The 56,664-nt window shown below is 71.8% G+C and carries 52 protein-coding genes and 1 pseudogene (1 of these 53 running past the window's edge); 18 read left to right on the forward strand and 35 right to left on the reverse strand.

Features of this window, described 5'->3' with window-relative positions; translation table 11 throughout:
* On the forward strand, positions 1-871 hold the 3' portion of the coding sequence (locus tag LRS74_RS11220; protein WP_277740875.1) for a magnesium and cobalt transport protein CorA. Its footprint begins 248 nt before the window's first position; the window shows 871 of its 1,119 coding nt (coding positions 249-1,119); the start codon falls outside the window, past its left edge; its stop codon occupies positions 869-871.
* A gap of 52 nt (positions 872-923) precedes the next feature.
* Here the strand turns inward: LRS74_RS11220 and LRS74_RS11225 are convergent, their stop codons facing one another.
* The 3 genes from LRS74_RS11225 to LRS74_RS11235 all read right to left on the reverse strand — a co-directional run bounded on the left by LRS74_RS11225 (position 924) and on the right by LRS74_RS11235 (position 3,604).
* The gene (locus LRS74_RS11225; protein ID WP_277740876.1) at positions 924-1,871 is read right to left on the reverse strand and encodes a DMT family transporter; all 948 of its coding nucleotides are present in this window, start codon (positions 1,869-1,871) and stop codon (positions 924-926) included.
* A gap of 285 nt (positions 1,872-2,156) precedes the next feature.
* Complete coding sequence (locus tag LRS74_RS11230) at positions 2,157-2,687, reverse strand: hypothetical protein (protein ID WP_277740877.1); 531 nt, start codon at positions 2,685-2,687, stop codon at positions 2,157-2,159.
* 203 nt (positions 2,688-2,890) lie between these two features.
* Positions 2,891-3,604: a hypothetical protein gene (locus LRS74_RS11235; protein WP_277744704.1), complete on the reverse strand. Its 714-nt coding sequence runs from the start codon at positions 3,602-3,604 to the stop codon at positions 2,891-2,893.
* Between the two features lie 267 nt (positions 3,605-3,871).
* Here LRS74_RS11235 and LRS74_RS11240 point away from each other — a divergent pair, with 267 nt between their 5' ends.
* Genes LRS74_RS11240 through LRS74_RS11250 form a run of 3 tightly spaced genes read left to right on the forward strand, consistent with a single transcriptional unit; the run spans position 3,872 to position 6,970 of the window.
* Entirely contained in the window at positions 3,872-5,188 is a 1,317-nt protein-coding gene (locus LRS74_RS11240) for a CBS domain-containing protein (RefSeq protein ID WP_277740878.1), read from the forward strand.
* A gap of 21 nt (positions 5,189-5,209) precedes the next feature.
* The gene (locus LRS74_RS11245; RefSeq protein WP_277740879.1) at positions 5,210-5,770 is read left to right on the forward strand and encodes a DUF1003 domain-containing protein; all 561 of its coding nucleotides are present in this window, start codon (positions 5,210-5,212) and stop codon (positions 5,768-5,770) included.
* A gap of 42 nt (positions 5,771-5,812) precedes the next feature.
* On the forward strand, positions 5,813-6,970 hold the full coding sequence (locus tag LRS74_RS11250) for an Mrp/NBP35 family ATP-binding protein (protein ID WP_277740880.1): 1,158 nt from the start codon (positions 5,813-5,815) through the stop codon (positions 6,968-6,970).
* Positions 6,971-7,098: 128 nt separating this feature from the next.
* Here LRS74_RS11250 and LRS74_RS11255 read toward each other — a convergent pair whose 3' ends face one another.
* The 5 genes from LRS74_RS11255 to sigE form a co-directional block, all read right to left on the reverse strand.
* A complete protein-coding gene (locus LRS74_RS11255; RefSeq protein WP_277744705.1) occupies positions 7,099-7,710 on the reverse strand; it encodes a hypothetical protein in 612 nt (203 codons plus the stop codon).
* A gap of 206 nt (positions 7,711-7,916) precedes the next feature.
* Positions 7,917-8,378, reverse strand: coding sequence for a sec-independent translocase (locus LRS74_RS11260; protein WP_277740881.1), 462 nt, complete (start codon positions 8,376-8,378; stop codon positions 7,917-7,919).
* A gap of 187 nt (positions 8,379-8,565) precedes the next feature.
* Complete coding sequence (locus LRS74_RS11265; protein WP_277740882.1) at positions 8,566-10,650, reverse strand: trypsin-like peptidase domain-containing protein; 2,085 nt, start codon at positions 10,648-10,650, stop codon at positions 8,566-8,568.
* A 159-nt stretch (positions 10,651-10,809) separates the two neighbouring features.
* Positions 10,810-11,496: a hypothetical protein gene (locus LRS74_RS33605; RefSeq protein ID WP_347178122.1), complete on the reverse strand. Its 687-nt coding sequence runs from the start codon at positions 11,494-11,496 to the stop codon at positions 10,810-10,812.
* Between the two features lie 155 nt (positions 11,497-11,651).
* Positions 11,652-12,434, reverse strand: coding sequence for an RNA polymerase sigma factor SigE (sigE, locus tag LRS74_RS11275; protein WP_144381365.1), 783 nt, complete (start codon positions 12,432-12,434; stop codon positions 11,652-11,654).
* A 177-nt stretch (positions 12,435-12,611) separates the two neighbouring features.
* Here sigE and LRS74_RS11280 point away from each other — a divergent pair, with 177 nt between their 5' ends.
* The gene (locus LRS74_RS11280) at positions 12,612-13,277 is read left to right on the forward strand and encodes an O-methyltransferase (protein WP_144381364.1); all 666 of its coding nucleotides are present in this window, start codon (positions 12,612-12,614) and stop codon (positions 13,275-13,277) included.
* Positions 13,278-14,299: 1,022 nt separating this feature from the next.
* Here the strand turns inward: LRS74_RS11280 and LRS74_RS11285 are convergent.
* A complete protein-coding gene (locus LRS74_RS11285) occupies positions 14,300-14,467 on the reverse strand; it encodes a DUF3117 domain-containing protein (RefSeq protein WP_086831452.1) in 168 nt (55 codons plus the stop codon).
* 320 nt (positions 14,468-14,787) lie between these two features.
* On the opposite strand from LRS74_RS11285, the gene LRS74_RS11290 reads away from it, so the two are divergent.
* On the forward strand, positions 14,788-15,591 hold the full coding sequence (locus LRS74_RS11290; protein ID WP_277740883.1) for an enoyl-CoA hydratase-related protein: 804 nt from the start codon (positions 14,788-14,790) through the stop codon (positions 15,589-15,591).
* A 99-nt stretch (positions 15,592-15,690) separates the two neighbouring features.
* Here LRS74_RS11290 and LRS74_RS11295 read toward each other — a convergent pair whose 3' ends face one another.
* Positions 15,691-16,284, reverse strand: coding sequence for a DNA-3-methyladenine glycosylase I (locus LRS74_RS11295; protein ID WP_277740884.1), 594 nt, complete (start codon positions 16,282-16,284; stop codon positions 15,691-15,693).
* Positions 16,281-16,655 carry a DivIVA domain-containing protein gene (locus tag LRS74_RS11300; RefSeq protein ID WP_277740885.1) on the reverse strand — a complete coding sequence of 125 codons (375 nt, stop codon included), beginning with the start codon at positions 16,653-16,655 and terminating at the stop codon, positions 16,281-16,283. The genes LRS74_RS11295 and LRS74_RS11300 overlap by 4 nt, the downstream gene beginning before the upstream one ends.
* Before the next feature lie 155 nt (positions 16,656-16,810).
* On the opposite strand from LRS74_RS11300, the gene folP reads away from it, so the two are divergent.
* Positions 16,811-17,671, forward strand: coding sequence for a dihydropteroate synthase (gene folP / locus LRS74_RS11305; RefSeq protein WP_277740886.1), 861 nt, complete (start codon positions 16,811-16,813; stop codon positions 17,669-17,671).
* Between the two features lie 67 nt (positions 17,672-17,738).
* Here the strand turns inward: folP and LRS74_RS11310 are convergent, their stop codons facing one another.
* Both LRS74_RS11310 and dapE read right to left on the reverse strand, forming a co-directional pair.
* A complete protein-coding gene (locus LRS74_RS11310) occupies positions 17,739-18,488 on the reverse strand; it encodes a TIGR00730 family Rossman fold protein (protein ID WP_277740887.1) in 750 nt (249 codons plus the stop codon).
* A 184-nt stretch (positions 18,489-18,672) separates the two neighbouring features.
* Positions 18,673-19,821 carry a succinyl-diaminopimelate desuccinylase gene (gene dapE / locus LRS74_RS11315; RefSeq protein ID WP_277740888.1) on the reverse strand — a complete coding sequence of 383 codons (1,149 nt, stop codon included), beginning with the start codon at positions 19,819-19,821 and terminating at the stop codon, positions 18,673-18,675.
* 59 nt (positions 19,822-19,880) lie between these two features.
* Between dapE and LRS74_RS11320 the strand changes: the two genes are divergently transcribed.
* Complete coding sequence (locus LRS74_RS11320; RefSeq protein ID WP_277740889.1) at positions 19,881-20,789, forward strand: hypothetical protein; 909 nt, start codon at positions 19,881-19,883, stop codon at positions 20,787-20,789.
* 363 nt (positions 20,790-21,152) lie between these two features.
* On the forward strand, positions 21,153-21,464 hold the full coding sequence (locus LRS74_RS11325; RefSeq protein ID WP_277740890.1) for an ATP-binding protein: 312 nt from the start codon (positions 21,153-21,155) through the stop codon (positions 21,462-21,464).
* A 151-nt stretch (positions 21,465-21,615) separates the two neighbouring features.
* Here LRS74_RS11325 and dapC read toward each other — a convergent pair whose 3' ends face one another.
* The gene (gene dapC / locus LRS74_RS11330) at positions 21,616-22,725 is read right to left on the reverse strand and encodes a succinyldiaminopimelate transaminase (RefSeq protein WP_277740891.1); all 1,110 of its coding nucleotides are present in this window, start codon (positions 22,723-22,725) and stop codon (positions 21,616-21,618) included.
* A 101-nt stretch (positions 22,726-22,826) separates the two neighbouring features.
* Positions 22,827-23,147 (reverse strand): ferredoxin, encoded by a 321-nt coding sequence (fdxA, locus tag LRS74_RS11335; protein WP_144381353.1) that lies wholly within the window; start codon positions 23,145-23,147, stop codon positions 22,827-22,829.
* Between the two features lie 139 nt (positions 23,148-23,286).
* Here fdxA and LRS74_RS11340 point away from each other — a divergent pair, with 139 nt between their 5' ends.
* The gene (locus LRS74_RS11340) at positions 23,287-24,324 is read left to right on the forward strand and encodes a GNAT family N-acetyltransferase (protein WP_277740892.1); all 1,038 of its coding nucleotides are present in this window, start codon (positions 23,287-23,289) and stop codon (positions 24,322-24,324) included.
* Positions 24,325-24,341: 17 nt separating this feature from the next.
* Positions 24,342-25,181, forward strand: a complete 840-nt coding sequence (locus LRS74_RS11345) for a transglutaminase-like domain-containing protein (protein ID WP_277740893.1) — start codon at positions 24,342-24,344, stop codon at positions 25,179-25,181.
* A 160-nt stretch (positions 25,182-25,341) separates the two neighbouring features.
* Here the strand turns inward: LRS74_RS11345 and LRS74_RS11350 are convergent.
* The 5 genes and pseudogenes from LRS74_RS11350 to LRS74_RS11370 form a co-directional block, all read right to left on the reverse strand.
* Positions 25,342-25,419 (reverse strand): annotated as a pseudogene (locus tag LRS74_RS11350) (DNA-binding response regulator); the annotation flags it as partial.
* A 256-nt stretch (positions 25,420-25,675) separates the two neighbouring features.
* The gene (locus tag LRS74_RS11355) at positions 25,676-28,336 is read right to left on the reverse strand and encodes a hypothetical protein (RefSeq protein WP_277740894.1); all 2,661 of its coding nucleotides are present in this window, start codon (positions 28,334-28,336) and stop codon (positions 25,676-25,678) included.
* 201 nt (positions 28,337-28,537) lie between these two features.
* Positions 28,538-28,924 carry a DUF6113 family protein gene (locus LRS74_RS11360; protein ID WP_277740895.1) on the reverse strand — a complete coding sequence of 129 codons (387 nt, stop codon included), beginning with the start codon at positions 28,922-28,924 and terminating at the stop codon, positions 28,538-28,540.
* A complete protein-coding gene (gene mshB / locus LRS74_RS11365; RefSeq protein WP_277740896.1) occupies positions 28,921-29,805 on the reverse strand; it encodes an N-acetyl-1-D-myo-inositol-2-amino-2-deoxy-alpha-D-glucopyranoside deacetylase in 885 nt (294 codons plus the stop codon). Before mshB ends, LRS74_RS11360 begins: the two co-directional genes overlap by 4 nt.
* Positions 29,806-29,936: 131 nt before the next feature.
* Positions 29,937-30,131: a hypothetical protein gene (locus LRS74_RS11370; RefSeq protein WP_144381346.1), complete on the reverse strand. Its 195-nt coding sequence runs from the start codon at positions 30,129-30,131 to the stop codon at positions 29,937-29,939.
* A gap of 211 nt (positions 30,132-30,342) precedes the next feature.
* Between LRS74_RS11370 and LRS74_RS11375 the strand changes: the two genes are divergently transcribed.
* On the forward strand, positions 30,343-32,550 hold the full coding sequence (locus tag LRS74_RS11375) for an alpha/beta fold hydrolase (protein WP_277740897.1): 2,208 nt from the start codon (positions 30,343-30,345) through the stop codon (positions 32,548-32,550).
* Between the two features lie 58 nt (positions 32,551-32,608).
* On the opposite strand, the gene LRS74_RS11380 is transcribed toward LRS74_RS11375, so the two are convergent.
* A complete protein-coding gene (locus LRS74_RS11380) occupies positions 32,609-33,934 on the reverse strand; it encodes a hypothetical protein (protein ID WP_277740898.1) in 1,326 nt (441 codons plus the stop codon).
* A 330-nt stretch (positions 33,935-34,264) separates the two neighbouring features.
* Here LRS74_RS11380 and LRS74_RS11385 point away from each other — a divergent pair, with 330 nt between their 5' ends.
* Genes LRS74_RS11385 through LRS74_RS11405 form a run of 5 tightly spaced genes read left to right on the forward strand, consistent with a single transcriptional unit; the run spans position 34,265 to position 40,368 of the window.
* A complete protein-coding gene (locus tag LRS74_RS11385) occupies positions 34,265-35,350 on the forward strand; it encodes an ABC transporter permease (protein WP_277740899.1) in 1,086 nt (361 codons plus the stop codon).
* Positions 35,351-35,393: 43 nt separating this feature from the next.
* Positions 35,394-37,220: an ABC transporter substrate-binding protein gene (locus LRS74_RS11390; protein WP_277740900.1), complete on the forward strand. Its 1,827-nt coding sequence runs from the start codon at positions 35,394-35,396 to the stop codon at positions 37,218-37,220.
* A 9-nt stretch (positions 37,221-37,229) separates the two neighbouring features.
* Positions 37,230-38,207: an ABC transporter permease gene (locus LRS74_RS11395; protein ID WP_277740901.1), complete on the forward strand. Its 978-nt coding sequence runs from the start codon at positions 37,230-37,232 to the stop codon at positions 38,205-38,207.
* 14 nt (positions 38,208-38,221) lie between these two features.
* Entirely contained in the window at positions 38,222-39,265 is a 1,044-nt protein-coding gene (locus tag LRS74_RS11400; RefSeq protein WP_277740902.1) for an ABC transporter ATP-binding protein, read from the forward strand.
* Positions 39,262-40,368 carry an oligopeptide/dipeptide ABC transporter ATP-binding protein gene (locus LRS74_RS11405; protein WP_277740903.1) on the forward strand — a complete coding sequence of 369 codons (1,107 nt, stop codon included), beginning with the start codon at positions 39,262-39,264 and terminating at the stop codon, positions 40,366-40,368. The genes LRS74_RS11400 and LRS74_RS11405 overlap by 4 nt, the downstream gene beginning before the upstream one ends.
* A 30-nt stretch (positions 40,369-40,398) precedes the next feature.
* Here LRS74_RS11405 and LRS74_RS11410 read toward each other — a convergent pair whose 3' ends face one another.
* The 8 genes from LRS74_RS11410 to LRS74_RS11445 form a co-directional block, all read right to left on the reverse strand.
* On the reverse strand, positions 40,399-40,872 hold the full coding sequence (locus tag LRS74_RS11410; RefSeq protein ID WP_277740904.1) for a hypothetical protein: 474 nt from the start codon (positions 40,870-40,872) through the stop codon (positions 40,399-40,401).
* An 85-nt stretch (positions 40,873-40,957) separates the two neighbouring features.
* Positions 40,958-42,790 (reverse strand): alpha/beta hydrolase, encoded by a 1,833-nt coding sequence (locus LRS74_RS11415; RefSeq protein WP_277740905.1) that lies wholly within the window; start codon positions 42,788-42,790, stop codon positions 40,958-40,960.
* 9 nt (positions 42,791-42,799) lie between these two features.
* Positions 42,800-43,228 (reverse strand): hypothetical protein, encoded by a 429-nt coding sequence (locus LRS74_RS11420; protein WP_277740906.1) that lies wholly within the window; start codon positions 43,226-43,228, stop codon positions 42,800-42,802.
* A 118-nt stretch (positions 43,229-43,346) separates the two neighbouring features.
* Complete coding sequence (locus tag LRS74_RS11425) at positions 43,347-44,396, reverse strand: dipeptide ABC transporter ATP-binding protein (RefSeq protein ID WP_277740907.1); 1,050 nt, start codon at positions 44,394-44,396, stop codon at positions 43,347-43,349.
* Positions 44,383-45,369 (reverse strand): ABC transporter ATP-binding protein, encoded by a 987-nt coding sequence (locus LRS74_RS11430; protein ID WP_277740908.1) that lies wholly within the window; start codon positions 45,367-45,369, stop codon positions 44,383-44,385. Before LRS74_RS11430 ends, LRS74_RS11425 begins: the two co-directional genes overlap by 14 nt.
* 12 nt (positions 45,370-45,381) lie before the next feature.
* Entirely contained in the window at positions 45,382-46,362 is a 981-nt protein-coding gene (locus tag LRS74_RS11435; protein WP_277740909.1) for an ABC transporter permease, read from the reverse strand.
* On the reverse strand, positions 46,355-47,278 hold the full coding sequence (locus tag LRS74_RS11440; RefSeq protein WP_277740910.1) for an ABC transporter permease: 924 nt from the start codon (positions 47,276-47,278) through the stop codon (positions 46,355-46,357). The genes LRS74_RS11435 and LRS74_RS11440 overlap by 8 nt, the downstream gene beginning before the upstream one ends.
* 3 nt (positions 47,279-47,281) lie before the next feature.
* Positions 47,282-48,916: an ABC transporter substrate-binding protein gene (locus tag LRS74_RS11445; RefSeq protein WP_277740911.1), complete on the reverse strand. Its 1,635-nt coding sequence runs from the start codon at positions 48,914-48,916 to the stop codon at positions 47,282-47,284.
* 187 nt (positions 48,917-49,103) lie between these two features.
* On the opposite strand from LRS74_RS11445, the gene LRS74_RS11450 reads away from it, so the two are divergent.
* A complete protein-coding gene (locus LRS74_RS11450) occupies positions 49,104-50,231 on the forward strand; it encodes a glutamate--cysteine ligase (protein WP_277740912.1) in 1,128 nt (375 codons plus the stop codon).
* Between the two features lie 46 nt (positions 50,232-50,277).
* Here LRS74_RS11450 and LRS74_RS11455 read toward each other — a convergent pair whose 3' ends face one another.
* From LRS74_RS11455 to LRS74_RS11480, 6 genes are all read right to left on the reverse strand, one after another.
* Entirely contained in the window at positions 50,278-50,511 is a 234-nt protein-coding gene (locus tag LRS74_RS11455; RefSeq protein WP_277740913.1) for a hypothetical protein, read from the reverse strand.
* Positions 50,512-50,701: 190 nt separating this feature from the next.
* Positions 50,702-51,856: a dipeptide ABC transporter ATP-binding protein gene (locus tag LRS74_RS11460; protein WP_277740914.1), complete on the reverse strand. Its 1,155-nt coding sequence runs from the start codon at positions 51,854-51,856 to the stop codon at positions 50,702-50,704.
* Complete coding sequence (locus LRS74_RS11465; RefSeq protein ID WP_277740915.1) at positions 51,849-52,907, reverse strand: ABC transporter ATP-binding protein; 1,059 nt, start codon at positions 52,905-52,907, stop codon at positions 51,849-51,851. Before LRS74_RS11465 ends, LRS74_RS11460 begins: the two co-directional genes overlap by 8 nt.
* Before the next feature lie 11 nt (positions 52,908-52,918).
* The gene (locus LRS74_RS11470) at positions 52,919-53,914 is read right to left on the reverse strand and encodes an ABC transporter permease (RefSeq protein WP_277740916.1); all 996 of its coding nucleotides are present in this window, start codon (positions 53,912-53,914) and stop codon (positions 52,919-52,921) included.
* Entirely contained in the window at positions 53,907-54,833 is a 927-nt protein-coding gene (locus LRS74_RS11475; protein WP_144381324.1) for an ABC transporter permease, read from the reverse strand. Before LRS74_RS11475 ends, LRS74_RS11470 begins: the two co-directional genes overlap by 8 nt.
* Positions 54,834-54,934: 101 nt before the next feature.
* The gene (locus LRS74_RS11480; protein WP_277740917.1) at positions 54,935-56,560 is read right to left on the reverse strand and encodes an ABC transporter substrate-binding protein; all 1,626 of its coding nucleotides are present in this window, start codon (positions 56,558-56,560) and stop codon (positions 54,935-54,937) included.
* Between the last annotated feature and the right edge of the window lie 104 nt (positions 56,561-56,664).

The following is a 56,664-nucleotide window of genomic DNA, read 5'->3' on the forward strand; positions in this document are numbered from 1 at the left end:
CGCCGGCATCGCCGCGGAGTTCGGGCTGCACCCGCTCGCCGTGGAGGACGCGGTGCACGCGCACCAGCGCCCCAAGCTGGAGCGGTACGACGACACCCTGTTCACCGTCTTCAAGACGATCCACTACGTGGAGCACGCCGAACTCACCGCCACCAGCGAGGTGGTGGAGACCGGCGAGGTGATGTGCTTCACCGGCAGGGACTTCATCGTGACCGTCCGGCACGGCGGCCAGGGCTCGTTGCGCGCGCTGCGGCACCGGCTCCAGGACGACCCGGAGCTGCTCGCCAAGGGCCCCTCGGCGGTGCTGCACGCCATCGCCGACCAGGTGGTGGACGGCTACATCGCGGTCGCGGACGCGGTGCAGGACGACATCGACGAGGTGGAGATCGACGTCTTCAGCTCCGGGCCCAGCGGCGGTGCCGCACGCGGCGGCGACGCCGGCCGGATCTACCAGCTCAAGCGGGAGGTACTGGAGTTCAAGCGCGCCGTCTCCCCGCTGCTGCGGCCGATGCAGCTGCTGAGCGAGCGCCCGATGCGGCTGATCGACCCGGACATCCAGAAGTACTTCCGCGACGTCGCCGACCACCTGGCGCGCGTCACCGAGCAGGTCGTCTCCTTCGACGACCTCCTCAACTCCATCCTCCAGGCCAACCTGGCCCAGGCGACGGTCGCCCAGAACGAGGACATGCGCAAGATCACCGCCTGGGCGGCGATCATCGCCGTCCCCACCATGATCTGCGGTGTCTACGGCATGAACTTCGACCACATGCCGGAGACCCACTGGCGGTACGGCTATCCGACGGTGATGACCGCCATCGTCGCCATCTGCTGTGTCATGCACCGCAGTTTCAAGCGCAACGGCTGGCTGTAGCACGGCGCGGAGACCCGGGCGGGCGCGCCCCCGCCCGGCCGGCCCGCCCCGCTCAGGAGCTCTCCTTGCGGCCCGCCGCGATGACCAGGGCCAGTCCGGCCAGGATCACCACCAGCGCCGGGTAGGCGGCCGCCGGCGGGGTCTGTCCCAGCCACACCGCCGCGATGAGGGCCGCGCCCGGGGTCTCCAGGAGGATCGCGGTCGAGGTCACCGACGGTCCCAGGCCCTTGACCACCCGATTGATCAACGTGTGGCCGAGCAGCTGCGCGGTGAGCGTCAACAGCGCCAACTTCAGCCAGGTCTCGCCGCTGTAGCCGCCCAGCGAGGCGCCGGTCACCAGGCAGGTGACCAACAGCAGGACCGCGGTCGTGGTGTAACAGACGTACGTGTAAGCCGTGGTGCTCGCCGTACGCCGCACCTCGGAGCCCAACAGCACATAGCCGGCAGCCGCCATGCCACCCGCCAGCGCCAGCGCGTCGCCGGCGAGCGCCCGGGGCGACAGCGACAGGTCCACTCCGGTCAGGATGACCACGCCGAGGAAGGCCAGCACCATGCCCGCCCAGGCCAGCGCGGACGGGCGGTGACCGCGCAGCCGCAGTATCAGGGCCGTCCAGATCGGGGTGGTGGTGGCCAGCGCGGTGGACGAGGCCACCGAGGTCATGCGCAGGCTCGGCAGCCACAGCCCGAAGTGCAGCGCCAGCAGCGCACCGGAGGCGACCGACAGCAGCAGCGCCCGGCGCCCAAGCGTCCGCAGCTCCACCCGGTGCCGGCGGCGCAACAGCACCAGCGGGCTCAAGGCCCCGACCGCCATCGCGTTCCGCCAGAACGCCACCGCCAGCGCCGGGGCCACCGTGCCCGCGATCAGCGGCGCCGACAGCGAGACTCCGGCGATCGCGACGGCCAGCAGCGCGATGTCCAGCCGCACGGCCCCCGCGGACGGAGCCGAGGGAGCGGTGGCTGTGGCGGGAGCTGACGCGGCACGGGTACGGGCGGTATACACACGCCCAGCGTAAGGGGCATAAGTGCGCTACGAAACTGTCGTTTCGCATCGCGGGACGGGGCGGGCCGGGGCCGGTAATGGGGGATGCGGCTGAGGCCGGTGGGTCGGGTCGGTCCCGGTCCGGGGCGCCTCCGGGGCAGCATGATGTACGGGCGACGACTCCGAGCCGCGATGGTGCCCCCTCTTTGCCCACACATCACGCGTGAGCACCCCGGAGACACCCCTCCCCGCCCCCTCCCGTGTCGCGCGGACCCGGCCGCCCGCCATCGGCGCGGGAACCGAGGGTCAGCCGTGTCGCTTCTTGCCGCGGCGCCGGGCCAGCAGCTTCGGCAGGGCGGCGGGGATGGGACGACGCGTGATCGCCGAGGTCGCCAGCGGGGGCGCGGCCAGGGAGCCGTCGGGCTGGTCGGCCACGGGCCCCTCGGTGGGCTCCAGGCGCAGCACACGGCACTCGCGGGCCCAGCGCTCGGTGATCCGCTCGGCGTCGGGCGCGTTCAGTCGCTTGCCCTTGAGCTCGTCTACCGCGGCGGTCCACGCCTCGGAGCCGGGCGCCATCTCGACGACACGGGCGGTCCAGCCGACCAGGCGGCCGCCTTTGTCCTTGCTGCGCACGGTCACGGTCGCGGTGCCGCCGTCGACCAGGCCGAGACCCTGGAGCGGCTGTTCGCCGGGGCCGTCGCCGACCAGGCAGGCGGCGCCCTCGTGCCAGACGTGCCACAGGGCCCGCTCGGGCCCCTCGGAGCCGCGCACCCAGATCAGGCCGGACTTCTTGGCGGCCTCCTCGATGAGGGCGCGGTCCATCAGCGTCTGCGTCATGGGCTCACCTTATGTCGGGCGGTGGCGCGCGGGGCGACGGCGGGAGGGGACGGGGAGGGGTGCCTCCGGGGCACTTACGCCTGATGTGTGGGCAAAGAGGGGCGCCATGGCGGCTCGGAGTCGTCGCCCGTACATCACGCCGCCCCGGAGGCGCCCCGGACCGGGACCGATCCCCCCTCCGGCCCCAGCCCCCGCCGGAGGCGCTACTTACTGGCCGGGATCTGCTGGCCGTAGTCGACGACCTGGGTCTTCTCCGGGGCGGCCAGGGTGAAGTCCCTGTTCCAGTCGTTGAGGGTGATCACGCCGGCGTCTCCCGCGCGGCGCAGTCGGAGCGGGTAGGGGGCGCCCTCGAGGGAGACGTCGAGGGAGCCGCCGGAGCCCGCGCCGCCGCTGATGCGGATGGTGCGGACGCCGCCGACCGTGCCCCGGTCCCCCACGGTGATCGTCCCGTGCAGCCCCAGCAGCCCGTCGAGCAGCAGCCCCTTGTCGGTGAAGCCGCTGAGCTGCTCGTAGGAGGGGTCGCCGACCGGCACCTTGACGTACTTGCCGTCGAGTTTCCGGGCGGCCGCCGTGTCCGCCTCGGACGGCTTACCCGCCTCCTGGTGGGCCCAGAAGCCCGCGTCGGCCTTGAGGTAGAGGTCCTGCCCGACCCGCAGCAGTTCGAAGGTGCCGCCCTGGCTGGAGACCTGGCCGGTGCCGCCGTTCCCCTTCAGCCGCATGTCGAGCGTGAAGGTGCGGCCCTTGCTGACCAGCGTGCCGGAGAGGTGCACCGAGCCCGCGCCGCCCGCGGCCTTGCGGGCCTTGCTCTCGATCTTCGTGGCGGGGAGTTTGCCGACGCCGTTCGTGCCCGCGTCGGGGTCCTTGCCTTCGCCGTCGCCGCCGCATCCCGCGAGCGCCACGGTCAACGCCGCGCACATCGCCCCCACGACAGCCGTGTTCCGGATGCGCACGTCTGCTCTGCCTCCTGATGCCGGTGCAGTAGGGCAGCGTACCCGTGCCGTCTACGCCCACTCTCCCGGCCTCCGGGGCGCCGCCCCCGCACCACCGGCGACGGCCCTCCGCTCCCTCCCGCGGGGCCGCCCGGGGGCATCCCGTGCGACCGGCGGCGGAGTGCCGCCCGGCGCGTTAGCCTGAATCCGACTTGAGCGGATATCGGCGTATTCAGGTGCTCGGGGAGGTGCGGCGTGGGACCAGGCGGGTCCAGGGTGTTCGTCTCGCACCTGGCGGGCGTCGCCGTCTTCGACCCCAACGGCGACCAGGTGGGGCGGGTCCGGGACCTCGTCGCGATGCTCCGGCTGCGCGGCCGCCCGCCACGGGTGCTGGGCATGGTCGTCGAGGTGATGAGCCGGCGGCTGATCTTCCTGCCGATGACCCGGGTGACCGGCGTCGAGCACGGCCAGGTCATCACCACCGGCGTGGTCAACATGCGGCGCTTCGAACAGCGCCCCACCGAGACCCTGGTCCTGGGCGAGCTGCTCGACCGGCGGGTGCGGCTGGTGGAGAGCGGTGAGCAGGTCACCGTCCTGGACGTGGCGATGGTGCAGCTGCCCGCCCGGCGCGACTGGGAGGTCGACAAGGTCTTCGTCCGGCGCGGCAAGGGCGGGGCGCTGCGGCGCCGGGGCGAGACCCTGACGGTGGAGTGGTCGGCGGTCAGCGGCTTCTCGCTGGAGGAGCACGGCCAGGGCGCGGAGAACCTGCTGGCCACGTTCGAGCAGCTGCGCCCCGCCGACCTCGCCCATGTGCTGCACCACCTGTCCGCCAAGCGCCGCGCGGAGGTCGCGGCCGCGCTGGACGACGACCGGCTGGCGGACGTGCTGGAGGAACTGCCCGACGACGACCAGGTGGAGATCCTGGGCAAGCTCCAGGAGGAGCGCGCGGCCGACGTCCTGGAGGCGATGGACCCGGACGACGCGGCCGATCTGCTGTCCGAGCTGCCGGAGGAGGACAAGGAGCGGCTGCTGGCGCTGATGCGGCCGCAGGACGCGGCGGACATGCGCCGGCTGATGGCGTACGAGGAGCGCACCGCGGGCGGGCTGATGACCACCGAGCCGATCGTGCTGCTCCCGGACGCCACCGTGGCGGACGCGCTCGCGCGGGTGCGCAATCCGGACCTGTCCCCGGCGCTGGCCGCGCAGGTGTACGTGTGCCGGGCGCCGGACGAGACGCCGACCGGCAAGTACCTGGGGACGGTGCACTTCCAGCGGCTGTTGCGGGACCCGCCGTTCACCCTGGTCAGCGCGCTGGTCGACACCGATCTGCGGCCGCTGCCGCCGGACACCGGGCTGCCCGCGGTGACCAGCTATCTGGCCACGTACAACATGGTGGCCGCGCCCGTGGTGGACGAGAGCGGCTCGCTGCTGGGCGCGGTGACCGTCGACGACGTGCTGGACCATCTGCTGCCGGAGGACTGGCGGGAGCGGGAGCTGCAGGCGGGTGAGGAGGTGCCGGGGGCCGCCGTCTCGAAGGGCCCGGGCGGCACCCCGGCCGGGGGGCGTCGATGAGCGCGACCGCGGAGGCCGCCGATGAGCGGTGAGCGCAGCCGTCTGGACCAGCCCAGAGCCCGCCGACGCGGCTGGCTTCCGCGGTGGGATCCGGAGGCGTTCGGCAAGGCCTCCGAGCACATCGCGCGGTTCCTGGGTACCGGGCGGTTCATCGCCTGGATGACGGTCTTCGTCATCGTCTGGGTGATGTGGAACACCACCGCGCCCGGCCACCTGCGCTTCGACCCGTTCCCGTTCATCTTCCTGACGCTGATGCTGTCGCTCCAGGCGTCGTACGCGGCCCCGCTGATCCTGCTGGCCCAGTACCGGCAGGCGGACCGCGACCGGGTGGTGGTCGAGCAGGACCGGGCGCGGGACGAGCGGTCGATCGCGGACACGGAGTATCTGACCCGCGAGGTCGCCGCGCTGCGGATGGGTCTGGGCGAGGTCGCTACCCGGGACTGGATCCGCTCCGAGTTCCAAGAGTTGATCAAAGAGCTGAGGGATGTGGAGGAGCGGGGCGCGCCGCCGGGGGACGCGCCGCCGGGCGGCCGCGTATTCCCGGTGGAGGAACCGTCCGGGAGTGAGGAACGCGACCGCTGACGACCTTTCCCGAGGCCGGCTACCGCGCCGTACCATTTCGGCATGGCTACCGACACTCCCCCATCCGCTCCGTCCGAAGAGGCGGTGCGCGCCGCACTCGCGACGGTCAACGACCCGGAGATCCACAAGCCGATCACCGATCTCGGCATGGTCAAGTCGATCGCGATCGCGGCTGATGGGACGGTCGCGGTGGCCGTCTATCTGACCGTCTCCGGCTGCCCGCTGCGGGACACGATCACCAAGAACGTGACGGAGGCGGTGTCCCGGGTCGCCGGCGTGACCGGCGTCACCGTCGAGCTCGACGTGATGAGCGACGAGCAGCGACGCGAGCTGGCGTCCTCGCTGCGCGGCGGACAGGCCGAGCGCGAGGTGCCGTTCGCCAAGCCCGGCTCGCTGACCCGGGTGTACGCGGTGGCGTCCGGCAAGGGCGGCGTCGGCAAGTCGTCGGTGACGGTCAACCTGGCGGCCGCGATGGCCGCCGACGGGCTGAAGGTCGGCGTCGTGGACGCCGACATCTACGGCCACTCGGTGCCCCGGATGCTGGGCGCGGACGGCCGCCCGACCCAGGTCGAGAACATGATCATGCCGCCGTCGGCGAACGGCGTGAAGGTCATCTCCATCGGCATGTTCACCCCGGGCAACGCGCCGGTGGTGTGGCGCGGCCCCATGCTGCACCGCGCGCTGCAGCAGTTCCTGGCGGACGTCTACTGGGGCGACCTGGACGTGCTGCTGCTGGACCTGCCGCCGGGCACCGGCGACATCGCCATCTCGGTGGCGCAGTTGGTGCCGAACGCCGAGATCCTCGTGGTGACGACCCCGCAGCAGGCCGCCGCCGAGGTCGCCGAGCGGGCGGGCTCCATCGCCGTCCAGACCCACCAGAAGATCGTCGGCGTCGTCGAGAACATGTCCGGGCTGCCGTGCCCGCACTGCGACGAGATGGTCGACGTGTTCGGCACCGGCGGCGGTCAGGTGGTCGCCGACGGGCTGTCCCGGACCACCGGCACCAACGTCCCGGTGCTCGGCTCGATCCCGATCGACGTGCGGCTGCGCGAGGGCGGCGACGAGGGCAAGCCCGTCGTCCTCAGCGACCCGGACTCCCCGGCCGGTAGCGCGCTGCGCGCCATCGCGGGCAAGCTCGGCGGCCGCCAGCGCGGGCTGGCCGGTCTGTCGCTGGGCATCACCCCGCGCAACAAGTTCTGATCGACGCGCGGTCCCGTGGCGCGGCGGATCACCCGCCGCGCCACGCGACCCCCGCCCACGTGTAAGGGGCGGCCTCCCTGGGAGGCCGCCCCTTACACGCGCGGAGAGCCACCGTCCGCGGCGCCGGTTCAGCTGTAGCCGGCGATGTCCTTGACCACCGAGAAGCCGAGACCGTAGGCGCTCATGCCACGCCCGTACGCCCCCAGGTGCACGCCGTCGCGCGCGGAGCCGGCCAGCACCCAGCCGTACTCCGACTCGCGGTAGTGGAACGTGGCCGGCTCGCCGTCCACCGGCAGCGACAGCTGCGACCAGCCCTCGCCGCCCAGGTCGTCGGCGAGCTCCCAGGCGATCGCGGTCTGCTGCTCCAGCCAGTCCTGGCGCAGCGCCCGCTCCATCCGCGACGGCCAGGTGCACGACAGCAGCCCCGAGCCCGCCAGCCAGGCCGCGGAGGAGACCGAGGTCGCCTCCAGCACGCCGGTGCCGTCGGCGCTGCGCCGCAGCGGGCGGCTGGCGATGGTCACCACCACCGCGAAGCGCTGTCGGTCGCGTGCCTCGGCGTCCGTCTCGGCCCGCAGCGACGGCTCGTCGCCATGGCCGGTCGAGCCGTGCTCCACGGTGCCGTCGGCGCTGGCGCCGACCTGCATCAGCCAGCGCGGCCCCGTGAACGCCTCGTCGAGCCCGTACCAGGGGAACGCGGCCATCAGGTAGCCGTCGATCTTGCGCCGAGCGTCAGCGGGCATTCCCTGGGTGGCCTGGGCGACCTGCGTGGCCGCCGCGCCCGGTGCACCGGTCACCGCCTCTTGTACCCCTGACCGACTCGTCTCCATCTGCGCGGAGCCTCCTTGCTGCCCTGTCTCGTGGGCGGCCCGCCCCCCTCGGGCGACCTCTCACCCCGGACAAAGGGAGGATAGCCATACGGGTCAACCACGCCCGGCAGGCCAGGGGCTCATGTGGCGTCTGAGTCGAACGGCGGCCGCTCGACCGCGCCGCCGGAGTCCCGCTTGCGCAGCAGGTCGGAGCCGTTGGAGGAGCTCGTTCCCGAGGCGGGCGCGGGGAGGGCCGGGCCACTCGCCCGGTCGCCCTCCCGGCCGTTCACCGCGTCGGCGACCTCGGCCATCTCCTTGCGGAGGTCGAAGCCGTTGCGGATCTCCTTCAGGCCCAGCTCGTCCTTGTCGAGGAGGTGCTTGCGCGCGAACGTCTTGGGGTTCAGGTCCTCGAACTCGAAGTCCTTGAACTCGGGTCCGAGCTCCGAGCGGATGTCCTGCTTGGCGTTGTCGGAGAACTCCCGCACCTTGCGGATGAACCCGGCGACGTCCTGGATCACCTTCGGAAGCTTGTCCGGGCCGAAGACGAGCACCGCAAGGATGATGAGCGCGATCAGCTCTAGGGGTCCTATGTCGAAGAACACCTTGCAGCTCCTTGATACGTCTGTGGCCGCGGATCCAGGCCAATGAACACGGTACCTGTCTCTGTGTGCCTCCCGGGAGACGCCCGGGCCAACACCGGGTGTCCGGAGCCCGGTCCTGCGGGCCGCAGCCGTCCGGACCGCCGGGGGCCCGCGCGGACCGCCGGGGCCCGCGCGGGCGACGGGCGACTCAGCCGCCGGCCGTGCCGAGGGTGAGGGAGACCGTCCGTTCCCGGCCGTCCCGCTCCAGCGTCAGCTCCAGTCGGTCACCGGGCCGGTGACCGCGGATCTTGACGATCAGCTCCCGCCCGCTGTGCACCCGCACCCCGTCCACCTCGGTGATCACATCGCCCGGTCGCACCCCGGCCCGGTCCGCGGGTCCGCCCGGCTTCACGGGCTCGCCGCCGTCGGTCTTGGTCTCGACCCGTGCGCCGTCGCCGGCATAGCCGGTGTCGAGCGTGACACCGATCACGGGATGGGTGGCCCGGCCGGTGTTGATCAGCTCCTCCGCGACCCGCTTGCCCTGGTTGATGGGGATCGCGAAGCCCAGTCCGATGGAGCCGCCCTGGCCGCCGCCCAGCCCGCCGCCGTCGTCGGCCGCGCGGATGGCGCTGTTGATGCCGATCACGCGCGCCTTGGAGTCCATCAGCGGCCCGCCGGAGTTGCCCGGGTTGATCGGGGCGTCGGTCTGCAGCGCGTCGACGTAGCTGACGTCGCTGCCGTCCGCCTTCTCGCCGCCGGCGGTGATCGGCCGCTCCCGCGCGCTGATGATGCCCGCGGTGACGGTGCCCGCCAGGTTGTACGGGGCGCCGATGGCGACGACCGGGTCGCCGACCCGCACCGAGTCCGAGTTGCCCAGCGGCAGCGGCCGCAGCCCGGAGACGCCGTCGACCTTGATCACCGCCAGGTCGTAGCCGCCGTCCCCGCCGACGATGCTCGCGCGGGCGACCTCGCCCCCGTTGAACGTGACCGATATGTCGCCGTTCGAGCGGGCCCCCTCCACCACGTGGTTGTTGGTGAGGATGTGGCCCTTGGCGTCGAGGACGAAGCCGGTGCCGGTGGCCTCCTCGGAGCCGCCGCCCACGTGGATGGTGACCACGCCCGGCAGCGCGCTGGCGGCGATCCCGGCCACGCTCTCCGGGTCGCGCGGGCCCTTCTCGGCCGGCGGCTGGGACAGCTCCACACCGTCGCCGCTGATGCCGCCGTTGCGCTCCATGTAGGCGCCGATGCCACCGCCGACGCCGCCCGCGACCAGGGCGATCAGCAGCGCCCCGGTGACGAGCAGGCCACGGCGGCGGGGCCGGCCGGCGCCCTCGGCCGGTCCGGCGGGCGCCGCCATCCGCGGCGCGCTCCACGGGTCGTAGCTCATCCAGCGCGACTGCGCCGCCGTCGGCGCCACCGGGTCGACGACCCCCGGAGCCGGAAGCGGAGCCGGAACGGGGACCGGGGCCGGGGCCGGCGGCGGGAGCTGGGTGCCGTGCGCCGGGGTCATGCCCGCGTGCGGCGCCGGCTGCGGCTGGTGCAGCACCGGGGCGGGCGGCGGCAGCTGCGTGCCGTGCGGCGGCGTCATCCCCGGGTGCGGGGCGGGCGCGGGCGCCTGGTGCGCACCCGGCGGGAGCTGGGTGCCGTGCGCCGGCGTCACACTCGGCCGCTGCACGGGCGGCGCGGGCGCCCACGGCCCCGGGTCCCCGTACGGCGGGGTCCCGTAGGGATCCGGGGCGTGCAGCGGCTTGGGCCGCTGGGCCCGCGGCTCCGCCGGGGCGGACGGGACGGCGTCGGCGGCCGGGGCCTCGTGAGCGGCGGCCTCGGCCTCGGCCCGCACGGGCTCGGTCGACGCAGGCGCGGTCGCCACGGAGTCAGTCGCCACCGAGTCGGTCGCCGAGAAGTCGGCCGGCACGGACTCGGTCGGCAGGGAGTCAGTCGGCACGGCGTCCATGGAGACGGTCGTCCCGGACGCGGCGGTGTCCGGCACGGCGTCCTCCGGTGCGGCCTCCGCGGCCTCCACGGCGTCCGTCGTCCGCTCGACGGGGCGCGCCCCGGAGACGTCGCTCTCGGGTGCGGCGGTCGACGGGAGCGTGTCGCCGGCCGGCGTGCCCTCGAAGGCCCCGGTCACGGGCCGTACGCCGGCGTCCTGGGCCTCGGGGGCGGTAGGCGGCTGCGACGGGCCTCCGGGGGCCGAACGCGGCACGTGGTCCGATGACGGCGCGGCGGGCCGACCGGCGCTCGGGCGGCTCCACCACTTCGGCTTGGGCCCGGGGGCCTTCCCCTCGTCCATGATCTCCCCAGAGTCTTCCGCGACGCGGCGCGGACTGCACAGCTCGGGACATGCCTTGCGTGCCCGCTACGGGTCGATGGCGCTGCCCCGAAGCGATTCAACCAGGTCTCGCGGGGCTTGCGCAGTGTCCCCGACCGCGCCGGCGGACGGGGACCAGCGCTACTCGGAGCCCGCGGTGGCCCCGACGGCCTCCGAGGCCCGCGGGGTGGCCGCGGACGGGCCGGCCTGCTGGCGCGGTGCGGCGGGCTCGGCACTGCCGCCGGGACGCAGCTGCTGGCTGGCCGACAGCACCGGCTGAACCACCGGCGGCAGGGCGCCGCTGGCCGGCAGCCGGGAGACGTTGTACGGCGGGTGGGCGGGCGAGACGACCCCACCGGCGGTGCTGGTGAACACCCCGGGGCGGGAGCCCCGCTGCCGGGCGTCGGCGGCCGGCGCGGCCACGTCGGCCGGGGACACCGAGCGGTCCGAGCCCCCCGCACGGCCGCGGGAGGGTGCCGGGGCGTCCACCGGCAGCGCGCTGCTCAGCGCGAACGCGGCCAGCGAGACCGCGCCCGCCGCCGCGAAGGCGAAGCGGCGGCCACGCGCGGACGAGCGCCCGACCTCATGGATACGGAAGCCACCGTGCCGCGCGGTGGGCGCGGCGGCCGGCAGATAGGCGAAGGGCTCGTCACGCACGCCGAAGCCCCCGGAACCGCCGAACGGGCCGTCCGACCCGCCCGGCCCGTCCGCTCCGCCCTCGCCCGGCCCTCGGCCGTCGGCGAGCCCACCGGCAGGCAGCGCCTGCAGCCGGGCCAGCAGCCCTTCCGAGGGCGGCGGTGGCGCCGACCGCGCGAAGATGCTCTTCAACTGCCGCTGTGCGTCGGCCTCCGCCTTGCACCGGTAACACGTCGCAAGATGCGCGAGCACCCGCTCGCGCGCATCATGCCCCAACTCGCCGTCGACCAGAGCCGCGAGGCGGTCGCCGAGATGCTGCTCGGCGGGGGACTGACCGCCTGATCGGGTCACGCGATTCCGACCTCCCCGCTGAGCCCGAAGCCACCGGCCCCGGGCGCGACGGCCACGGCCGCGCGCTGCTCGGCGCGGGCCACGGGAGAGCGGTGCTTCAGCGCCTTGCGCAGGTGCGAGCGGCCGCGGTGGATCCGGCTGCGCACGGTGCCGAGCTTCACACCGAGCGTGGCGGCGATCTCCTCGTACGACAGCCCTTCGATGTCGCACAGCACGACGGCCGCCCGGAACTCCGGAGCCAGGGTGTCCAGCGCCTGCTGGATGTCGGCGTCGAAGTGGGTGTCGTTGAAGTGCTGCTGGGGAGAGGGCTCGCGGCTGGGGAGCCGCTCGGCCGCGTCCTCACCGAGCGCGTCGAAGCGGATGCGCTGACGGCGACGGACCATGTCCAGGAAGAGGTTGGTGGTGATGCGGTGCAGCCAGCCCTCGAAGGTGCCGGGCGTGTAGGTCGACAGCGAGCGGAAGACGCGGACGAAGACCTCCTGGGTGAGGTCCTCGGCGTCGTGCTGGTTGCCGGTCAGGCGGTAGGCGAGGCGGTAGACCCGTGCACTGTGCATGCTGACGATCTCCTCCCAGGTGGGAGGGGTCCACGCCGGGGCGTCCGCATCGCTGGCGAAGGTCGCGGTGGTGGCGGAGTCGGCGGAACGGGAACGGTCAGCGTTGTCGGTCACGGATTTCGGCTCGACCGCCGACCCGCGAAAGCGCCACAGCACTCTCCGGTCACCGGCCGCAGCCGCACCTCCCCTGTCGGCTCTGGTGGTGTCCAGTAGAGCCCCTACCATATCCACCTCGCCCGTTAGCTCCGGATAAGCATTTTTGACCTGCATTTGGTCTTGGCCTTCGCCAGGAACGGCCTGCCGCGCGGCCGCGCCGCACGGCGCCTCTCGGCACCGCTCCCACCCCCGGTACAACGCCCGGTCCCATCTGCGGGTTCCCGCGTTCAGCGGATACAGTCACGGGTGCGTCAACTACGGGGACAGGAGAGGGCCATTACCGGCAACCGGCAGACGAGCTGGGCGTTCGCCGATGCGTTCGTCGCCGAGGACGCAGCCCTGCGCTGGGCCCGTGACCGGGCCCGCGAGGCCGGGCTGCGCTCGGTGTCGTCCGGCACCGGCGCTGCGCTGCGGCTGCTCGCCGCGGCCGCCGACGCCAAGGCCGTCGCCGAAATCGGCACCGGGACCGGAGTCTCCGGCATCCACCTGCTGCACGGGATGCGGCCGGACGGCGTGCTGACGACGGTGGACAGCGAGCCGGAGCGGCAGCAGTTCGCCCGCCAGGCGTTCCGCGCGGCCGGCTTCGCCGGCAACCGCGCCCGTTTCATCCCCGGCCGGGCCCTGGAGGTGCTGCCGCGCCTCGCCGACGGTGGCTACGACCTGGTCTTCTGCGATGGCGACCCGCTGGAGAGCCTGGACTATCTCGCCGAATCGTTGCGCTTGCTGCGGCCGGGCGGACTGGTCTGCTTCGAGGGGGTCTTCGCGGACGGGCGCACGGTGGACTCCGCGGTGCAGCCGGCCGAGGTGCTGCGGGTACGCGAGCTGCTACGCACCGTACGGGAGTCCACGGTCCTCCAGTCGTCGCTGCTACCGGTGGGCGACGGCCTGCTGTGCGCGGTCAAGCGCGGCTGAGCGGGTGCCGGCTTCGCCGGCCTGTCCGGGACGTGGGCTGCCTATGACGGTTGGGCGGGCGCGTGGGCTGCCTGTGTCGGTTTGGGCGGGCGCGCACTGCCGGCTGCGGGTCGGCGGTGGTTGATCGCGCGGTTCCCCGCGCCCCTAAAGGGCGCCATCCCGCCGCTGCGATGTCGGCGCCGGCCATACCGGTCCCGCGGACCTGCGCACTGCCGGCCGCGGGTCAGCGGTGGCTGGTCGCGCAGTTCCCCGCGCCCCTAAAGGGCGCCATCCCGCCGCTGCGATGTCGGCGCCGGCCATACCGGTCCCGCGGACCTGCGCACTGCCGGCCGCGGGTCAGCGGTGGTTGATCGCGCAGTTCCCCGCGCCCCTAAAGGGCGCCATCCCGCCGCTGCGATGTCGGACGCCGGCCATACCGATCGCGCGGACCTGCGCACTGCCGGCCGCGGGTCGGCGGTGGCTGGTCGCGCAGTTCCCCGCGCCCCTAAAGGGCGCCATCCCGCCGCTGCGATGTCGGACGCCGGCCATGCCGATCGCGCGGACCAGCGCAATGCCGGCCGCGGGTCGGCGGTGGCTGGTCGCGCAGTTCCCCGCGCCCCTGAAGGGCGCCGTTCCGACCGCTGTGCCGGCCCCGGCCATTCCGGTCGCGCCGACCGCGCGCTGCCGGCCGCAGGCCATCGGTGGCTGGTCGCGCGGTTCCCCGCGCCCCTAAAGAGCGCCGTTCCGACCGCTGTGCCGGCCCCGGCCATTCCGGTCGCGCCGACCGCGCGCTGCCGGCCGCAGGCCATCGGTGGCTGGTCGCGCGGTTCCCCGCGCCCCTGAAGGGCGCCGTTCCGACCGCTGTGCCGGACGCCGGCCATGCCGGTCGCGCGGCTCCGGGTCGGCGGTGGTTGATCGCGTGGGTGGGCGCGCTCTGGCGGGTCTCGACACACCGCTGCCCCGGCGGCCGGGGCGTCGCGTACGTCGCGTACGGACCGGCTGCCGGGGCAGAACTCGCGGTGGAGGTGGCGGGCCAGGCTGTGTCAGCCGACGACCTTCTTCAGGGCCTCACCGAGCTCTTCGGCTTCCTGCGGTGTCAGCTCGACGACGAGTCGACCGCCGCCTTCGAGCGGAACGCGCATGACGATGCCCCGCCCCTCCTTGGTCACCTCGAGCGGGCCATCGCCCGTCCGCGGCTTCATGGCCGCCATGCTCGTTCCCCTTCCTGAAACCAGCTCATCGCAGCCGACAACCCAGGTGTCACCGGCATCGAACACATTGCTCCCCGTCATTATCCCGCATGGCGCGACCCAATGACCAACATCGAGCGGCAACCCCTGAACGACGCGTTCTGGCAAAACCACCCAATTCGGGGAGCGGAGGGTGATCATCCGAGTTCGCCGGGCCCGAACGACGGGTCGGTTCTTTGACGCAGGTCACATGTCGGGTCACCTGTAGCCGTGAGTGATCTCCGGCATGCTGAGCGCTGACCCGCAGCGCCACCGTGCTCACCGACGGAGAGGGACCCGCCATGGCCGACACCGTGCTCTACGAGCTGACCGACGGACTCGCGACGATCACGCTGAACCGTCCCGACGCCATGAACGCGCTGAACACCGAGGTGAAGGAGGCGCTGCGGGACACCCTGCGACAGGCGGCCGAGGACCCGGCGGTGCGGGCGGTGCTGCTCACCGCCACCGGCCGTGCGTTCTGCGTCGGCCAGGACCTCAAGGAGCACATCGGGCTGCTGGCCGAGGACCGCGAGCGCGGCGGCGAGGGCCGCACCATGCGGACCGTACGGGAGCACTACAACCCGATCGTCACGGCGATCGCGACCATGCCCAAGCCCGTCGTCGCGGCCGTCAACGGAGTGGCGGCGGGCGCCGGGGCGGGCTTCGCCTTCGCCGCGGACTACCGCCTGGTCGCCGACACCGCCTCCTTCAACACCTCCTTCGCGGGCGTCGCGCTCACCGCCGACTCCGGGGTGTCCTGGACCCTGCAACGGCTGGTCGGCCCCGCCCGCGCCGCCGATCTGCTGCTCTTCCCCCGCGGCATCAGCGCCCAGGAGGCCCTCGACCTCGGCATCGCCGCCCGGGTCGTCCCCGCCGCCGAGCTGGCCGCGGAGGCCCAGGCCGTCGCCCGCCGACTGGCCGAGGGCCCCACCGGCGCCTACGCCGCCATCAAGGAGTCCCTCGCCTACTCGGCCGCCCACGGGCTGCTCGACTCCCTCGCCAAGGAGGACGAACTCCAGGTCCGCGCGGGGGCATCGGAGGACCACCGGATCGCTGTCGAGGCGTTCGTCAAGAAGGAGACGCCGCGGTTCCTCGGCCGCTGACCCGCTCCGGAGGCGGGATGAGGGTGCGCCCCCGCGCACCCTCCGTACGGCAGGTCCCGTAGTGCGGCGGCCCTCCCCGGACGAGGGAGCCGGCCGCGGCTACGCGCGGGTGTGGCAGTCGGCCAGGTGGTCGTTGACCAGGCCGCAGGCCTGCATCAGGGCGTAGGCGGTGGTGGGGCCGATGAAACGGAAGCCGTGGGCCTTGAGCGCGCGGGCCAGGGCGGTGGACTCCGGCGTGATGGCCGGGACGTCCGCGGAGGTGCGTGGGACGGGGCGGCCGTCCGGTTCCGGGGCGTGGGACCAGATCAACGCGTCCAGCTCACCCGGCGCCAGTTCGGCCGCCGCGCGGGCGTTGGCTATCGCCGCCGCGATCTTGGCGCGGTTGCGGATGATGCCCGGGTCGGCGAGCAGCCGCTCCGCGTCCTCGTCCGCGAAGGCCGCGACCTTGGCGATCTCGAAGCCCGCGAAGGCCGCGCGAAAGCCCTCGCGGCGTCGCAGGATGGTCAGCCAGGACAGGCCGGACTGGAACGCCTCCAGGCAGATCCGCTCGTAGAGGGCGTCGTCGCCGTGGACCGGCCGGCCCCACTCGGTGTCGTGGTACGTGCGGTAGTCCGCCATGGAGTCGCCCTCCAGGCCCCACGGGCAGCGCGCCAGCCCGTCCGGTCCGGCGACCACGCCCTTGCCGTCGCTCATGCGTCCTCCCCCTCGCTCCGGTCACTTCCCTCGGCGGCGTCGCGGGGCTCGGTCGGCTCCCCGGACTCGCGCAGCGCCCGCGCTCCCGCCAGCGCCATCTCCAGCTCGGCGATCCGGGCGTCGCGCTCGGCGAGCTCCGCGCCCAGCCTGCCGAGGACGTCGTCCACGTCGGCCATGCGGTAGCCCCGCACGGTCATCGGCAGCCGCAGCGCCTCGACGTCGGCACGGCCCAGCGGGCGGTCGTAGGGCAGCGGGACGTCGAGCCGGTCCGGCGGGGCGTCGGCCAGCGCCGCGCGCTCGCCCCCGCCGACCACGACGAGCGTGACCGCGCCGACCACCGCGACCAGCGCGATGAGCAAGAACCAGAACACGACCACCACTCCCCGACATCACCCGACGCCTCACGTCTGCACCGATCGTGCCATGCCGCGCCGACAGTGCCGACGACGGCACCGAGCGCCCCGGCCGTCGGGCGGGTCCAAGGCGGCTAAGGTCGCTTGCGGATCGAGGACGAGGAGTACGACGGATGCTGCGGCTGGGACGGCGTGAGTTCGGCGAGCACGATCAGGTGATCATGGCGATCGTGAACCGGACGCCGGATTCCTTCTACGACCAGGGCGCCACCTTCCAGGACGAGCCGGCCCTCGCCCGGGTCGAGCGGGCGGTGGCGGAGGGAGCCGCGATCATCGACATCGGAGGCGTGAAGGCCGGCCCCGGCGAGGAGGTGAGCGCCGCGGAGGAGGCGCGCCGGACGGTCGGCTTCGTCGCCGAGGTGCGCCGACGCCACCCGGACGTGGTGATCAGCGTCGACACCTGGCGGCACGAGGTCGGCGAGGCGGTCTGCGAGGCGGGCGCGGACCTGCTCAACGACGCCTGGGGCGGAGTGGACCCCAAGCTGGCGGAGGTCGCGGCGCGCTACGACGTCGGACTGGTGTGCACCCACGCGGGCGGGGTGGAGCCGCGCACCCGGCCGCACCGGACCACGTACGACGACGTCATGGCGGACATCCTGAAGGTCACGGTCGGGCTGGCGGAGCGCGCCGCGGCGCTCGGGGTCCGCCGGGACGCGATCCTGATCGACCCGGGCCACGACTTCGGGAAGAACACCCGCCACTCCCTGGAGGCGACCCGACGGCTGGACGAGATGGCGGCGACCGGCTGGCCGGTGCTGGTGTCGCTGTCCAACAAGGACTTCGTCGGCGAGAGCCTCGACCGGCCGGTCAAGGAGCGGCTGCTGGGTACCCTGGCGACGACCGCGGTGTCGGCCTGGTTGGGCGCCCGCGTGTACCGCGTGCACGAGGTGGCCGAGACGCGGCAGGTGCTGGACATGGTCTCCGCCATCGCGGGCCACCGCCCGCCGGCGGTCGCCCGCCGCGGGCTGGCGTGACGGGCGCCGCCACAGCGGACGGCCGGCGTCCGGGGCACGTCGCCCCGGGCACCCACCGTCCGACGCCTCAGATGCCGATCTCCTTCGTCATCAGCGCCACCGCCTCCTCCACGTCGTCGGTGATGTGGAAGAGCTCCAGGTCCGCCGTGGACGCCTTGCCCTCGGCCACCAGGGTGCCCCGCAGCCAGTCCACCAGGCCCTGCCAGTAGTCGCTGCCGAAGAGGACGATCGGGAAGCGGGTGACCTTCTTGGTCTGCACGAGGGTGAGCGCCTCGAAGAGCTCGTCGAGGGTGCCCAGCCCGCCGGGGAGCACGACGAAGCCCTGGGCGTACTTCACGAACATCGTCTTGCGGACGAAGAAGTAGCGGAAGTTGACGCCGATGTCGACGTACGGGTTGAGGCCCTGCTCGAAGGGGAGCTCGATGCCGAGGCCGACGGAGACGCCGCCCGCCTCGCAGGCACCCTTGTTGGCAGCCTCCATGGCGCCGGGGCCGCCGCCGGTGATCACCGCGAAGCCGGCCTCGGCCAGCGCCCGCCCGATGCGCACCCCGGCCTGGTACTCGGGCGCGTCCCTGGGAGTGCGGGCGGATCCGAACACGCTGATGGCGCGGCCCAGTTCGGCGAGCGCCCCGAAGCCCTCCACGAACTCCGACTGGATGCGCAGCACCCGGAACGGGTCCTCGTGCACCCAGTTGGTGGTCGGCTGGGTGTCCAGCAGATGCTGGTCGGTCGTGCCCGGCTGCACCTGGTCCCGACGGCGCACGATCGGGCCCAGCCGCTGCTCGTGCAGCGTCCGCTCGTCCTCGGCGTTGCCCATGGGGTGCTCCCTCCGCTCGCTCCTCCCCGTCCGCGGACGGGGAGGATCTTTGGTTCAGCGTAGGCCCCCGTCGATGAAGGACAAGGGAATTCTCCCGGGCCGCCTCCTTACGAGACCCTTCGGCCGACGCCCCTTCACATCGCGGCCGGGGCGGGTCCGGGCGCGCGGGCGTCGCCCGCGCCGGCTACGCCGACAGCCAGGCCCGTAGCCGCTCTTCGCAGTGGAGGATGCGCTCGGCCACGACGTGCTCGTCGCGCTTGTGGGCGTAGAGCGGGTCGCCGGGGCCGTAGTTGACCGCGGGCACGCCGAGGTCACCGAAGCGGGAGACGTCGGTCCAGCCGAACTTGGGCCGCGCGGTGCCGCCCACCGCGGCCATGAAGTCGACCGCGGCCGGGTGGCCGAGGCCCGGCAGGGCGGCGCCGGAGTGGTCGTCCACGACGAACTCGGTGATCGGGCAGTCCGCGAAGACCTCGCGCACATGGGCGATCGCCTCCTCCGCGCTCCGGTCGGGGGCGTAGCGGAAGTTGACCGTCACCGTGCAGGCGTCCGGGATGACGTTGCCGGCCACCCCGCCCTCGATGTGCACGGCGTTGAGCCCCTCGCGGTACTCCAGGCCGTCGATGAGCACCCGGCGCGGCTCGTAGGAGGCGAGTCGGGCCAGGATGGGGGCGGCGGAGTGGATGGCGTTGGAGCCCATCCAGCCGCGCGCGGAGTGGGCCCGCTCGCCCGCCGTGCGCAGCAGCACCCGCAGGGTGCCCTGACAGCCGCCCTCGACCTGGGCATCGGAGGGCTCCAGGAGCACCGCGAAGTCGCCGGTCAGCCAGTCGGGGTGGGCCTCGGCCACGTGGCCCAGCCCGTTGAGGTGCGCGGCGACCTCTTCGTTGTCATAGAAGACGAAGGTCAGGTCGCGGTTGGGCGCGGGCACGGTGGCGGCGATGCGCAGCTGTACGGCGACGCCCGACTTCATGTCGCTGGTGCCGCATCCCCAGAGCACCCCGTTCTCGTCGAGCCGGGAGGGGACGTTGTCGGCGATCGGCACGGTGTCGATGTGCCCGGCCAGGATGACGCGCTCGGCGCGGCCCAGCCGGGTGCGGGCGACGACGTTGTTCCCGTGCCGGTCGACGGTGAGGTGCGGCAGGGCGCGCAGGGCCTGCTCGATGGCGTCGGCCAGCGGGCCCTCCTGTCCGCTGACGGAGGGGAAGTCGACGAGCCGGGCGGTCAGCTCGGCGGCGTCCACGCCGAGGTCGAGCGGCGGGTGGGCGGTGGGCCCGGAGCCCGGCTCGGCGGTGGCGTCGGGGGTGGGGTCGGCGGCGTCGCGTTCGGGATGCTCCATGGCTGCGACCCTAGCCCGTCGGTGCCTGGGCGGTCGGGGTCGCTCGCCACTCCAGTAACGTGTGCCGCGTGCCCCCTGCCATCCTCACCAGCCGCGCCCGGCTGCTGCGCGCCGGGGTGGCCTGTGCCGTGCTGCTGGCGCTGGCCGGCTACCTGGTGGCGCACCTGCTGTCGGGCGGCTCGGGTCCGCCGCGCTGCGTCGCGCGCACCGAGGGCGAGACCGTCGCGATCGATCCCGAGCAGGCGGTGAACGCCGCGACGATCGAGGCGGTGGCCGCCGCGCGCGGGCTGCCGGAGCGGGCGGTGACCATCGCGTTGGCCACCGCGCTGCAGGAGTCGGGGCTGCGCAACATCCAGCGCGGCGACCGGGATTCGCTGGGACTCTTCCAGCAACGCCCCTCTCAGGGCTGGGGCTCGGAAAAGCAGATTCTCGATCCCGTGTATTCCGCAGGCGCGTTCTACGACCAGTTGGTCAAGGTTCCCGGGTATTCGCGGCTGCCGCTGACCGTCGCCGCGCAGCGCGTACAGCGCAGCGGTTTTCCGCAGGCGTACGCGAAGCACGAGACGGAAGCGGTGGTCCTCACCGATGTGCTCACCGGGCGGACGCCGGGAGCGTTCACCTGTCCGGGGCCGCCGGATGACGGGACGCCCGGCGATCCGGTCCGGGTGCGGGCCGAGCTGGAGCGGGAATTCGGCGCGGGCGTGTTGCCGGGCGGAGGCTCCGGCAAGGGGGTGCCGGAGGGCTCGTCGAAGGCGGAGATCGTGCTGCCGGTGCGGGTCGAGGCCGGGGGCGACCCGCGGCGCCGGGGCTGGGAGCTGGCGCACTGGGCGGTGGCCCACTCGGCCGGGTTGCGCATCGAACGCGTCGCGTACCGGGACCTCGTGTGGTCGGCCGCGAAATCCGACAAGGGCTGGCGGGAGTCCCGGGAGAATTCCGGTTCCGAGGTACGGATCACGCTCGCGCAATAGTGCGGCGCATCACCCGTCAGAGGTGTACGCGGAACGCTTCGCTGACGCGGGGTGATGATCGAGGGCGATATCGACCGATCATGGCACTCCCCAGCAGGCAGGGCGAAAATACGTTTCCTCAAAGGCAATTCAACACCCGAGAATTGCCCGTTTTGCCCCGAAGCGGATAATGCGATGCATTGCCAATTCTTTACTGCTGTTCACCGCAACTTTCGGGCCCGTCGAGCGGTATTCACTGCGTCCGACCGCCGGACAGCGAACACGCCGGTACGGCACATGCCCGACCGACAGGGCACATTGCCCGACCGATACGGCAGATGCCCGACTCGGCACATGCCAACGTCCCTCCGTCAAAGGAGCATCATGTCCCTCCCCCTCTCGCGTCGGATCGCCCGAGCCGCGCTGCTGGTCGCCGCGGGTGCCGCCCCCCTCGTGGGCGCCGCCGGCGCCGCGAACGCCGCTGAGATGCCGCAGGCCGGGCTGGGTGGGCTGAACTCGCTGCAGGCCCCCGACACCACCGATGTCTCCAAGGGCGCCGCCGCGGCCGGCGCGGCCGGCGGCCAGGCGCTGGGCAAGACGCTGCCCGCCGCGGGCAAGGCCGCCGGCAAGGTCGTCTCCGACAGCATCTCCACCGACGCGGTGCCGCTCGACGCCGCGACCCGCGCGCTCGGCTGACCGCGCGGCACACACCGCCGCCCCGGCGGCGCGTACGCGGCGTCCCGTCACGAAGGGGCCCGGGAAGCGTGTGCTTCCCGGGCCCCTTCGTGATGTCTCCGCACGTCCGTCGGGCGGACGGCGCCCTCGTCGCGGGTCGCCGCCGCGGCCGTCAGCCCGCCAGTCGGCGCACCGCGGCCTCGACCCGCTCGTCCGTCGCCGTGAAGGCGATCCGGACGTTCCGCGCACCCGCCGTGCCGTAGAAGTCGCCGGGGGCGACCAGGATGCCCAGCTCGGCGAGGGCGCCCACGGTGTCCCAGCAGGGCTCGTCGCGGGTCGCCCACAGGTAGAGCGACGCCTCGCTGTGCTCGATACGGAACCCGTACCCCTCCAGCGCCGCGCGCAGCGCCGACCGGCGGCGGGCGTAGCGCTCGCGCTGCTCGGCGACGTGGGTGTCGTCGCCGAGCGCCGCCACCGTCGCGGCCTGTACCGGGGCGGGGACCATCAGCCCGCCGTGCTTGCGCAGCCGCAGCAGCTCGCCGAGGATCTCCGCGTCGCCCGCGAGGAAGGCCGCGCGGTAGCCGGCGAGGTTGGAGCGCTTGGACAGCGAGTGGACCGCGATCAGGCCCGTGAAGTCGCCGTCGCACACCTCCGGGTGCAGCACGGAGACCGGCTCGGCCTCCCAGCCCAGCTCCAGGTAGCACTCGTCGCTGACCAGCAGCACGCCGTGCTCACGCGCCCAGCCGACCGCCGCCCGCAGCTCGTCCTTGCCCAGCACCCGGCCGGTGGGGTTCGAGGGGGAGTTCAGCCACAGCAGCCGCAGCCCGGTCGGATCCAGCTCGGTGGGGTCGTCGTAGACCACCGGCTCCGCGCCCGCGAGTCGGGCGCCCACCTCGTACGTCGGGTAGGCCAGCCGGGGGAAGGCGACCCGGTCGCCGGGGCCCAGGCCCAGCTGCGTGGGGAGCGAGGCGACCAGCTCCTTGGAGCCGACCACCGGCAGCACGTTGGCGTGCGCCACCGCCGTGGCGCCGAGGCGCCGCTCCACCCAGCCGGCGAGCGCGTCGCGCAGCGCGGGGGTGCCCCACACCGTCGGATAGCCCGGGGAGTCCGCGGCACCCGTCAGCGCCTCGCGGATCAGCGCCGGGACCGGGTCCACCGGGGTGCCGACCGACAGGTCCACGATGCCGTCCGGGTGCGCCGCGGCGGTCGCCTTGTACGGTTCGAGCCGGTCCCAGGGGAAGACCGGAAGGCGGTCGGAGACGCGGGCGGGGACTGCGGGCACGTGCACTCTTCTCTCTTCAAACGCCTCGGTCCCGTACGGCGGAGAGGCCATACGGGACCGGGGCGGCGCTTGGGGTAAGCCTGACTGCCGTCCTGGGCGCGTCAGCCGTTCTGCGGCGGGAGCGCGGCGATGAAGGGGTGATCCCGTTCGATCAGGCCGAGCTTGGAGGCGCCGCCGGGCGAACCGAGCTCGTCGAAGAACTCGACGTTCGCCTTGTAGTAGTCCTTCCACTCCTCGGGAGTGTCATCCTCGTAGAAGATCGCCTCGACGGGGCAGACCGGCTCGCAGGCACCGCAGTCGACACATTCGTCCGGGTGGATGTACAAGGACCGGTTGCCCTCGTAGATGCAGTCGACGGGGCACTCCTCGATGCATGCCTTGTCCTTGACGTCGACACAAGGCTGCGCGATGACGTAGGTCACGCTGTCGTTCCTCCTCGATAGGGCTGGCGGACCGATTTGCGGCTCCGCCTTGTGGCGCGCGGGAGCGCGGCGTCGTCGATGCCCGCACCTAGTATCTCCGTTCTTGGGCAACAGACGAACATGAGGGGCGGAGGAAGCTGTGGATTTCACCACCGGCGGACTGCTTGAGGTCCGCATTACCCCCGCTGACGTGGGGAAACGCGTTTCGGTGCGACGACGCTCGGATACCGGGGGAGGGCATCCGGCGTTCACCGACACGGTCGGTGTGCTCACATCGTGGACCGCCGGAGTGCTGGAGATCACACGGAGAACCGGAGAGACCGTCCGGATCGCGGAATCCTCGCTGGTCGCGGGCAAGGTCGTGCCCGCCGCTCCGGCCCGGCGCCGGGGCCCCGCGGCCACCGCGCGGGAGCTGGACCGGATCGCCGCCCGCGGCTGGCCGCCGCTGGAGCGGGAGGCGCTGGGCGAGTGGGAGCTGCGGGCCTCCGGCGGATTCACCCGGCGCGCCAACTCGGTGCTGGCGGTCGGCGACCCCGGTCTGCCCCTGGACGCCGCCCTCGACCGGGTGACCGACTGGTACGCACAGCGCGGCCTGCCGGCGTATCTCCAGGTCAGCACGGGCGCCGAGGGGACCCAGGAGCAGCTGGCCGCCGAGTTGGCGCGACGCGGCTGGACCCGTGAGGTGCAGGCGGAGGTCCGGATCGCGGCCCTGGCGCCCCTCGCCGACCTGCCCGGCGACCTCACGCGGGTGACGGTCTCCCGCGAGATCGACGACGCCTGGCTGCGGCGCTACCAGCGCTTCACCGAGCCCTCCCCCGCGGTGCGCGGCGTGCTGCTCGGCGGCCCCTCCGTCTGGTTCGCCGCCATACCCGGCGACGTCGGCGCGCCGGGCGAGGCGGAGGGCGCGGAGGTGCCGGCCGCCATCGGCCGGTGCGTGGTCGACGGCCGCTGGGCCGGCTTCGCGGCGGTGGAGACCGACCCCGCGCGGCGCCGCCAGGGCCTCGCCTCGCTGGTGATGGCGGCGCTCGCCAGGCAGGCCCTGGACGAGGGCGCCTCGGCTGCGTACCTCCAGGTGGAGACGGACAATGGCGGTGCGCGCGCCCTCTACGACGGGATGGGCTTCACCACCCATCACGCCTACCACCACTGGCGCGCACCCCACGAGGGGCCCCGCTGAGCGGGTACGAGGCACGTATGTCAGGCATGGACGAGATCACGGGCCGGCGGCGGCGCTTCGCCGAAGCAGCGCGCGAGGAGCGCCCCGACCTGGCGCTGCTGTGCCTCCTGGTGGGCGCGGAGGCCGATCCGGAGCTGGACGAGACGGGCATCGACGCGGCGCAGATCGAGCTGGACCGGCTGGCCGGACTGCTGCCCTACGGCGCCGGCGACCCGGAGGCGTGGGCGACGGCGGTGGCGCGGCTGCTGGGCGAGCGCTGCGACTTCCGGGGCGCGCCCGCGGACTACCGACGGCTGGAGTCCTCGCTGCTCCACCAGGTGCTGCGGCGCCGCCGCGGACTGCCGATCCTGCTGTCGGTGGTGTGGCTGGAGGTGGCCCGGCGGGCCGGCGCGCCGGTGTACGGGGTGGCGCTCCCCGGCCACTTCGTCGTCGGCTTCGGCGATCCCTACGGGCGGCACGTGCTGGCCGACCCCTTCGACGGCGGCCGCCCGCTGAGCGGTGAGGACGCCGCCTTCCTGGTGGCCGGCGCCACCGGCGCCCCGCTCGACCCCTCGATGATGGCCCCGGCCACCCCGCTGGAGATCGTGCTGCGGGTGTTGAACAACATCCGTGCCTGGGCGGCCGCCCGCCCCGAGCGCACCGACGTCCAGCTCTGGGCCGTGGAGCTCTCCCTGCTGCTGCCCAGCCATCCGGCCCGGCTGCGCTACGAACGCGCCCAGCTCCTGGTCCAACGCGGCGACTTCACCCACGGCGCCCAGGAGCTGGAGGACTACGCGGAGGTACTGGCGCCCATGGAGCCCAACACCGCCGAGTCCCTCCGCCGCCAGGCCCGCGCGGCCCGCGCGATGCTCAACTGAGAGTCGCCACCGCCGGGGCCGCCGCCTCGGGGCCCGCCGTTCCCCCCTGTCTCTCGCCCCGAGCCGCCGCCTCGGGATTCCGCCTCGGGATTCCGCCTCGGGATTCCGCCTCGGGGTTCCGCCAGAGCCGCCGCCTCGGGGCCCTGTGCGGGTCGCCGCCTCAGAGCCAGCCCTTGTCCCGGGCGATGCGCAGCGCCTCCGCGCGGTTGCGGGCGGCGGTCTTCTGGATGGCGGTGGACCCGCTCGAAGGTGACCGCCGGGGTCGGTCGGCGGCGCGAGGTGCGGTTGCTGTCATGCCTCCAGCCTCCCCGCCGGCGCCGGCCGGGGGCAGTGTCGGCTGTCGTGAGCCCGGGATGACATATGTCATGGTCAACGCCATGACGGTGAGGTGTGAGACCGGCCGGGACGCGGTACGGCCGAGCCCCCGCACCGCGATCGGTGCGGGGGCTCGGTCGTGTCCGCGCGCGGACCCCGGCGGGGTCCGCGGGTGTCGCCTAGTTGGGGCTGAGCGGAATGACGGCGACCCGCTTGGCCGGGTCCTTCTCCAGCAGCGCCTGCCGCATCGCGCCGACCACGTCCTCCGGCGTGACGGGGGTCTTGCCGCCCGTGCCACGCTCGATGAGCACGCCGTCGAAGGCGTTGCCGTACAGCGCCTTGACCGCCTCCAGGTCGTAGTGCTCCTGGAGCTTTCCGTCGATCACCCGCATGGAGAGGATCTTCGGCAGCGAGCGCTCCGGCCCGAACTGGATGGATCCGGTACCGGCCTTGACCGTGACGATTCCGGACATCGCGGGCTCCGCGAAGGACTTCATCTTCGCGTCGATCTCGGAGTTGGCGATCTTCGGCTCACGGGTGACGACCGGCAGCACGACCGACTTGTCCTCACCGGTCTCCGCGCGGTGGCGGAAGGCGTCGGACACCGCCTTGACGGCCGCGTCGACGTTCAGGCCCTTGCCCGGCTTGCCGTAGACCGCCTGGGCCTTGCCCGGGACGAACTCGATCGTGCCCTCGTTCGAGGTGCCCGACTCGCCCGCCAGTCGCTCCAGGGCGTCGGACAGCTTCTCCTCGTCGACCACGACCGGGTCGCCCGCGGTGCGGGTGGAGCCGACGAGGGAGCCGATGACGTTGACCGGGTTGTAGTCGCGGCCGGAGACGTCCCGGACGGTGCCCTCGGTGTCCAGCGACAGGCCCGCGACGGACGGCTTGAGCTGGTGCTGCTCGCCGTCGACGGTGACCTTGAGCGGCGCCGAGGCCCGCTTGCCCAGGGCGTCGTCCAGCTTCTGGACCGCGTCCTCCTTCGAGGAGCCGCCGATGTCGATGCCGAGCACGGTGGTGCCGTTGGGCACGTCCGCGTGGTTCAACACCAGGCCCGCGGCGTACGCGACGCCGACCACGCCGACCAGCCCGACGCCGACCATGACCAGCTTGGAGCGGCCCTTCTTCTTCGCCGGCTTGGTGGACTTCTTGCCCGACGCCGCGGGCGGCGCGGGCGGCGCGGCCGCCGGGGCGGGGGCCGGGGCCGGGGCCGCCGAGGCAGCCGCCGGAGCGGCGGCCCCGCCGCTCGACGCCGTGCTGGGCGCGAAGGTCAGCGGCCCGGCCTGGCCTCCGCCGGAGAAGTCCGGGACCGCCGACGACGAGGACTTCGACGACGACTTGCCGGACGGCTTCGACCCGGCCCCGGGCTTCGCCGCCCCGCTCTGGGCGGGCTTGGCCGGCGCCTTCTTCTTCTTCTGCGCCGGCGGTGCCGAGGGGATGCCGCTCACCAGCGTCTCGCCGGAGACGTGCCCACCGGGCACCCCCCCGCCGGGCGTGGGGTCGGGGTCGCGGAACAGGTCGTTCCCCGCGAACGGCGCGGCACCCGTGGTGGCCCCGAGGCCGCCGGAGAGCGGCGCCCCGCTCGGCGGGGTGGGCGGCTGTCCCGGGAAGCCCCCGTCCATGCCGGGGCCGGTCGCCGGCGGCACCGGCATGTGACCGCCGGCCGGACCGGTGGTCGGGCCGGCCGGACCGGGCGGGAAGGGGGGCAGCGGGTGCTGCCCGGTGGTCCCGGCCGGGCCGCCGATGCGCAGCTCCGGGGTGATCGCGGTCGGCGCGCCCTGCGTCGGGTCGGCGCCCGCGTAGCCGTCACCCGCGTAGCCGTCACCCGGGAAACCGCCGCCGGGGTAGCCGCCGGAGAAGCCGTCGCCGCCGCCTGCCGGGTAGCCCTCGGCCGGGCCTCCGGGGAAGCCGCCCGCAGGGCCGCCCGCGTAGTCCTGGCCGGCGCCCGGGAAGTCCTGGGGCACACCGGCGTAGTCCTGGGGCGCGCCCGCGAAGTCCTGGCCGCCACCCGGGAACTCCTGGCCGCTGCCGGGAAAGCCCTGCGCGGTGCCGCGGAAGTCGGTGGTGGAGCCGCCCGCGAAGCCGTTCTGGCCTCCGCCGCCGTAACCGTTCTGGGGAGCGCCGGGGAAGCCGTCCTGAGGCGCGCCGGAGAAGCCGTCCTGGGGAGCGCCGGAGAAGCCGTCCGCCCGGCCGTCCGCGTAACCGTCCGCGAAGTACGGGGGCTCGGACAGGCCGGCGCCCGGCTGCGGAGGCGCGGGGAACGCCTGGGTGGTCTCCGGACCCGCCGGATCGACGGCCGGCGCGGGCTGCGGGGGCAGCGGGGTGCTGCCGGTGACCGAGGAAGCCCCGGCGGAGCCGGACCCGCCGCGCGACTTGCGCGGCGCGAACCAGTCGCTGGTCTCGGCTTCCTTCTTCTCCTTCGCCTCCGGCTTCGGCTTCGGCGCTTCCTGCGCCGGCACGCCCGCGGAGACCTGGTCCCCGCCGACGACGGCCATCGCCACGGTGGCGTCCGGGCGCGCCGTGGCGCCGGTCCGCTCGTTGCCGCCCCGCTCGCCGCCCTCGTCGCCTCCGGTGGCGCCGTCGTCGCCGACGGGCTTGCGCATGACGACCGGCGGAATGGGCCGGGAGCCCGGAATGTTGATCCGGATGCGGGTGGTCAGGGTCGTCTCGGTCTTCTGTTCCTCGGGCCTGGCCGCGCCCCGCGCCTCCTCGTCGGCACCGCCGAGCGGGCCGTCCTGCGACGGGTACGGGCGGGATCCGTACGGCGGGGTCCCCGACGGGTAGGCGGCGCCGCCGCGACCCCGAGGCCCGGAAGACGAACTGTCAGATTCACGGCTCAATGCAGGTTCTCCCAGTTAACTCCGCCGCCCGTCAGGACCTCGTTGGGGTTCCTCCTGCCGAAGGCCAGGGGAAAGCTCGGCGGCGCGCACCACCATACTGGGCACCGCGGACGCGCACGTGGCGACCGTCTTATCGCCGAAACCAGCGTGACCGCGACACGGCGCCCAAGCCCTCAGGGACGTTACGTCGAAAAGGTCGCGTCACTTACCAAGTCGGACTGCCGAGCTGCCCGGTTGCGGCACCTTCGGCATCGTGGCGCACATCACACCGGCGAGCATTCCGCCCAGCAGGAAGACATACGAGCCGATCCCCACACCGAAGACGAAGTCGCCCTCCGGACGGCTGGCGGTGAGCATCAGCACCACGATCACCCAGGCCACGGCCGGGGCGACCCCGCCCAGCCGGGTGCGGGTGAGCTGCACTCCGCCGTAGCACAGCGCCGCGATCCCCAGCAGCGCCAGCAGCAACCCGCCGGGGAACCAGGCGGCTTGCACCAGGGCGCCGGCGACCCCGACCAGCGCCCCCAGCACCGCCAGCCCCAGATACGCCGACACGCGCAGCGCGCCCCCGGCGCGCTCGCCGGTCACTCGGCCACCCCCGCGAACAGGTCGTCCTCACGGTCGGCGGCGGCGATGCCCCGCACCAACCGGTAGTACTCGGTCGTCAGCAGCGGCTGCCCCAGCCCGTTGGAGAGCGCGAAGAAGGGTTCGTGGACCTCGATCTGGGTGGCGTGCGCACGCATCGCGGCCGCCTTCTGACCGGCGTACGCGGTTCCGTCGATCACCGCCGTGACCTCCTCGTCCTCGACCACGCCGGGCACGTCGCCCACCGCTCCGACGCCGGGAAAGGGGCCCCGGTCGCCGAGCGCGCGCAGCCGGGCGAAGCCGTCTTCGGCGACGCCGCGCGGCACGCAGTTCCAGTAGGTCTTGGCGATGTCATGCGGTTCGCCCAGCTCCGGGCGGTATGCCGGGTCCGCCGCGAGTTCGGCGGCGCGCATGGCGACCCGGTGCGCCTTGATGTGGTCGGGGTGTCCGTATCCGCCGTGGTCGTCGTAGGCCACCAGCACCTGCGGACGCACCTCGCGGACGACGGGGACCAGCGCGGCCGCGGCCTCGTCCAGGTCCGCCCGCCAGAAGGAGTCCGCGCGGTCGTTGTCCGGCAGCCCCATCATCCCGGAGTCGCGGAACCGGCCCGGCCGTCCCAGGATCCGATGGTCGGCGACGCCCAGCTCCTTCATCGCCGCCGCGAGTTCGCCGAGGCGATGGGCGCCCAGGCCGTCCTCCCGGTCGGCCACCAGATGGGCCAGCTCCGCCGGGATCACCTCGCCCTGCTCACCGAGGGTGCAGGTCACCAGCGTGACATGGGCGCCCTCGGCCGCGTACCTGGCCATGGTCACGCCATTGTTGATCGACTCGTCGTCCGGGTGCGCGTGCACCAGCAGCAGACGACGGGCGGGAAGGACGGTCATGGGAGACAGCCTACGAGCCGCGCGCCGGATTCGGTCGACAGGTGAAGATCAGCACGACAGATGGACCGCGGAGGGTCGCGGTTGACCGCGGGGACGATCGGCGGAGTCCGTGCGCGCGGCGGACGGAGGGATCAGATCTTGACGTCGCCGATCATGTCCGCGACGTTCGTGGTGAAGTCGTCAATGGTCGGAGCCACGGACGAACTGGCGAGGTAGAACCCCAGCAGCACACAGACGACCGCATGGCCCGCCTTCAGCCCTGACTTCTTGACCAGCAAGTAGACGATGATCAGCAGCAGCACCACCGCCGAAATCGAGAGTGCCACAGCGGCTCACCTCCAGGTACGCGCGTTGGACGGTCCACATGTCGATGCCACGTGAGTCATACCCACTATGCGCAAAGGATCATAACTTCGGGTGCGTGCGCATGACTCGGTGCACGGGAGCATGACAGGGGCGCATGCCTGTTCGCACTTGCCAGTTGGGCCTTCGAGCGGTACCAAAGGCAGCCCCTTGGCGGCGCCGTAGGCTCGGTTCATGACCGGACAACTCTCGTTCCCGCGCCAGTACGCCCGCACTCAGCGCTTCTCCCTCGGCGCACCCCGCGCGCTCACCGTGGCCCCCGACGACTCGCGTGTCGTCTTCCTACGCTCCCGTTCCGGCACCGATCGAGCGAACCTGCTGTGGGTGCACGACCTGGAAACGGGCCGGGAGTACCCGGCCGCCGACCCCGCGGCGCTCCTCGGCGGGGTGGACGAGGAGTTGTCGGCGGAGGAGCGGGCGCGCCGGGAGCGCAGCCGTGAGGGCTCCGCCGGCGTGGTCGGCTACGCGGTGGACCAGTCGGTGCAGTTGGCGGCTTTCGCGCTGTCGGGGCGGTTGTTCGCCACCGACCTGCGCGCCGGTGAGACGCGCGAACTCCCCGTCGCGGGCCCGGTGGTGGATCCGCGCCCGTCCCCCGACGGGCGCCGGATCGCGTACGTCGCTCAGCGTGCGCTGCACGTGGTGGAGGCCGACGGCTCCGGCGACCGCGCCCTGGCGGCGCCGGAGTCGGACGAGGGCACGGTCTCCTACGGTCTGGCGGAGTTCATCGCGGCCGAGGAGATGGATCGCGCCCGGGGCTTCTGGTGGTCGCCGGAGAGCGACGCCCTGCTGGTGGCGCGGGTCGACGACGCCTCGGTGCGGCGTTCCTGGATCTCCGATCCGGCGCACCCCGGGCAGCGGCCCGTCGAGGTCGCCTATCCGGCCGCCGGCACCCCCAACGCCCAGGTGACGCTGGTCCTGTCGGGCCTGGACGGGTCGCGCACGGAGGTGGAGTGGGACCGGGAGCGCTTCCCCTATCTGGCGCGGGTCCACTGGTCCGCGTCCGGGCCTCCGCTGCTCCTGGTGCAGTCCCGCGACCAGCGCGGCCAGCGCTGTCTGGCGGTGGACACCGCGACCGGCGGCACCAGCACCGTGCACGCCGACGAGGACCCGGTCTTCCTGGACCTGTTCCCCGGGGTGCCGGCATGGACCCCGGACGGGCGGCTGGTGCGGATCGCGGACGAGGGCGGCGCGCGGGTGCTGATGGTCGGCGACCGGCGGCTGACCTCCGGGGCCCTGCACGTGCGCGCGGTCCTCGACATCGGCGAGGACGACGTGCTCTTCTCCGCCTCCCCGGACACCGAGGAGGCCGCCGCGCGGGGCGGCGGCGCGGCCGGCGAGCGGGCGGAGCGGCCGGGCGAGGTGGTCGTCTACCGGGCCTGGTTCCGGGGCAGCGGAGACCAGGGCGGCTGGGAGGCGGTCGGCGAGCGGCCGCGGGCCGTGCACTCCGCGGTGCGCGGCGGCGAGGTGATCGCCCTGACCCGTGCCACGCTCGATCGGCCGGGCGGCACCGTCGAACTGATCCGCCCGGGGTACGACGACGCCAAGCGGCCGCGGGAGTCCGTGGTGGCGGAGATCGCCTCATACGCCGAGCGTCCGGTGATCACCGCCCGTCCCCGGCTGCTGTCGGCCGGCGAGCGTCGCATCCCCTGCGCGGTGCTGCTCCCCGAGGGGTACCGCGAGGAGGACGGTCCGCTTCCGGTGCTGATGGATCCTTACGGGGGCCCGCACGGCCAGCGCGTCCTGGCCGCGCACAACGCGCACCTGACCTCGCAGTGGTTCGCCAACCACGGCTTCGCGGTGATCGTGGCCGACGGCCGGGGCACCCCCGGCCGCTCCCCCGCCTGGGAGAAGGCCATCCGCGACGACCTCGCGCGGGTGACCCTGGAGGACCAGGTCGACGCGTTGCGGGCGCTCGCCGCCGACCATCCGCTGGACCTGGACCGGGTCGCCATCCGCGGCTGGTCGTACGGCGGTTACCTGGCGGCCCTCGCGGCGCTGCGCCGCCCGGACGTCTTCCACGCCGCCGTCGTCGGCGCCCCGGTCACCGACTGGCGGCTGTACGACACCCACTACACCGAGCGCTATCTGGGCGATCCCGAGCGGCAGCCGGCGGTCTACGCCGCGAACTCGCTGGTCACCGACGAGGGGTTGGCGGACGCCGCGGAGCCGGCCCGACCCATGATGATCATTCACGGGCTGGCCGACGACAACGTGGTGGTCGCCCACTCGCTGCGGCTGTCCTCGGCGCTGCTCGCCGCGGGCCGCCCGCACGAGGTGCTCCCGCTCTCCGGCGTCACCCATATGACCCCCCAGGAGCAGGTCGCGGAGAACCTGCTGCTGCTCCAGGTGGACTTCCTCAAGCGGTCGCTGGGCATGGTCTGACGGCCGTCCCCGACCGGTGGCCGCCGTGCCCGCGGCGGCCGCCGATCGGGGCGGTGCGCTACCAGCCCGGCGGTCGGGACGGCGGGGGCGGAGGCGGGGTGGTCGGCGGGGCCGCGGGCGGCGGGCCGTAGCCGCCGCCGTCCGCGTACCCGCCCCCGTCCCCGTAGCCGCCGCCCGCGTACCCACCGCTGTCCGCGTATCCGCCGCCGTAGCCCTCCCCGTGGCCCGGGGCGGAGCCGGGGTAGCCGTAGCCGGGCGCGGGGCCGGGCTGGCCGTATCCGTCGTAGCCGCCGTAGGGCGCGGCGCCCCCGGAGGGCGCGGCGTGGGCCCACCCGCTCGACCAGGGCCCGCCCGGGGCCGCCCGCTGGGCCAGCGCGACCAGCGCGACCAGCCCGGCCAGCAGCTCGAAGAAGGAGGTGAGCACGGCGAGCACCTCGCGGGTGCCCAGCTCGTCGAAGTGTTCCAGGTAGTCCGCCTTGGTGAAGGCGGAGACATCGCTGATGCCGTCCGCGAGCAGCAGCGCACCCGCGATCATCCCCAGCGGTCGGGCGTACCCGGAGCGGGCGCCGGCGGCGACCGCGGCGAAGAGCGCCAGCACCACGAGGACCCACTCCCACCAGGCGAGGGGTGGGGCGAGCAGCGTGGGGAGCAGGGCCTCGCCGCTGAGCAGTCGCTTGTAGGTGTGCCACTCCAGCTCCTGCGCCCAGTAGAGCTGCCAGGCGCCCAGCACCACCCCGGCCCCCACCAGGAAGATCAGGCCGGTGACCGCGCCTCCGGTGGTGGGCGGCGCCGGCGGCTCGTCCCGCGGGTCCGCGCCGGGCGGGCCGTAGCCGCCGCCGTACCCGGGACCGTGGGGAGCGGCCCCGTAGGAGGTCGCGTCGGCCGGTGGGCCGTAGGGCGCGCCGTAGCCGCCCGGTCCGCTCGCCGGACCCGCCGGACGGCGTGCGGCGGCGACGGTGAGCAGCAGGGCGGCGCCGAGCAGCACGCCCGCCCAGGCGGTCAGCTGCGCCCGGGACGCGAGCTCCTCGGGGGCGGCGTCCATCCAGTCGGCGTTGAGGTTCCACAGGCTGGGGAGGCGCAGCGCGATGACCACGACGGCGAGCGTGCCGAGGGCGCCCGCGGCCGCGGACGAACGCAGCGCGGTGGCGCCCACGACCAGGCACAGGACCACGATCACCAGGTCGGCGAGCGAGGAGCCGAGCACTCCGTAGCCGTAGCCGACGAACCGGCCGCCCAGCCCGGACCAGGTCCACCACACCTGGCTGGACTTCTCCACCTCGTCCAGGTCCCTGATGATCCAGGCGAGCGATACCAGCCCCAGTACGGCGCAGACGACCGCGCCGAAGACGCGCGCGCCGCGCGTGAGTATGCGTGTCTGCCCCATGACGGTAGGTATCCCCCGCCGGTCCGGGGTGCCAATCACGTTCGACCGGCCGGGACGACATGGCTCGCCCCGGCCGGCACACGGCACCCGCACGGCCGTACGCCCTCCAGCGTGAGGCGTCCGTATATCGACATCGAGACGGACAAGTTGCCTGCCGGTTAACACTTTTGATGGGATTTCACCCCTTCGCGTCGGGGAAGTCGCGCCCCCGGACGACATCCGCCGCCGCCCGCCCCTTGACGGTGCCTCACCTCCGTTGCGACAGTCCGCTCAACCCGGAGTGAGGGGCCGGGTACGCAACGCGGGCAGACCGAGCAACGGGGGCGCGCGATGACAGGTCCAGCACAACCCACGGCCGATCCGCCGGCCGACGGGCCGCCGCCCGCGGCCGTCCCGGCGCCGCGCGCGGCCGGGTCGGATCCCCACGCGGCCGGGGCGGAGGGGACCGCGGCGGGGGCGGAGCGGACCGCGGCGGGGCCGGTGGGTCGATCACCCGGCCAGTTGATGTGGCGGCGCTTCCGCCGCGACCGCACCGGCGTCGTCTCCGCCTACGTCGTGCTGTTCTTCTTCCTCGCGGCGCTGCTGGCCCCGCTCATCGCCCGGCTGTACGGCAAGGATCCGTACACCACCTACGGTCTTGACCGGCCCGGGCTGCTCAACGAGTTCTACTACCCGGTCAAGCCGAACGGCGGGATCGACGGCGAGTTCTGGTTCGGGATCGAACCGCAGCTCGGCCGCGACGTGTTCACCCAACTGCTGTACGGCATCCGCACCTCGCTGCTGATCGCGACCGTGGTGACGGTGCTGTGCGTGGTCACCGGCATCGTGATCGGGGTGACCGCGGGCTATCTCGGGGGCCGGGTCGACAACCTGCTGGGGCGCTTCATCGACCTGCTGCTGGCCTTCCCCGCGCAGCTCTCCTTCGTGGCCTTCACGCCGGTGGTGTACGCGCTGTTCGTGAGCCCGGAGAAGGAGACCCCGACCTCGCTGCGGGTGATCACACTCGTCCTGGTGATGTGGGTGCTGGGCTGGATGGGTCTGGCCCGGCTGCTGCGCGGCCAGGTGCTGAGCCTGCGCGAGCGGGAGTTCATCGAGGCGGCGAAGGTCACCGGGGCCTCTCCGTGGCGGATCATCCGCAAGGAGCTGCTGCCCAACCTGTGGACGCCGATCCTGGTGCAGTCCACGCTGATGCTGCCGAACTTCGTGACCGTCGAGGCGGCGCTGTCCTTCCTCGGGGTGGGCATCGTGGAGCCGACCCCCGACTGGGGCCGGATGTTCGCCACCGGCTCGCGCCACTACCAGAACGACATCACCTACATGTTCTTCCCCGGCATCGCCATGGTGATCTTCGTGGTCGCCTTCAACCTGCTCGGGGACTCGGTACGGGACGCGTTCGATCCGAAGACGAAGCGCTAGCGGGCCAGGGGCCCCGCTACCAGCCAGGGCAGGTGGAACGATCATGACCTCAGATCCCTCGACCCCCCGGGGCCCACGGCGCGCGCGGCGCGGAGCGCGGCCGGCCGCCGCCGCCCTGGCCGCCGCGGTCCTGACGCTCTCCGCGTGCAGCAGCGGCGGCGGAGGCGGCGACCCCGACGACGACCCGAGCCGTAAGACGGACAAGAACCGGGCCGAGAACTACTCGCTCGGCACCAAGGCCGACTCCACCGGGCCCGCCGCGCCGGTCCCCGGCGCCAAGGAGGGCGGCACGGTCAACGTCCTGCAGCGGGACGCCTTCACCCATCTGGACCCGGCGCAGATCTACTACGCCGACCAGCTCAGCGTGCAGATGCTCTACAACCGCTCGCTGACCACGTACAAGATCGACGCGAACGGTCGGGTCAAGGTCGTCGGCGACCTCGCCACCGACACCGGCACCTCCTCCGACGGCGGCCGGACCTGGACCTACACCCTCAAGGACGGCCTGAAGTTCGAGGACGGCTCGCCGATCACCTCCGCGGACGTACGGCAGAGCGTGGAACGGCTGTACGCGAAGTTCGCGACGGACGGGCCGCAGTACATCCCGCAGTGGCTCTCCGGGGAGGGCCAGTCCTTCCGCAAGGCGCTGCCCGACGGCCCGTACAAGGGCGACCACCTGCCCGACGACGTGCTGGACACCCCGGACGACAAGACGGTCGTCTTCCACTTCCGCGAGCCGCACGCGGACACCCCGTACGCCGTGGCCATGCCCAACATCGGCGCGGTACCCGCCGAGCCGGGCAAGGACACCAAGGAGCGCTACGACACCCACCCGGTGGCCTCCGGCCCGTACAAGATCGGCACGCTGAAGGCGGGCAAGTCGCTGACGCTGGTGCGCAACGAGCACTGGGACCCGAGGACGGACCCGGTGCGCCACCAGTACCCGGAGCGGTTCGCGGTCAGCTTCGGGGTGCAGGAGCCGGACTCGGCGCGCCGGCTGCTGGCCGAACGCGGCGGCGACCGGCAGGCGATGTCCTTCACCAACGCGGTCACCATCGAGGCCGGCCCCTCGGTGCTGAAGGACGACGCGACCAAGGACCGCACCTTCAACGAGGTGCAGCCGTACGTCGACTACATGGCGATCAACATGGATCGGATCAAGGACAGGAAGGTCCGTCAGGCGCTGGCCTACGCGCTGCCCAACCATCAGATCCTGGGCCAGCTCGGCGGCGCCCGGGCCGGTCAGGTCGCCGGCAACCTGCTCTCCCCGTCGCTGGCCGGCTGGAAGGACATCGACCCCTACGGCAAGAAGAAGTTCCCCGCCGGCGACACCGCCACCGCCAAGAGGCTGCTGCGCGAGGCCGGCAAGGAGGGGCAGGAGATCGTCTACGCCTACCCCAACACCACCGAGTACCAGAAGATCTCCGTGGTGGTCACCCAGGCGCTGGAGAAGGCCGGATTCCAGGTGGAGAAGAAGGAGATCGACTCCAACAACTACACCACCGAGATCTCCAAGGTGGACAACGGCTTCGACATCTACCGCGCCTCCTGGGGGGCCGACTGGCCGGTGGGCTCCACGGTCGTCCCGCCGCTGTTCGACGGCCGTAGCGTGGTCGACGGCTCGCAGAACTACTGGCACCTGCGCAACGGCCTGGTGAACGCCGAGATCGACCGCATCAACAAGATCACCGATGTCGAGGCGGCCGCCGACGAGTGGGTGAAGCTGGCGGAGAAGATCCTCACCGAGGACGTCCCGGCGGTCCCGATCTTCTACAACCGCCAGTGGTCGATCTGGGGTTCGGGGATCGGCGGGGTGAAGTACCACCCGGTGTACGGCACGGCCGCGCCCACCGACGTCTACGTCAAGTGACCCCTGCCGATGCTGAGGTTCCTGTGGCGCCGGACGCTCGGCGCGCTCGTCATCGTCCTGGCCATCAGCGCGATCACCTTCTTCCTGTTCTTCGCGCTGCCGACCGAGCCGGCCCAGCTGGCCTGCGGCAAGAACTGCGGGCCGGAGGCGCTGGCGATCATCGATGAGAACCTGGGGCTCGACGAGCCGGTCCCGGTGCAGTACTGGCACTACCTGGTGGGCATCGTCGCCGGGCGGGACTTCGACATCGGCCACTGCGACGCGCCCTGCCTGGGCTACTCGTTCCGCAACAACCAGCCGGTGTGGGAGACCATCCTGGACCGCTATCCCACCACGCTGTCCCTGGCCTTCGGCGGCGCCGTGGTCTTCCTGCTCGTCGGCGTGTCCATCGGCATGCTCGCCGCCGCCCGGCGCGGCACCGTCGTCGACAAGCTCCTCAGCTCCCTGTCGTTGATCGGCAACTCGCTCCAGGTCTACTTCGTCGGCACCATCGCGCTGTGGCTGCTGGTGGACTCCTGGGACCTGATCGACCGCCCGGCGTACGTGCCGATCACCGAGGATCCGGCGGGCTGGTTCGGGGGGATGCTGCTGCCCTGGCTGGTGCTCTCCATCATCTTCATCGCCAACTACAGCCGGATGACCCGCTCGCAGATGATCGAGCAGTTGGACGAGGACCATGTGCGCACCGCGCGGGCCAAGGGGCTGCCCGCGCGGACGGTCTTCTTCCGCTACGCCTGGCGGGGCGCGATGGCCCCCATCGTCACGCTCGTCGGCATCGACCTGGGCTCGCTCTTCGGCGGCGCCATGGTCACCGAGTTCACCTTCACCCTGCACGGGCTGGGCCGGCTGGCGGTGGAGTCGGTGACGGAGAAGGACCTCCCCATGCTGATGGGCGTGATGCTCTTCAGCTGCACCGCGATCGTGATCGCCAACATCATCGTGGACGCGCTCTACGCCGTCATCGACCCGCGTGTGCGCCTGGCCTAGGAGTGACGACCCACGTGACCAGCACCGTGACCGAGCGGCCGGGCCGCGGCGGCGACGCCGCCCCGTTCCTCTCCGTGACCGAGCTCTCGGTCCGCTTCGCCACCGAGGACGGCACCGTCAAGGCGGTCGACGGCCTCTCCTTCTCCCTGGAACGGGGCCGCACCCTGGGCATCGTCGGCGAGTCCGGCTCCGGGAAGTCCGTCACCAGCCTGGCCGTGCTGGGGCTGCACGACCCGCGCCGCACCACCGTCGCGGGCCGGATCCGGCTGGCCGGGCAGGAGCTCACCGGCGCCGGTGAGCGCACCCTGGAGCGGCTGCGCGGCAACACCATGGCGATGATCTTCCAGGACTCGCTCACCGCGCTCTCCCCCTACTACACGGTGGGCCGACAGATCGCCGAGCCCTACCGGCGCCACACCGGAGCCTCCCGGCGCGAGGCCCGGTCGCGCGCCGTCGAGATGCTCGCCAAGGTCGGCATCCCCAACCCCCGGCTCCGGGTGGACGACTACCCGCACCAGTTCTCGGGCGGGATGCGCCAGCGCGCGATGATCGCGATGGCGCTGGTCTGCGATCCCGAGCTGCTGATCGCGGACGAGCCGACCACCGCGCTGGACGTGACGGTGCAGGCGCAGATCCTGGACCTGCTGCGCGACCTCCAGCAGGAGACCGGCTCCGCGATCATCCTGATCACCCACGACCTGGGAGTGGTCGCGGGCGCCGCCGACGAACTGCTGGTGATGTACGCGGGGCGGGCGGTGGAGCGGGGCGCGGTGCGCGAGGTGCTGCGCGACCCGCGCCACCCGTACACCTGGGGGCTGTTGGCCTCGATGCCCCGGCTGGACTCGCCGGTCGACACGCCGCTCACTCCGATCCCCGGCGCCCCGCCCAGCCTGCTCGCCCCGCCGCCGGGCTGCCCCTTCCATCCGCGGTGCGGCTTCACCGGGGAGGTGGACGGGGAGCGCTGCCGGACCGAGCGGCCCACACTGCCACCGGGGCGGGGGGCCGCCTGTCATCTGACCGAACGGCAGCGGGAGCGGCTGCGGGGGGCGCCACGATGAGCGAGGAACTGCTGGTCGCGGAGCGGCTGACCAAGCACTTCCCGGTACTGGGCGGGTTTCCGTTCCGCCGCCGGGTGGGCGCCGTGCGGGCGGTCGACGGGATCGATCTGACCGTCCGGGCGGGCGAGAGCTTCGGGCTGGTCGGCGAGTCCGGCTGCGGCAAGTCCACCACCGGGCGGCTGCTGACCCGGCTGCTGGAACCCACGGCGGGCCGGATCGCCTACCGAGGCGAGGACATCACCCATGCGCGTCGCCGCGCCCTGGCCCCGGTCCGCTCCCAGATCCAGATGATCTTCCAGGATCCGTACTCCTCGCTGAACCCCCGGCAGACGGTGGGCGCGATCATCTCCGGCCCGATGGAGATCAACGACATCCGCCCACCGGGCGGCCGCGAGGCACGCGTACGCGAGCTGCTGGAGGTGGTCGGCCTCAGCCCGGAGCACTACAACCGCTTCCCCCACGAGTTCTCCGGCGGCCAGCGCCAGCGCATCGGCATCGCGCGCGCCCTGGCCCTGGAACCGAGGCTCATCGTCGCGGACGAACCCGTCTCGGCGCTGGACGTCTCCATCCAGGCCCAGGTCGTCAACCTGCTCCAGCAGCTCCAGCGCGAGCTGGGCATCGCCTTCCTCTTCATCGCCCACGACCTGGCCGTGGTACGACACTTCTCCCAGCGGGTGGCGGTGATGTACCTGGGCAAGATCGTGGAGGTCGGCGACCGGGACGCGATCTACGGACGGCCCAGGCACCCCTACACGCACGCCCTGCTGTCGGCGGTCCCGGAGGCGGACGCCCTGATCGACGCGGACGAGGACGGCGAGGTGGCGTCCTCACCCCCCACCCGCCGCGACCGCATCCGCCTGCAGGGCGACGTCCCCTCCCCCGTCACCCCGCCGTCGGGCTGCCGCTTCCGGACACGCTGCTGGAAGGCACAGGAGAAGTGCGCCCAGGAAGAACCGCCGCTGGCCCGCGCGGAGGGAAGCGCGGAGGGTCACCTGACGGCTTGCCACTTTCCAGAGGCGCCTACGCTCGCGGGGCGGGGCGAGGATGTGGTACTGGATCCGGCGCTGCGGGCCACCGAGTCGAGGGATGGCAAGCCGGGCTGAGCAGGCTGTTGTCAGTCTGTCCACGACAAATCAGTAGTCGTTCGGATTCACACCTTCAGGGGAGCGATAGCCCGGGGATACAACGGCGAAGTAGATGAGGTCTTCCTGGGAAGCATTCGGAGATTGTTTGGGCTTGGTGCTCCTGATCAAGAGTTCGGCGTGCACTGAAAAATCATCCTTCTCATGGATGGCTTTGATCTGCAACTGGCGCGCCTTGGAATTTGCGTGACCATACTTCGTAAGTCGCCATCCCTTCTTCGGCAGCTCGTCACGCAAGCGCTCGAACCCGCGAGTCAACTCTTCCGGGGAGAGCTCCGAGACAGACCAGGAGTGCCGAACACTGTACTCCCCGTCCTCCTGGTCATAGGTCACCGCTCTAGGACCACCCGGCGAGACTTCTCCACGAAGTCTGGTGGTATCGAGTAGGTCACTGGACAACTGGCTGGCCAATTTTTCCGCCGCCTTAGGGTGAACTTCCTTCAAAGCCTCACCAGAATGCCCCATAGAACTACACCCCGCGATGTTCAGGAGGACTGCAGTAGCGGCGAGAGCCAAGCCACGCCGACGCGTTTTCCGAATCCGAGCAACACTAGTCATCGACAAGCTCCACTTCATCATAGAGCCCCGCAACGACTCTTGCCTGATTCAGGATACTGAGACTCGGCTCACCCTTCTCCCGGTCATACTTCCAGTATCCGCTATGCCCCTCCGTATCAGTAGCCATCTGGTTGGCGCCGAAGCTGTCGTCGCTCGGAATGGCCTTACCGAAAGGGCCCAGCCATCCCTGGAACCAACGACCCGCTTCCGGTACCGCATCACCGTCGGCATCCTCATTCCACACATGCCCCTTGGGCACGTCCAACCTCTCAGCCTTCTGCACCTCAACGGTCGGACTCCCCGCGAAGACTATGTCGTCCGCGCCCAGGTGCCCCTGACGAGCAGCGGAACCGATGAGCGTGCACCCGTAAGAGTGCCCAATCGCGGTGATACGGCTATCCGCTCCTGAAGTGTTGGCCGCATTGAGACCATCGATGAATTTGTTGAATGCGGGCGCCCCGTCGTCTGCATATTTGTAGCTGAGAGCATCCGATTGAACAGTCTGCGGCGCATCGTAGCCGACCCAGGTGACGGTCGAGACGCTCTTTCCCTTCGCTACCTGACCAACCGTCTCATGCATATCGACCATGCGGTTAATGTCCCCCTCGAGATTACCGAGCCCCGATTTGGTGCCAGGGACATATACAGCGGTATGGTCGGCGGTGTCGGGATTTCCATTGGCGATGATGGCACGCCCTCCGCCTTCCGTACTGAAACCCAGCAGATACGCCTCGGGCAGACCGTCCTTGCCTCCTGTTCTATCGAAGCGGCTCTGGATGTCATCCATGCCCTTGATCTGCTCCTCAAATTTCTTACGCTTGGCGTCCCATTCATCCCACTCGTGGCTCGTGATGGTCACGGCCTCCTTATGTTGAATGGTCTTGGGTCGACCGTCTTTCGGCTGGCTCGCGCTGTGGTGAGCCAGAGCTATTTCAATCTCGGCACGTTTCTCTGCCAGCACGGTGCGGTTTGCCTCATTGCGGACCTCTGCGGGAAGGCCGTCGAGGCCACCAATACTGTCGGGCTGCAGAGTGATCAGGGCATCCTGCTGGTCCGGGGACAGGCCCTTCCACCACTTGGCGTTATCTGCCGGACTGCCTTTCTTGGGCAGGTCCTTGATGTCGTCCAAGTAGTCCTTCGCTGCCTTGCGGACCCCCTCCGTGTCCCCCTTCGCATCGATCCAGTCCTCATCGGACACCGTCAGATCGTCATCCGCCCTCAGCTGCCGCAACTTCGGCGCCCACAGGTCGTCCGCCTCCGTGGCCTCCTGGATGGCCTGGGCGATGCGGTTGGCGATCTCTGCCGCCTTGGCGTAGTTCGGGTTGGGGTTGAAGTTGGCCGCCTGGTCCTGGAGCGACTTCGCCGGGTCGGGTGACTCGTCGATCGCGGCCAAGCCCGTCTTGGGCCGCTTCGCGATACCGGCGACCTTGCCACCCGCCGGAACCTTGCCGTCCGTCTCCTTCTCGCCTGCCGCCGGATAGCTCACCGAGCCGTCGGAGTTGACCGTGAACTTCTCGGCTTCCGCATCCCCGACCGCCCTGTCCAGCTTGCGCTTCGCCTCCCGCAGCTCCGCGGCCAGCGCGTTGAGACCCGTGCTCACCAGGCCGCACTCGACCTGGACGTAGTGGAAGTTCTTCGAGAGCTCGGACAGCTGTCCCAGAGCCGCCGTCAGAGCCTGCCCGTCGAGATCCTCCCGCATCTTGGCGGTGATCTGCCGCTCCAGAGCCTCCTTGGCGTGCTGCGCCATGTTGCTCGTCGACTGGTAACCGTCGGCCGCGCCCTCGAACTCAGCCGGATTAAGCCGCTTCAGCGTCGTGTAGTCCATGACTTCAGATCACCCCTTGCCCTTGCCGCCCAGAGCCGGGGTGTCCGCGTAGCTGGTGACGAGCATGTTGAACCCGGTGGCAACATCCGTCTCGTACTCGGCGAAGTTGTTCGCCGCGTACTGGAGTTGCGACTGAAGCCCGGTGCACCTACCGGCCACGCTGGTCAGGTACGTCTTCCACGAGTCGTACACGTCCCGCTGAGCCACCGCGCTCTTCACCCCGCCGGCTCCACTGGTGTCCCCCGCGCCTACGCCCTTCTGCCCCTCCGTCAGCTTCGTCTTGGCGGTGCTGACGTTCTGTTCGAGCTTGCCGACGCTGCTCGCGGCCGTCGTCCAGGCCGTCTTGCTGGTCTTGAGCCTGTCCGAGCCGCCCCCACCGGTCTTCCCCTTCGCGCTCGCCAGGTTCATCCCGAAGCTCGCAAGGACCCCGCCCGCCATGTCACTCGTGCCCTTCTGCGTTCTGTGACGACACAACGACGCAGAGCATATGGCGGTTCTCGATCAAGGACCTGAGTACGGGTACTCAGATCGGCAATTCGTGCTCGACGCCTCGTGACTACGCCGGTCCGGGGCTCCGCGGCGCCGTCTTCGGGGTCTCCTCGGCGAAGTGACACGCCGACGGGTGTGCGGCGGGGACGTCCAGGCCGCGGAAGACCGGGGGGACCGCAAGCAGCGGTACCTCCAGTTCGCAGCGCAGTCGCGCCTTCCAGCAGCGGGTGCGGAAGCGGCAGCCGGAGGGTGGGGCGGCCGGGGAGGGGATTTCGCCGTGGAGGAGGATGCGCTCGCGGCGGTGGCGGGCGTCCGGGTCGGGGACGGGGACAGCGGAGAGCAGGGCCTGGGTGTACGGATGGGTGGGGTGCTCGTAGATCTCGGTGTCGGTGCCGGTCTCGGCGAACCGGCCCAGGTACATCACCGCGACCCGGTCGGAGATGTGCCGCACTACCGACAGGTCGTGGGCGATGAAGACGTAAGCGAGGTCGAACTCGTCCTGGAGGCGCTCCATCAGGTTGACGACCTGGGCCTGTACGGAGACGTCGAGGGCGGAGACCGGCTCGTCGGCCACGATGACCTCGGGGCGCAGCGCCAGCCCGCGGGCGATGCCGACGCGCTGCCGCTGGCCGCCGGAGAACTGGTGGGGATAGCGGTTGACGTACTCGGGGTTGAGGCCGACCACGTCGAGCAGCTCCTGGACACGGCGGCGGCGGTCCCCCTTGGGCGCCGCCTCCGGGTGGATCTCGAAGGGCTCGCCGATGATGTCGCCGACCGTCATCCGGGGGTTGAGCGAGGTGTACGGGTCCTGGAAGACCATCTGGATGTTGCGGCGGACCGCCTTGAGGGCCCGGCCTGACAGCTTGGTGATGTCCTCGCCCTTGAAGAGGACCTCGCCCGCGGTGGGTCGTTCCAGCGACACCAAGAGCTTGGCGACGGTGGACTTGCCGCAGCCGGACTCGCCGACGATGCCCAGCGTCTCGCCGCGGTGGAGCTCGAAGGAGACGCCGTCCACGGCCCTGACCGCGCCCACCGGCTTCTTGACCACGACGCCCCGGGTGAGGGGGTAGTGCTTGACCAGGTCGCGCACGACGAGGATGGGGTCATCGCCGCTCACCGAGGGTCTCCTTCCAGAAGTGGCAGGCGCTGGTCCGGCCGGGGGCGACGTCGGCGAGCGGCGGCGGGTCGGTGCGGCAGACGTCCCGCGCGCGGGGGCAGCGCGGGTGGAAGGGGCAGCCCGACGGGAGGCGCCCCGGGCCGGGCGGCAGGCCCTTGATGGCGTACAGCTCGCCGCCCCCGCGGTCCAGGCGGGGGACGGAGTCCAGCAGGCCGCGGGTGTACGGGTGGGCGGGTGCCGCGTAGAGCTCGGCCACGGGCGCGGTCTCCACGATCCGCCCCGCGTACATCACCGCGATGGTGTCGGCGACGTCCGCCACCACCCCCAGGTCGTGGGTGATCAGGATGAGCCCCATGGCGCGTTCTCGGCGCAGCTCCGCGAGCAACTCCATCACCTGGGCCTGGACGGTGACGTCCAGCGCGGTCGTGGGCTCGTCCGCGATGATCAGGTCCGGCTCCAGCGCCAGCGCCATCGCGATCATGATGCGCTGCCGCATGCCACCCGAGAACTGGTGCGGATAGTCCCCCGCCCGGTCCCGGGCCGCCGGGATGCCCACCCGTTCCATCAGCTCCACCGCCCTGGCCCGGGCGTCCCGGCGGGACATGCCCCGGTGCACCCGGTACATCTCGCCGAGCTGGGTGCCCACCGGCACCACGGGGTTGAGCGCGGAGAGCGCGTCCTGGAAGACCATCGCCATCTGGGCGCCGCGCACCCTCCGCCGCTCCTCGCGGCCGGCGGTGAGCAGGTCGCGCCCCCGGAAGAGGACCCGACCGCCGGTCACCCGGGCCGGTGGGGAGTCGAGGATGCCCATCACGGCCTGGGCGGTCACCGACTTCCCGGATCCGGACTCGCCGAGCACGGCGAGTGTGCGCCCCGCGTCGACGGCGCAGCTGACGCCGTCGACGGCCCGCACCACGCCCTCTCTCGTGCGGAACTCGACCCGCAGGTCCCGCACCTCCAGCAGCCTGGTCATCGCGCGAACTCCTCAGCGCAGCTTGGGGTCGAGGGCGTCGCGCACCGCGTCGCCGAGCATGATGAACGCCAGCACCGTCAGGCTCAGCGCGGCGGCCGGCCAGAGCAGCATGTGCGGGGCGTTGCGGATGTGGCTGGAGGCGGCGGAGATGTCGATGCCCCAGGAGACGGTGGGCGGCTTGAGCCCCACGCCGAGGAAGGACAGCGTCGCCTCCAGCGCGATGTAGGTGCCCAGCGCGATGGTCGCCACCACGATGACCGGGGCGACGGCGTTGGGGGCGATGTGGCGCAGCAGCAGCCGGCCGTCGCCCGCCCCGAGCGCCCGCGCGGCCTGCACATAGTCCGTCTCCCGGACGGTGACCACCGAGCCGCGCGCGATGCGGGCCAGCTGCGGCCAGCCCAGCAGCACGATGAAGCCGACCACCGGCCAGATCGATCCCCCGGTCACCACGGAGAGGAACACCAGCCCGCCCAGCACGATCGGGATGCCGAAGAAGACGTCCGCCACCCGGGACAGCAGCGCGTCCCCCCAGCCGCCGTAGAAGCCGGCCAGCCCGCCGAGCAGGCCGCCCAGCAGCAGGACGCCGGCGGTGGCGCAGACGCCGACGGTCATGGAGGCACGCGCTCCGTACACGGTGCGGGTGTAGACGTCGCAGCCCTGCGCGTCGAAGCCGAAGGGGTGGCCGGGCGAGGCGCCCTCCTGGGCCCGGGCCAGCTCGCAGTGGAGCGGATCGCCGGTGGCGACGGACTGCGGCCAGACGGCGATGACCAGGAGGAAGAGGATCAGCAGGGCGGAGATTACGAAGACCGGGTTGCGGATCAGGTCGTGCCAGGCGTCCGACCACAGCCCCCGGGGCCGCTCCGACGGGTCGCCGCGCCGCCGCTTCCCGGGCCCGCGCTCCAGCGTCTCGGCCTCGCCGGTGGCCAGGTCCAGCGCGCCGCCGCCGGTGGGTGCGATGGCCTCGCGACCGTCGTACGGGGGCTGCTCAGGCATAGCGGATCCTCGGGTCGAGCACGGCGTACAGGAGGTCGACGAGCAGGTTCGCCAGCAGGAAGATCAGCACCAGGATGGTCACGAAGCCGACCACGGTGGGCGAGTTCTGCCGCAGGATGCCCTGGTAGAGCTGGTAGCCCACGCCGTGGATGTTGAAGATCCGCTCGGTGACGATGGCGCCGCCCATCAGCGCGCCGATGTCGGCTCCGATGAAGGTCACCACCGGGATCAGCGAGGTCCGCAGCAGATGGCGGGTGATGATCCGGCGCCGCGGCAGCCCCTTGGCCACGGCGGTGCGCACATGGTCGGCGCGGGCGTTCTCGACGATCGAGGTGCGGGTGAGCCGGGTGGTGTACGCCAGCGAGGTCAGCGCCAGCACCAGCCCGGGCAGCAGCAGTTCGCCCAGCGGCGCTCCGGGCGGCACCGTGGGGCTCACCCAGCCCCACTCCACGCCGAACAGCAGCTGGAGCACATAGCCGCTGACGAAGGTGGGCACGGAGACCACGACCAGCGTCAGCAGCAGCACCGAGCTGTCCAGCGCGCGTCCGCGGCGCAGTCCGGTGAGGACGCCGAGGCTGATGCCGACGAGCAGTTCGATGAAGACGGCGACCAGCGTGAGCCGCAGGGTGACGGGGAAGGAGAGGGCCATCAGCGCGGTGACCTCGTCGCCGTTGAAGGCGGTGCCGAAGTCGCCCCGGAAGATCTGCCCCATGTACAGCAGGTACTGCTTCCACAGCGGCTCGTCGAGGTGGAGTTCGGCGCGGATCCGGGCGGCGGTGGCGGGGTCGGGGGCCCGGTCGCCGAAGAGGGCGGCGACCGGGTCGCCCAGCGCGTAGACCATGAAGAAGATGAGGAAGGTGCTGCCGAGGAACACCGGAATCATCTGGAGCAGTCGCCGGAGCACATGGCGGCGCATCGCTCAGCCGACCCTGATCTGGTGGTAGACGGGGACGCTGAACTGGTTCAGGGCGACGTCGCGCAGTCGGCTGGAGTAGCCGGCGCTGCCGTTCTGGTACCAGAGCGGGATGGCCGCCATCTGGTCCCGCACCACCTCCTCGGCCCGCTGGAATTCGCGCACCGCGAGGACGGGGTCGGACTCGGCGTTGGCCCGGTCGATCAGCCGGTCGAACTCCCGGTCGCTCCAGTGGCCGTCGTTGGAGGAGGCGTCGGTGTAGTACAGCGGCTGGAGGAAGTTCTGGATCAGGGGGTAGTCCATCTGCCAGCCCGCGCGGAAGGGGCCCTTCATCGCCTTGGCGGCCATGCGGTTGCGGAAGTCGGCGAAGGTGCCGACGGGGTTGCCGACGCACGCCCGGTCCCGGCGCAGCGCGTTGTTGACGCTGTGGCAGACCGCGTCCACCCACTCCCGGTGCGAGCCGGTGTCCGCGTTGTAGGTGATCGTCATGCGCCCGCCGGGCAGCCCGCCGCCCTCCTCGATCAGCCGGCGTGCCCGCGCGGGGTCGTAGCGGCAGGCGGGCCCGCACAGCCCGGCCCGGTAGCCGCCGTCCGGGCCGAGGACCGGGGAGGTCCAGTCGGTGGCGGGGGTGCGGGTGCGGGCGAAGATCCGCCGGGTGATCTGCTCGCGGTCGATGGCCATCGAGATGCCGGTGCGCACCTTGACCGCGCCCGGCCCGGTCCAGTCCTTGTCGTAGAACGGGAAGGCGAGGGTCTGCAGGATGCCGGCGGGCTGGTTGACGTACCGGCCGTCCAGGTCGCTTCTGACGTTCTTCAGCTGGGCGGCGGGGACGTCGTCGACCAGGTCGAGGTTGCCGGCCTGGAGGTCGGTGTAGGCGGTGTTGCCGTCGGTGTAGACGCGCAGGTCCACGCCGTTGTTGCGGGCCTTGTCGGGGCCGGGGTAACCGCGCCAGGTGCGCAGCCGCATCGCCCAGCCGCGGTCGTACGAGGCCACCTGGTAGGGCCCGTTGCCGATGGGCTTGTCCAGCCACGCCCGGTGGTCGTCGAAGAACGCGCGCGGCAGCGGCGCGTAGGCGTTGTAGCCGAGCGTCTCCGGCCAGGTGGAGAACCTCTGCCGCAGGGTGACGGTGAAGGTCCGGTCGTCCTCGACCGACAGCCCCGACAGGGTGCGGGCGGTGGGGGCGCCGTGGTCCGGGTGGACCTTCTCGTAGCCCTGGATGTACTCGAAGAAGTAGGCGTTGCGCTGCCTGTTGTCGAGCAGCGCGGCGTAGTTCCAGGCGTCCACGAACGAGCGGGCGGTGACCGGCTCGCCGTTGCTGAAGGTCCAGCCCCGCTTGAGGGTGACGGTGTAGTGCCGCTGGTCGTCGGTGTCGATCCGCTCGGCGAGCATGTTCCGCGCCTCGCCGGTCTTCGGGTCGTAGCTCTTGAGCCCGCGGAAGATCATGTCGAGGACCTTGCCGCCCTGGACCTCGTTGGTGTTGGCCGGCTCCAGCGGGTTGGGCGGGTCGCCCCAGGAGGAGCGCACCACGCCGGGGGCGATGCCGTCGGCCTCGACCCCGCCGCCGCAGCCCGCGGCGGCCGGCGCGGCCAGCACGGTCAGCGCGACGCAGGCGGCCCGGGGGACACGGGCGGGTCCGCGCATGGGGTGCCTCCTCGAAGCCGGGATTCCTCCCGACTTAACCCCACATGACCCTTCCGACACGGCGTGTGACGCACCTTACGGGCCGGCCGGCCCGAGGACACGCCACCGACCGGGTGAAAGGCATCCGCGCCGGGTATGGAGCAGATAGTTCTCCGAAGTACGCAGTACCCCACAGACGCACCTCACCATGAGCGAACGGGGATACTCCGCGGTGATCGAGGACCTACCCACCATCGGGGTCGAGGAGGAGTTCCTCCTGACGGACCACGCCACACGGGCGCCGGTCCCCTGCGCCCCGGTGGTCATCAAGCGCGCTCGGGAGAGCCTCGGCGACCAGGTCGGCGACGAGTTCGTGCCCAGCATGCTGGAGACCCGCACCCGACCCGTCGCCACCCTGGGCGACCTGCGTCGGGAACTGCTGCGGCTGCGCGCGGGCGTGGCCGCGGCCGCCGCCGAGGTCGGCTGCCGGGCGGTGGCCTCCGGCACCCCGGTGGTGCCGCCCAGGGGCCGCCCCGAGGTCACCGACAAGGACCGCTATCTGCGGATGGTCGCCGAGTACGGCCCGCTCGCCACCGGCGACCAGGGGCTCGCCGTCTGCGGCTGCCACGTCCACCTCGGCGTCGCCGACCGGGACCACGCGGTGCGGCTCGGCAACCATCTGCGCGGCTGGCTGCCCACCCTCCAGTCGCTGGCCGGGAACTCGCCCTTCTACGCCGGCCAGGACTCCGGGTACGCCAGCTGGCGGACGATGCGCTGGGCGCAGTGGCCCGGCAGCGGCCCGACCCCGCATCTGCCGGACGCCGCGGCCTACGACGCGCTGGTCGACTCCCTGGTCGACTCCGGGATGCTGCTGGACCGCACGATGGTCTACTGGTACGCCCGTCCCTCCGAGCGCTTCCCCACGGTCGAGCTGCGGGTCGCCGACGTGAGCGCCGCGCCGGAGACGGTGCTGCTGGTGGCCGCCCTGGCCCGGGCGCTGGCGGCCGTGCTGCTGGCCGAGGTCCGGCATGGCACGCCCGCCCCCGCCATCCCCGACGCGCTGCTGCTCGCCGCGCACTGGCGCGCGGCCCGTGACGGTCTGGGCGGCGCCGGGGTCGACCTCCACAGCGGCCGGCCGCGCCCCGCCGTCGAGCTCGTCGACGCGCTGGTCGAGCGTGCCGCCCCCGGTCTGGAGGCCGCCGGGGACCTGGCGCTGGTCCGCGAGGTGTGGGGCCGGCTGCGGGCCACCGGCGACGGCGCGACGCGACAGCGCGCGGCGTTCCACCGCCGGGGCCGGCTGAGCGATGTGGTGGACGAGTTCGCCCTACCGGCGTGATCCGAGCCCGCCGGGCGGGCGGGCTCCGGGGGTCTCCGGGCGGGGCTCAGAGGTGTGCGCGCAGGTGCTCCGCGACGGCGCGGGTCCACGCGGTGAGCTCGCCCCGGTGGCCCACCCGCCCCTCGCACAGGACGGCGACCTGGGCGTCGCTGAGCCGGTTGGGGCCGGGCATGTCCAGCATGCGCGCCATCGACTGGAGCACGGTCGCCAGCCGCTCGGCGTCCGTGTGGCTCAGCATGACCAGCGCGTGGGTGTGGCCGAGCGTGGTGGAACCGGGCATCGGGGCCTCCTCTGGTCGGACCGCCGGCCCCCGTTCTTCACCGTACGACCGCCCCGGCCGCCGTCGCCACCGGCCACGGAACGCCGACGCGTACGACGGACGCCCGGGCCGATCGGTCGGTGACCGATCGGCCCGGGCGTCTCGCGGCGCGCGGCCCCTGAGCGGGCGCACCGCCCCTCAGCGGGGGCGGTCAGGCGTGGACGACGTCCTTCTCCTCTGCGAAGTGGCACGCCGAGGCGTGGGCGGCCAGCGAGTCGACGCCCTTGAAGCGCTCGGGGATCGCCAGCACCGGCACCTCCTTGGCGCACTTGTCCTCGGCCTTCCAGCAGCGGGTGCGGAAGCGGCACCCCGACGGCGGGTTGGCCGGGGAGGGCACGTCGCCGGTGAGGATGATCCGCTCGCGGCCCTCGCGGGAGCCGGGGTCCGGGACCGGGACCGCCGACAGCAGCGCCTGGGTGTAGGGGTGCGTCGGGTGGTCGTAGATCTCGGCGTCGGTGCCGATCTCCGCCATCTTGCCCAGGTACATCACGCCGACCCGGTCGGAGATGTGCCGGACGATGGACAGGTCGTGCGCGATGAAGATGTAGGACAGGTTGAACTCGTCCTGGAGCTTCTCCATCAGGTTGATGACCTGCGCCTGCACCGAGACGTCCAGCGCCGAGACCGGCTCGTCGCAGATGATGATCTCCGGGTTGAGCGCGAGGCCGCGGGCGATGCCGATGCGCTGGCGCTGACCGCCGGAGAACTGGTGCGGATAGCGGTTGATGTACTCCGGGTTGAGGCCGACGACCTCCAGGAGCTCCTGGACCTTGCGACGCCGGTCGCCCTTGGGAGCCACCTCCGAGTGGATCTCGAAGGGCTCGCCGATGATGTCGCCGACCGTCATCCGCGGGTTGAGCGAGGTGTACGGGTCCTGGAAGACCATCTGGATGTTGCGGCGCACGGCCTTCAGGGCCCGGCCGGACAGCTTGGTGATGTCCTGGCCCTTGTAGAAGACCTCGCCGGCGGTGGCCCGCTCCAGCGTCATCAGCAGCTTGGCGACGGTGGACTTGCCACAGCCGGACTCGCCGACGATGCCCAGCGTCTCGCCCTGGTAGAGGTCGAAGGAGACGCCGTCGACGGCCTTGACCGCGCCGACCTGCTTCTTGAACAGGATGCCCTGGGTCAGCGGGAAGTGCTTGACCAGGTTGCGGACCTGGAGGATCGGCTCCCCCCGCTCCACCGGCGCCTCGATCGCCGCGACCGCCTCGTCGACGGTCTCGGTCCGCGCCACCTCCACCTCGGAGACGGCGTCCTCGACGGACTCCTTGGCCACGGCCTCGTCGTTCTTCTTCGGCTCAGCCATGGATCGTCTCCTTCCAGAAGTGGCACCCGCTGCCGCGGCCCGGCAGCTCGGCGCCGTCCCGCTCGGTGACCTGGTGCAGTACCGGCACCTCTTCCCGGCAGATGTCCTGCGCCTGGGGGCAGCGCGGGTTGAAGGCGCAGCCCGACGGGATCCGCAGCAGGTTGGGCGGCAGGCCCTTGATCGCGAACAGCTCCTGGCCCTTCTGGTCCAGGCGCGGGATGGAGTCCAGCAGGCCCTTGGTGTACGGGTGCGCCGGGCGCTTGTAGAGCTCGTGCACCGGGGCGGTCTCCACGATCCGTCCGGCGTACATCACCGCGATCTTGTCGGCGACGTCCGCGACCACGCCCAGGTCGTGGGTGATCAGGATCAGGCCCATGTTGTACTCGCGCTGAAGCTCCGCGAGCAGGTCCATCACCTGGGCCTGGACGGTCACGTCCAGCGCGGTGGTCGGCTCGTCCGCGATGATCAGGTCCGGCTCCAGGGCCAGCGCCATCGCGATCATGATGCGCTGGCGCATACCGCCGGAGAACTGGTGCGGGTAGTCCCCCACCCGCTCCTTGGCGGCCGGGATGCGCACCCGGTCCATCAGCTCGATGGCCTTGGCCTTGGCCTCCTTCTTGGAGAGGCCCTGGTGGACCCGGAACATCTCGCCGAGCTGGTAGCCGACGGAGAGCACCGGGTTGAGCGAGGAGAGCGCGTCCTGGAAGATCATCGCGATCTTCTGGCCGCGCAGCTTGCGGCGCTCCTCGGCGGACATCTTGAGCATGTCCTGGCCGCGGAAGAGGATCTCGCCCTGCGGGATCTTCCCCGGCGGCATGTCCAGGATGCCCATGATGGCCTGCGCCGTCACCGACTTGCCGGAGCCGGACTCGCCGAGCACGGCGAGCGTCTCGCCCGAGTTGACGGAGTAGTTGACGCCGTTGACCGCCTTGGCGACCCCGTCACGGGTGTGGAACTCCACATGCAGGTCACGGACTTCGAGCAGCGGGGTGGCGTCGTCGTCCGCACCGCGCGGGGCGGGCACGGCGTCGGTCTTCTCGATCGTGGTCACGTACGCCTCCCTCAGCGCAGCTTGGGGTCGAGGGCGTCGCGCACCGCGTCGCCGAGCAGGATGAACGCCAGCACGGTCAGGCTCAGGAAGGTGGCGGGGACGAGCAGCACATGCGGGGCGTCGCGCAGGGTGTTCTGCGCGTCGGAGATGTCCACACCCCAGGACACGGTCGGCGGCTGGAGGCCGATGCCCAGGTACGACAGGGTCGCCTCGGCGGAGACGTATCCGCCCAGCGCGATGGTGGCCACCACGATCACCGGGCCGATGGCGTTCGGCAGGATGTGCCGGAAGAGGATCCGGCCGGTGCCGGCGCCGAGCGCGCGCGCCGCCGTCACGAAGTCCGCCTGCTTCTGGGTGATGACCGCGCCGCGCATGACGCGCGCGATCTGCATCCAGCCGAAGGCCGCGAGGGCCAACACCACGGTCCACACGGTGCGGCGGGTGAACGCCTGCAGCAGGACCATGCCGCCGAGCAGCAGCGGAATGCCGAAGAAGACGTCGGTGAGGCGCGACAGAAGGGCGTCGACCCAGCCGCCGAAGTAGCCGGCGAACATGCCGAAGAGGCCGCCGAACACCGTCACCGCGAGGGTCACACAGGTGCCGACGATCACCGAGGCGCGGGCGCCGTGGATCGTCCGGGCGTACACGCTCTGACCCTGGCCGTTGTAGCCGAACCAGTCGTCCTGGAAGAAGTGCGACCACTGCGGGGAGCCCAGGTAGTGGTTGCGCAGATCGGCGTGGCGGGGGTCGGCGCCGGTGAACAGGCTGGGGACGGCCGCCATGAGGATGAACAGCACCAGCAGCGCGGCGGAGATCCAGAACAGCGGGGAGCGGCGCAGCTCGCGCCAGGCGTCCTGCCCCAGGCTGCGGGCCTTCTCGTGCCGCTCCTTGTCGCCCGGACCGGGCACCACGTGCTTGCGGTCCACCTGCTTCTCGTTGTCCAGCGCGGGCTGGGCGGCCGCCACCGCCGCCTGGGTGTGGGCCGGGGAATCGTAGAACTCAGGCATAGCGGATCCTCGGGTCCAGGACGGCGTACAGCAGGTCGACGACCAGGCTGCTCACGAGGTAGACGAGGACGAGCACCGTCACGATGCCGACCACGGTGGGGCCTTCACTGGTCTGGATGGCCCGGAAGAGCGTGTTGCCCACGCCCTGGACGTTGAAGATGCCCTCGGTGACGATCGCGCCGCCCATCAGCATGCCGAGGTCGGTGCCGAGGAAGGTGACGACGGGGATGAGGGAGTTGCGCATCAGGTGCACGCCCAGGATCCGGCGTCGCGGCAGGCCCTTGGCCATGGCGGTGCGCATGTAGTCGGCCCGCAGGTTCTCCACGACGGTGGTCCGGGTCAGCCGGGTGACGTACGCCAGGGAGAGCGCGCCGAGCACCAGGGCCGGCACGAACAACTGCCCCAGGTTCATGGAGTCCTGGACCGTCGGGGTGATGACCCCCCACTTCATCCCCAGGAAGAACTGGGCGAGGAAGCCGATCACGAAGACCGGAATGGAGATCACGACCAGCGTGATCACCAGTACGAACTGGTCGAGGAACTTGCCGCGCTTGAGACCCGTCAGAAGACCGAGGGCGAGACCCGCGACCACCTCGATGGCGAAGGCGAGCAGCGCCAGCCGGATGGTCACCGGGAAGGCGTCGGCCATCAGGTCGGCGACAGGCCGGCCGGTGAAGCTCTGCCCGAAGTCGCCCTGGAAGAGGCCGGTGAGGTAGTTCCAGTACTGGGTGAGCAGCGGGTCGTCCAGCCCGTACTCATGGCGCAGTCTCTCGACCGTCGCCGGATCGGCTGCCTTGGAGCCGAAGAGGGCCTTGATGGGGTCGCCGGGCAGCGAATACACCATCAGGAAAATGAGCAGTGTGGTCCCGATGAAGACCGGGATCATCTGGAGCAGTCGCCTCGCGACATAACGCCCCATGTTGTCCTCCTGTCGCCGACGGGCCAGCGGCCGCCCGGCCCAGGGACATATGTCCGAGGGCAGGCGGCCGCTGAGCCTGCGTCACTGCAAGCGTGTCCCGGTTACTTCTTGACCTCGACCTCGGTCCAGATCGCCTGGCGGAAGGTGTCGAACTTGACGTTCTGCACCTTCGTGGAGTGGCCGGCGTTGGTGTGGTCGAAGAAGAGCGGGATGGAGGGCATCTGCTCGGAGAGCTTCTTCTCCACCTGGTGGTAGAGCTTGTTCGACTCCTCGATGGTCTTGGCCTTGTCGGCCTTGTCCATCAGCTCGTCCAGCTCCTTGTCGCTGAACTCCATGTCGTTCGCACCGGCACCGGTGCGGTACTGCTCGGAGATGAAGTTGGAGATGTTCGGGAAGTCCTGGACCCAGGCCATCCGGAACACGCTGTTCATCTTCCGGTCGGTGATCTCGGTGCGCAGCTGCTGGAAGGTCGACCGGGGGTCGGCGACGCACTCGACACCGGCGTTCTGCCGGATGTCGTTGCAGACCGCCTCGGCCCACTCCTTGTTGGAGCCGTCGGCGTTGTAGGCAAGGGTGATCTTGCCGCCCGGGACGCCGCCGCCCTCCTTGATGAGCTTCTTGGCCTTCTCGGGGTTGAAGGTGCAGAACTCACCGCAGGAGTTGGCCTGGTAGCCCTCGACGACCTTCGGGGTCCAGCCGTCGGCCGGGTCCTTCGAGCCCTTGAGGGCCGTCTTGGCGATGGTCTCGCGGTCGATCGCCATGGAGAGGCCCTGGCGGACCTTGGCCTTCTCCGGCTTGCCCCACTCCTTGTCGTACAGCGGGAACGCGATGTTGGTGTTGCCACCGAACATCTGGTCCGTGGCGCGGTCGCCGAGGTCGTTCTTGTACTGCGCCAGGCTGCCCGGAGGGATCTGGTACATGATGTCCAGCTTGTCGGACACCAGGTCGTTGTAGGCGCTGTCTTCCTTGTTGTAGAACTTGAAGATCACGCCGCCGTTCTTCGGCTTGTCGCTGCCCTTGTAGTTCTTGAAGCGCTTGGTCTTGAACTGGACCTTGTGCTCCCAGTCCCCGTCCATCTCGTAGGGACCGTTGCCGATCGGGTGCTCACCGAAGGCCTTGGTGTCCTTGTAGAACGCCTTGGGCAGCGGGTAGAACGCGTCGTAGAACAGCCGGTCCTTGAACGTCGCGACGGGCTGCGCCAGTTCGATCGTGAACTCGTGCTCGTTGACGATCTTCAGGCCTGACATCTTGTCAGCCTTGGGGTCGCCCTTCTCCGGGTGGACCTCGTCGTAGCCCTTGATCGGCGCGAACCAAGAGGCGTTCAGCTGCGCGTTCTTGGCGTTGGCACCCCAGTTCCAGGCGTCCACGAAGGAAGCGGCCGTCATCGGCTCGCCGTTGTGGAAGGTCCAGCCCTTCTTCAGCTTGACCGTGAAGAGCTTGTTGTCCTTGGTCTCGACGCTCTCGGCCGCCTGGTTCTGCAGCTTGCCGTCGATGTCGTAGTCGACCAGACCACGGAAGAGGTTCTTGACGATGTAGCCGCCGCCGACCTCGTTCGTGTTGGTCGGGATGAGCGGGTTCTGAGGCTCGACGTTCTGGTACGTGTACGTACCGTTCGGGTCGACCTCTCCCTTCCCGCTGTCGCTGTCACCGCCGCCGCCACAGGCGGTCGCGGCCATGGCCACGATCGACGCCATCGCGACCCACTTGGCGCTCTTGGCTCCGCGCATGGGTATGCCTCCTCAGGAGTCCACTGTCACTACGAGGGAGGGCACCGGGTGCACGCTGACACCCCTGACAGCGACGGAACCTGGAACCCCCCAGTGCGCTCGTA

This window comes from Streptomyces sp. LX-29, assembly GCF_029541745.1.
Classification (GTDB): domain Bacteria; phylum Actinomycetota; class Actinomycetes; order Streptomycetales; family Streptomycetaceae; genus Streptomyces.

Excerpts from the sequence above, each read along its gene's own strand:
- LRS74_RS11230 (WP_277740877.1), bottom strand. The coding sequence starts at position 2,687 with ATGACGCAGACGCTGATGGACCGCGCCCTCATCGAGGAGGCCGCCAAG.
- LRS74_RS11235 (WP_277744704.1), bottom strand. The coding sequence starts at position 3,604 with ATGTGCGCGGCGTTGACCGTGGCGCTCGCGGGATGCGGCGGCGACGGC.
- LRS74_RS11245 (WP_277740879.1), top strand. The coding sequence starts at position 5,210 with ATGAGCGGTGAGCGCAGCCGTCTGGACCAGCCCAGAGCCCGCCGACGC.
- LRS74_RS11250 (WP_277740880.1), top strand. The coding sequence starts at position 5,813 with ATGGCTACCGACACTCCCCCATCCGCTCCGTCCGAAGAGGCGGTGCGC.
- LRS74_RS11255 (WP_277744705.1), bottom strand. The coding sequence starts at position 7,710 with ATGCCCGCTGACGCTCGGCGCAAGATCGACGGCTACCTGATGGCCGCG.
- LRS74_RS11265 (WP_277740882.1), bottom strand. The coding sequence starts at position 10,650 with ATGGACGAGGGGAAGGCCCCCGGGCCCAAGCCGAAGTGGTGGAGCCGC.
- sigE (WP_144381365.1), bottom strand. The coding sequence starts at position 12,434 with ATGGTAGGGGCTCTACTGGACACCACCAGAGCCGACAGGGGAGGTGCG.
- LRS74_RS11285 (WP_086831452.1), bottom strand. The coding sequence starts at position 14,467 with ATGGCGGCCATGAAGCCGCGGACGGGCGATGGCCCGCTCGAGGTGACC.
- LRS74_RS11290 (WP_277740883.1), top strand. The coding sequence starts at position 14,788 with ATGGCCGACACCGTGCTCTACGAGCTGACCGACGGACTCGCGACGATC.
- LRS74_RS11295 (WP_277740884.1), bottom strand. The coding sequence starts at position 16,284 with ATGAGCGACGGCAAGGGCGTGGTCGCCGGACCGGACGGGCTGGCGCGC.
- folP (WP_277740886.1), top strand. The coding sequence starts at position 16,811 with ATGCTGCGGCTGGGACGGCGTGAGTTCGGCGAGCACGATCAGGTGATC.
- LRS74_RS11310 (WP_277740887.1), bottom strand. The coding sequence starts at position 18,488 with ATGGGCAACGCCGAGGACGAGCGGACGCTGCACGAGCAGCGGCTGGGC.
- dapE (WP_277740888.1), bottom strand. The coding sequence starts at position 19,821 with ATGGAGCATCCCGAACGCGACGCCGCCGACCCCACCCCCGACGCCACC.
- LRS74_RS11325 (WP_277740890.1), top strand. The coding sequence starts at position 21,153 with ATGTCCCTCCCCCTCTCGCGTCGGATCGCCCGAGCCGCGCTGCTGGTC.
- LRS74_RS11345 (WP_277740893.1), top strand. The coding sequence starts at position 24,342 with ATGTCAGGCATGGACGAGATCACGGGCCGGCGGCGGCGCTTCGCCGAA.
- mshB (WP_277740896.1), bottom strand. The coding sequence starts at position 29,805 with ATGACCGTCCTTCCCGCCCGTCGTCTGCTGCTGGTGCACGCGCACCCG.
- LRS74_RS11375 (WP_277740897.1), top strand. The coding sequence starts at position 30,343 with ATGACCGGACAACTCTCGTTCCCGCGCCAGTACGCCCGCACTCAGCGC.
- LRS74_RS11380 (WP_277740898.1), bottom strand. The coding sequence starts at position 33,934 with ATGGGGCAGACACGCATACTCACGCGCGGCGCGCGCGTCTTCGGCGCG.
- LRS74_RS11385 (WP_277740899.1), top strand. The coding sequence starts at position 34,265 with ATGACAGGTCCAGCACAACCCACGGCCGATCCGCCGGCCGACGGGCCG.
- LRS74_RS11390 (WP_277740900.1), top strand. The coding sequence starts at position 35,394 with ATGACCTCAGATCCCTCGACCCCCCGGGGCCCACGGCGCGCGCGGCGC.
- LRS74_RS11395 (WP_277740901.1), top strand. The coding sequence starts at position 37,230 with ATGCTGAGGTTCCTGTGGCGCCGGACGCTCGGCGCGCTCGTCATCGTC.
- LRS74_RS11405 (WP_277740903.1), top strand. The coding sequence starts at position 39,262 with ATGAGCGAGGAACTGCTGGTCGCGGAGCGGCTGACCAAGCACTTCCCG.
- LRS74_RS11410 (WP_277740904.1), bottom strand. The coding sequence starts at position 40,872 with ATGGGGCATTCTGGTGAGGCTTTGAAGGAAGTTCACCCTAAGGCGGCG.
- LRS74_RS11415 (WP_277740905.1), bottom strand. The coding sequence starts at position 42,790 with ATGGACTACACGACGCTGAAGCGGCTTAATCCGGCTGAGTTCGAGGGC.
- LRS74_RS11420 (WP_277740906.1), bottom strand. The coding sequence starts at position 43,228 with ATGGCGGGCGGGGTCCTTGCGAGCTTCGGGATGAACCTGGCGAGCGCG.
- LRS74_RS11430 (WP_277740908.1), bottom strand. The coding sequence starts at position 45,369 with ATGACCAGGCTGCTGGAGGTGCGGGACCTGCGGGTCGAGTTCCGCACG.
- LRS74_RS11435 (WP_277740909.1), bottom strand. The coding sequence starts at position 46,362 with ATGCCTGAGCAGCCCCCGTACGACGGTCGCGAGGCCATCGCACCCACC.
- LRS74_RS11440 (WP_277740910.1), bottom strand. The coding sequence starts at position 47,278 with ATGCGCCGCCATGTGCTCCGGCGACTGCTCCAGATGATTCCGGTGTTC.
- LRS74_RS11445 (WP_277740911.1), bottom strand. The coding sequence starts at position 48,916 with ATGCGCGGACCCGCCCGTGTCCCCCGGGCCGCCTGCGTCGCGCTGACC.
- LRS74_RS11450 (WP_277740912.1), top strand. The coding sequence starts at position 49,104 with ATGAGCGAACGGGGATACTCCGCGGTGATCGAGGACCTACCCACCATC.
- LRS74_RS11455 (WP_277740913.1), bottom strand. The coding sequence starts at position 50,511 with ATGCCCGGTTCCACCACGCTCGGCCACACCCACGCGCTGGTCATGCTG.
- LRS74_RS11460 (WP_277740914.1), bottom strand. The coding sequence starts at position 51,856 with ATGGCTGAGCCGAAGAAGAACGACGAGGCCGTGGCCAAGGAGTCCGTC.
- LRS74_RS11470 (WP_277740916.1), bottom strand. The coding sequence starts at position 53,914 with ATGCCTGAGTTCTACGATTCCCCGGCCCACACCCAGGCGGCGGTGGCG.
- LRS74_RS11475 (WP_144381324.1), bottom strand. The coding sequence starts at position 54,833 with ATGGGGCGTTATGTCGCGAGGCGACTGCTCCAGATGATCCCGGTCTTC.
- LRS74_RS11480 (WP_277740917.1), bottom strand. The coding sequence starts at position 56,560 with ATGCGCGGAGCCAAGAGCGCCAAGTGGGTCGCGATGGCGTCGATCGTG.